The sequence below is a fragment of the Arthrobacter sp. NQ7 genome (assembly GCF_029581595.2).
In the GTDB taxonomy this organism is placed as follows: domain Bacteria; phylum Actinomycetota; class Actinomycetes; order Actinomycetales; family Micrococcaceae; genus Arthrobacter; species Arthrobacter phenanthrenivorans_B.
This window is the reverse complement of record NZ_JARFXU020000016.1, coordinates 1-57671: the sequence shown is the minus strand read 5'-3', so window position 1 is coordinate 57671 and position 57671 is coordinate 1. Positions and strand designations below refer to the sequence as shown.

The window sequence follows — 57671 nt, the reverse complement described above, 5'->3', positions numbered from 1 at the left end:
GACGCGCCCACAACCGGCGGCCAGGTCCGCGTTCTCGTTGCGCCGGTAGCCGCCGTCGATATAGCTGTTGGCACCGATCCGGTAGGCCGAACCACTGGAACAGCTGGCGGCAACCGCATCCACCAGGTCGATGCCGCCGTCGCGGTGAAACACCGCAGGCTCGCCGGTGTGTGCGTCGACGGCGGTGATGAGCAGGTCATGCTCCGGCCAGGACGCTGCAGGCAATCGGGCCGCCACGGTGGCACGCCACCGCCCCGAGGCGTCGTATCCGGCAGCAAGGTCCAGCGCCAGGGCACCCATCCGGCGGCGCATGTCGGCTGGGTCTTCAGCAGAGGCGATGATCCGGCCGGTCCGCTCAAGGTGGTCGGACACCGGCCTGGCGGCGGGGACCCCACCGGCTGCCACGGCCGGAGCCGTTCGCTGCTGAGGCGCGGCGTCAACGACGGCGGCGTACAGGTCCGCCGGTGCGGCGCCGGAAATTTGGGCCGCCGCGGTGGATCCGGCGGAGGTTCCGATGACCAGATCGGCAGTGGCCACGTCCAGCCCGGCATCGGCCAGGCCGGCCAGCACGCCGATCAGCCATGCATTGCCTGTTGATCCGCCGCCGCCGAGGACGAGGGCGCGGCGGGAGGCCGGCACGGATTGCGGGATGGAAGAAGGTGTTGGATTCATGGGAGTCGCCTTTCGCGAATTGCCTGTGCGGCGCTCCCGGCGGCGACTAGTTCAGCCGCGTGATCGTGGGCTGCGAGGGAGCACCCATTACGGATACAGCTTTCATGGGTCTCACCTCCTGAGGACGGGTCACGATCACGGGAATCATGGCACACCGGCCAGCCGCGCGCAACGGGTACATTTGGGGGCGATGATTTCCATTGACCGGGACGACCCCGCACGCAGCGATGTCCAGCAGCTCCTCCATGAACACCTTGCGGACATGTTTGCCACCTCGCCGGCCGAAAGCGTCCACGCCTTGGACCATTCAGCGCTGTCCGCACCCTCAATCACGTTCTGGACGGCCCGGGAGGACGGCGGCCTGCTGGGTTGCGGCGCCCTGAAGCTTCTGGACTCCCCCGCAGGCCAGGCAACAGTTGGCGAACTCAAGTCCATGCGCACCACAGAAGCCGCCCGGGGCCGCGGCGTGGCCACCCGCATGCTCCGGCACATCCTCGACGATGCAAGGGCAAGGAACCTGCGCCGGGTCTGCCTGGAAACGGGCACCGAGGACTACTTCGCACCCGCGCGCCGCCTCTACGCCCGCCACGGCTTCACCGAATGCCCGCCCTTCGCCGACTACGTGCCGGACCCCAACAGCGTCTTCATGGAGCTCCGCCTCTAGCAAGGCACCTGCCAGGCACCCAAGGAAAGCGGACGACGGCGGGTGCGCACCCGCCGTCGTCCGCTTCCTGGATCGATTTCCTGTACTTCTTTGCTAGACGTCGCCGCGCCAGCCACCGGTTTCCGTGCCGCGCGATTCGATGAATTCCTTGAACCTGCGCATGTCGGCCTTGACCTGCATCTCGTCGATCTTCAGGGCCGCGCCTACCTTTTCCGTGGCGTTTTCCGGAGTCCATTCGAAGTGCACTTTGACCTTGGTGTGGTTGGCATCCATCGGCGTGAACCTGATGATGCCGGCGTGCGACTTGCCGTCGGTGCTGCGCCAGGCGATCCTGTCATCCGGCTCCTGGTCGACGATTTCAGTGTCGAACTCCCGCTTCGCGCCGCCCACGTTGGTGACCCAGTGGTTGGTGGTATCCGTCAGCTGGGTGATCGACTCAACGCCGGACATGAACTGCGGGAAGGATTCGAACTGGGTCCACTGGTTGTAGGCCGTCCGCACCGGGACAGCCACTTCAACGGTCTCCTCAACCTCTTCAACGTGTGCCATTTGCTGCCTCCTCATGATGGACGGCCGCAACAGCGGACCGGCAGAGCTTGCCATCCTGCCAGTCAGGCAGCCGCCACGTTTGCACCATAGATCCGGCGGCCACCCGTGTCCAGACCCAAAAATCCGCAGCGTACGACGGCGGGTGGGCACCCGCCGTCGTCCGCTTCCCCTGCGTGCCTACTGGCTGAAGGGGACCTTTTCCCAGCTCAGCACGTCGCCGCCTGTGGCGCCATTGCCGGCGACCGTGAAACGGACATAGTCCACGGCATTGTTGGCGCCGTCCACGGTGATGCGCTGCAGATTGTCCGCAGCCGGCGAACCGTAGATCCCCAGCCAGGGTGAGCCCGCGGCGAGGGGCTGGTTCTCCGCGAAGACGTGGCTGTCGCCGTTCACCAGGTAGACCGGGGCGTCGAAGCGGTTGGTCTCTTCGACGATGGCCTGCACGATCCGGCGAAAACCGGAGACCGTGTCCGGGTTGGCGGTCGCTGCCTCGAGCAGCGAGGGGTCGAACATGTCCGCCTGCTGCAGAAGGACCACGGCCCGGTCATTGCTGCGCCGCGCATCGGCGAAGGTCTGGCGGATCTGGGCGATGACCGCATCCGTCCGGTAGTCCACCTCCGCCAACTGCTCCGGGGTGGGCGCCGTCTTGCCCAGGCCCGTCCATGGCAGGAGGGAGTTGTTGCTGCCCTGGACGTTGAGCACGGAGAAGGCCACCCGGTTCCTGGTGAAGCTGACGTCCTCCGGGAGTCCCAGGTTCTCCTGGCTCTTCACGGGCATGGTGGCACCAAGGGTTTTGCCGGGCTGGTTGAAGAAGACTTCCCGGAGCTTGTCGAGGCGCTCCAGCGGGTTGTAGGCGCCATTGTTGGTCCGGTGGCAGTCCACCCACTCGTTGTCGCCGGGTGTGTAGACCAGAGGATGGGTGAAGGTGTCGAACTGGGCGCGGATGGAGGAGAAGTACTCGTCCGAGCACACGGAGGAACCGTTCTTGATATCGCCCACGTGTGCTACAAACGCCAGGTCCTTGTCCGCATTCAGGTCCTGGATCCTGGATGGGAACTTGGCGATTTCCGCTGCCCCGTAGGGAATGTCGCCGATGGCGGCGAAGGTGAACGCCTGGTTGTCGTTGCTGGTGCTGTCCGCTTGTGCTGTTTGGGCGAAGGCAGGCTGGGACGCAAGGAGGCCAAGCGCCAGGGTGAGTGCCGCCGTCGTGGTTTTCACGATCTTAGAGGGCATGGGATTGCTCCTGTTTCTGCTGGTTGCCTAGGCTGCGCGGGCGGTGAGGAACTGCTGGAGGCCGGCGAGGTCGTCGGTATTGATGTGGTCCACGCCTGCATTGGCGAGCTCGGTCCAGACGGCATCGCGGGCGGCGCCGGGCTGGTCCGGGGTGGCCCAGAAGCGGACCCGGTAGCCGTTGGCGTGGGCCGTGGCCACGAAGGCGCGGAGTTTGGCGCGCTCGGCCTCGGGCATGGGTCCGACGCCCTGCCAGGTGAAGAGCTTGGTCCAGTTGTCGCTGACCAGCGGCATCAGGGCTGCGGGCAGTCCGGAGGTGAGGTCGGTGGAGCGGCCGTCGTAGAAGCTGGAGCGCTGGGCCTGTGCCTGCATGGTGGCCAGCGGGCGGTTGCCGCTGATCACCGCGGTGACCGGGCCGGTTTTGACGTTGCCGTTGGTGTAGCGGCTCATGATGTCCCGGTGTTCGGCCAGTTCCTGCTCGACGGCGGCGTAGGTGGCCTCGCCCTCGCTCTTGATGTCAATGAGGAGCTGCAGGCTGCCGTCCCACTGCGGATAGACGCTGTGCCCGGGCGTGCTGCGGACCAGGTCCTGGAGCGGGTCAAGGTAGAGGCTTTCCAGGGTTTCACCCTGCTTGGCATCCGCCAGGTCGTGCGCCACGCGCAGCTCGCCATCCACCAGCCATACGTCCGCCTCAACACTGGTGAAGCCGTGTTCCAGCGCGTCGTACAGGGGGCGGTCGTGCTCGTAATCGTTGTGGGCGTGCGTTCCGGCGAGGGGTTGGCCGACGACGACGGGAGCCGGCTTGGGTGCCTCAGCCGGGGCCTGGGTTTGTGCATTGGTGTGGGCCTGGGTGTGGGCTTTCACTTGCGTCTGCGCCTGGGCTGGGGCGGCGGCTGTCCCGGCCAGGAAGGCGAGGGCGGCGACAGCGGCGAAGGTTCTTTTCACGAACACGGAAGACTCCTGGTGCCTTGGGGATGACCGTCCAGGCTGGGGGTGCCGGGCGGGAGGGTGCGTGAAAAGACTGCTGGGTCTGCCGAAACGCTGTGGGGCCTGCTGGTTGACGGCTGGTGAACGGCACTGGAAGCGCGAGACCTCCCCGCATGCCCGGGCACAGCAGCGGTTTGCTGCGCCCGGGCCCAGTGGGACGGTTACGAGGCAACCAGAAAATCAACGATGAGTGTCTCCAACGGGCTGTTTCCGTTCGGGAGGCACCCTGGAGGCCAGAGCGTTGGTTCCCGGTCCGCTCGTTCGGCGTTGTACTTGCGGCCCGACGGCGAGACCCAGCCGGGCGGTTCATTCCTGGCCGCAGGTCCCGGACCCCAGCGGGTCCGGTGCTTGAGCCGGTGATGCTTGGGACACAACTGACCCAGGTTGCTGATCCCCGTGGCGCCTCCGTGCTGCCAAGCCGTGAGGTGGTCCGCCTCATTGTCCTGGCTCGGATTGCTGCAGCCGGGAAAGGTGCACTTTCCATCGCGCACCCGCAGCCACCGCTTCAAGGTTTCCGGAAGCCGGTAGCTCGTGCGGCCGATTTCCAGCGGCGCCCCGTCCCGCGGGTCCACCAATACCCGGTAGAAGGAACCGGCACCTTCCGCGACGAGTTTGCGAGCCATCGATGCCGGGATGGGTCCGTAGTTGTCAAGGTCCGCGGGTTCATCCGTGGCGCCCAAGAGGGAGAAGACCGGCACTGTGACCAGGACGTCCGCTGTGAGGGATGGCCCGGCCCCGGCATTCCCGCCTGGGGTGCCAAGCAACAATCTGGCGGCCTCGTCGACCCTGATTTGGGTGAGGGTCCGCGGTTCTTCCGGTCCCTGCAGTCCACGCGCCAGGGCTGTGGCCTTGTTCCAAATGGCGCAGGCCTTTTCCGCAGGCATATAGAGCGAGACCCATGCCATGCCGTTGCGGTCCGGAGAGTATTCCATCCGCCGGTCTTCCACGGACCTCATGTGCCTGATCTCAAGGGATTCGGGTTGATGGCGTTCCCGCCAGACCCGTACCTTCCGCCTAAACCGGGCCGGCGCCAGCTCCCCTGCCGCGGCACCCCTGGCCGCATTCGGAGCCTCCGGGTCCAGAAAATGCGCCTCCAGCGCGGAGGCGGCGGCCTTGTCCAGGCCGGTGGTTTCATCGACGATGATCCGGGCGTGCTGCCAGGAAATCTTTCCCGACTGCAACGCATCCAGTGCCGCGGGCAACGTTGTGGTCAGCGCGTGCGCCTCACCCAGCAGTGCCGCCGCGGCACGCTCCCCAACAGTCAGGACGCAGGCGACTTCCGCCACCAGGCTCATCTCGCGTGCTGAGGACTCATATGCGCTGTCCGCCGGTCCCTCCATGGCAGCGGCTGCCTCCGCATACCCGGCGAGCAGGCGCACTTTGACGGCCGCAGTGGCGGCCTCGATCCGGGCCACAACACCCAGACCGTCCAGGCACGAATCAGCAAGGTGGCCCAGTGGATCGTAAACATCACGGTGATCGCCGTCCGAATCTCCTGAAGACGGGCCAAGGACGTCAATCAGCTCGTCCGCCAGCCTCCTTATGGACGTAACGACAGCGGGCAGTCCGGCGCTGCCTCCTGCATCCACCACCGCCCAGGTTTCCATACCCAAAGCTTGGCAGGAGGGTCTGACATTTTGCTTCCGGCACCCAGCCGTCCCGGACCGAACCGCTACCGGGCTGGTCGGCTGCTGGCGAGGCTGCGGGCCCGGGCGGGGCTGCGGGTGCCGGGCTGAGAGGAAGCGGGCAGGTGGGCAGGGTGGGCTGCGGCCGGGTCGGGCAGATGGGCAGGTGGGCGGGATGGGGCTGCGGCAGGAGCGGCTGCGGGCTGGAGGACTGCCGCAACCAGGTTTTACATTCTGGAAACTCAAAACCCTTTTCGCAAACAAAATTGCAGAGTAGATTAGATGCAATTGCACTTGCAGAGTGATCTGCGTTACAGAATAGGTCCACCGTGAACCCCAGCGCTTCCGCAGACCAGGCAGCAGAGCAGACAGCAGACCAGGCAGCACGGCCGGCACAAGAGCGCGGCGCCGAAAGCGAACGCAGCGGCTCCGATATCAGCTCCCACGCCTGGCTCGGGGACGCTCTGCCCGATGTTCCGCTCACCAAGGCCCAAAGCCGGGTGGTGGAGGTCATTCGCCGGAACCCGCAGCTGTCCTCGTACGCGGACATTGCCGAGATCGCCCAGCGCGCGGACGTGAACAATTCGTCTGTGGTGCGAACGGCCCAGCACTTGGGCTACCGGGGCTGGCCCGACCTGCAGCGCGAACTCCGCTCCCGCTACCTAGTGATGATCTCCACCGAAGACACGCTCACAGAGCACGGCGAAACCCGCAGCCCGCTGTACGAGGCCATCAACCACGACATTGAAAACCTCCGCCTAACGCTCGACTCCAACACCCCGGAGGAAGCCGAGGCCGCCATCGCCGCGCTGGCGGCAGCAAAGTCCATTACCGTCGTCGGAATTGGCTCCTTTGCCGGGCCCGCGAGCGTCATGGCCCACCTGGGTTCCACCATGGGCTATCCCATCAGCCTGGAAAACCGTGCCGGCCCGCACCTGGCCTCAAGCACCAACAGCCTGGGTCCCGGCGATGTCCTGGTGGTCATCAACATGTGGCGCTCGGTGAAGCAGATCATCATTGCCGCCGAAGCCGCCAAACAGGCAGGCGCCACCGTCATCGCCATCAGCGACCTGCGCCGCGGCCGCCTGGCCACCGCCGCGGACCATCTCCTGGTGGTGGCCTCCGAAGGCATCTCCTTCTTCCAGTCCGTCACCGCCGCGAACTCCCTGGTCTACGGCCTGCTCGCCGGCATGGAGGCAGCGCATCCGGAGCGCAGCCGGGCCACCATCCGCCGCACCCAGCAGCTCTGGAAAGACCTGGACATCTACCTCGACTAAGACCGCAAACCTTCAATATCCACCCAGGAGTACCCCACATGCACGAACCACACAATCGCCGCGTTGCCGTGATCGGCCTCGGCGCCATGGGCGGCGCCATGGCCGCCACCCTGCACAAGGCAGGCTGGGACGTCACCGGCTTCGACCCCTCGGAATCCGCACGGGCCACGGCAAAAGAAGCCGGCATCAGCACCACCGACACACTGGCGAGCGTCGCCGGGACCCCCTACGTCGTTCTCTCCCTGCCAGCCGCCAGCATCGTGGAAACCACCGTTCCGCACCTGCTGGCAGAACCGGGCACTGTCGCCATCATTGACACCACCACCTCCGAACCCGCCACCAGCAAGCGCATGGCCGAACTCGCGGAAGCCCATGGGGCGGCGTTCATCGACGCCCCGGTCTCCGGCGGCCGCGACGGCGCAGCAACCGGCAGCCTCAGCGCCTTCGTTGGCGCCACCGACGCAGCGCTCAAGGCCGCTGAACCAGTCCTACTGGCACTCACCGGCGGCAACTACAGCCACATCGGCGGCCCCGGCAGCGGCAACGTGGTCAAGCTCCTCAACAACGTCCTTGCTGCCGCCAACCTCGCCTCTGTGGGCGAAGCGCTGGGCGTCGCCAAGGCCTATGGCATCGACCCCGCCACCGCAGCAGCCAGCATCAGCGGCGCCTCCGGCGGCAGCAAGGTCTCCGCCGCCATGTACCCCAACTGGGTGCTCACCGGCAGCCACGATTCCGGCTTCTCGATGGGCCTGATGGCCCGCGATGCCGCCCTCGCCGTGGATGTCGCGGAGCAGATCGGCGAGAAGCCAGCGCTCCTGGCCGCCGTCGCCAGCCAGTGGCAGGACGCCCTGGCCGTCCTCGGACCAAGGGCCGACTTCACCGAAATCGCCCGCACCGTGGCCCCCGCCATCACCCCGGCCGGCGCCCCCGAATCCACAACCGCCGCCTGAAGCTTCCCGCGCCAGAATCCCCCAAAGGAAACAACACCTTGAGTATCACCACAGCACCCACCTCCTCCTCCGCGGCCACCGCAAAGGACGCCCTGGACGCCGCCTTCCCCAGTGGCCTCGGCGCCTTCGTTGACGGCCGCGTCGCCACCGGCAGCGGCGAAGGCATCACGCTCACCGCCGCGGCCACCGGCGAAACCTTCGCCACCTACGCGGACCCCGGCGCTGAGGGTGCCAACGCCATCCTGGAAAGTTCGACGGCGGGCGCCCGGGTTTGGGGCGCACTGAGCGGTTTCGAGCGGGCCGCCATCCTGCGCAACGTCAGCCGCGCCGTGGAGCAGCACGCCGAGGAACTGGCCATCCTCGAATCTGCCACCACCGGCAAGCCCATCCGCGATGCCCGGGCAGAAGCCGCAAAGGTGGCCGAGATGTTCGGTTACTACGCCGGCTGGGCGGACAAGCTCACTGGGCAGACCATCCCCGTCCCGGGCAACTGGCACACGTACACCGAGCGCGTGCCATGGGGCGTCGTCGTCGCCATCACCCCTTGGAACGCACCGATGTTCACGGCCGGCTGGAACTCCGCCGCTCCGCTCGCCGCGGGCAACGCCGTGATCATCAAGCCCAGCGAATTCACCCCGGCGTCCTCGGTCCGGCTCGCCCAGATCGCCCATGAAGCAGGCCTGCCGGCCGGCGTCTTCAACGTGGCCGCAGGGCTGGGCCAGACGGTCGGCGCGGCACTGACCACGGACCAGCGCGTGGGCAAAGTCAGCTTCATCGGCTCCGTCCCCACAGGGCGCCGCGTCGCCGTGGCCGCGGCCCAGGCCGGCATCCCGGCCCTGCTGGAACTCGGCGGCAAGAGCGCCAACATCGTCTTCGCCGACGCCGATTTGGAGCGCGCCGCAGAGGGAGCCATCTCCGCCATCTTCTCCGGCGCCGGCCAGTCCTGCGTGGCCGGGTCCCGGCTTCTGGTGGAGCGCAGCGTGCACGCGGAATTCGTGGAAATGGTCGCCGCCAAGGCCGCAAAGCTCCGCGTGGGCGATCCCCTCAGCGCGGACACCGAAGTAGGCCCCATCATCACGCCGCAGCAGTTCGCCACCGTCACCGGCCTGATCGAGGCGGGTATGGACGACGGCGGCCGGCGCCTGACCGGGTCCACCTTGCCGGAGTCGCTGAGCGGCTCAGCCCTGAAGGGCGGTCACTGGGTGATGCCCACGCTGCTGGACGGCGTCACCCCGCAGAACCGGCTGGAAACCACCGAGGTCTTTGGCCCGGTGGTGGGCGCCGACGCGTTCGATACCGAGGCTGAGGCCATTGCCCGGGCCAACAACACCAGCTTCGGCCTGGCCGGCGCGGTATGGACCTCGGACGTGTCCCGCGCGCACCACGTGGCCCGCGAGGTCAAGGCTGGAACGTTCTGGATCAACTCGTACAAGACCATCCACGTGGCGGTACCGTTCGGCGGGTTCGGCGATTCCGGCCATGGCCGTTCCTCCGGCCCGGGCGTCCTGGACGAGTACACGCAGACCAAGGCCGTCTGGGTTCCCACACGCGCCGCCGGTTCCCCCTTCCCGTCCTTGTCCTACTAGGAGACCCATGGAAACGACTGACACAACCCCCGCGGCCGGTGCGCTGCGCACTGCCCTGGCGGACGGCGTCGAACGCTGGAAACCCAAGGTGGAGGCGCTGGCCAAGGACATCCACGGTTTCAAGGAAGTCTCCTTCGAGGAGGTGAAGTCCGCGGAGGCCATCACCGCGCTGCTGGCCGAGGGCGGCTTCGAGGTGGAGCACGGCACCAGCGGCCTGCCCACGGCGTTTACGGCGACCGCAGGCAGCGGTGACCTGGTGGTGGCGCTGTGCGTGGAGTACGACGCGCTGCCTGGTATCGGCCACGCCTGCGGGCACAACCTGATCGCCGGCGCGTCCGTGGCTGCGGCCCTGGCGCTGCAGCCGTACGTGGACGAACTTGGCATCACGCTCAAGGCCATCGGCACCCCGGCGGAGGAGCACGGCGGCGGCAAGGCGCTGATGCTGGAGCAGGGAGCGTTCGACGGCGTGGGGCTGGCGTTGATGGTCCACCCCGTCCACGACGGGGTCACCTACAACCCCGCCGGCACCAGCGCCCAGGCGGTTGGCCGGTACAAGGCCACGTTCACCGGCAAGGCGGCCCACGCGGCGGCCGCCCCGCACATGGGCGTGAACGCCGCCGATGCGGCGGTGCTGAGCCAGGTGGCGATCGGCCTGCTGCGCCAGCAGATCCCGTCCGACCACCGGATTGCCTGCTTTGTGGCCGAGGCCGGGCACGTCACCAACATCATCCCGGAGAAGGCCGTGGTGGAGTTCGAGTGCCGTGCCTTCACCCTGCGCGAATTCGAGGCGCTGCTGGTGCGGGTGCGCCGCTGCTTTGAAGGGGCCGCCCTTGCCACTGGAACCACGCTGGCCTTTGAGGACACTGAACCGCTGTATGAGCCGCTGATCCAGGATGACGACCTGGCAGCGCACTGGACCTCGGCGATGGGTGCCTTCGGCAAAGACACCTCCCCGGCCGCCGGGCTTAGCGGCGGTTCCACGGACATGGGCAACATTTCCCAGGTCATCCCGTCCCTGCACCCGTGGCTGAGCATTCCGGGTGCAGACGTTCCCATCCATTCGCACGCGTTCGCCGCACTGGCGGACAGTCCCCAAGCGTACGGGGTGATGTTCGAGGCGGGCTCCGCGCTGGCCTGGACCGTCGCCGCGGCCGCCTCAACCCCCACCCAACGTCAACGCTTCACCCAAGCGGCGTACCGCCGTCGTACTTTCACCCAGGAAGGCGCATCATGAGCACTGTCAAAGCAGCCCGGACCGACACGGCCGGCACCAGGCTGACCATACCCGTCGCCGCGCTGGCGTTCGTGATCGCCCTCGCCGTGCAGTTCATTGGGCAGGCGAAGATCGATCTGGGCATCGGTTCCATCATCATTTTCCCCATGGTGTGGGGCCTGATCCTGGGCCTGCTGGTGTCCATCCAGAAGTTCAAGCCACTGGGCATCGACCTGCAGAGGGTTGCGGCTGCCTTGGTGGGCGTGGCAGTGCTGCTGCTGGTGGCGCGACTGGCGTTCAACATCGGCCCGAGCCTGCCCACGCTGCTGAAGGCCGGCCCGGCGCTGCTGCTGCAGGAGGTGGGCCACCTGCTGGGCACCATCGTGCTGGCGCTGCCGCTGGCCGTGCTGCTGCGGATGGGCAAGGCCACCGTGGGTGCCACGTTCTCGCTGGACCGTGAGCCGTCCTTCGCGATGGTGTCCGAGAAGTACGGGCCGGACTCGGACCAGTACCGCGGCGTGCTGGCCATGTACGTGTTCGGGACCCTGTTTGGCGCCGTGTTCATCACGCTGCTGACGTCGCTGGTGGCCAACTGGAAGATCTTCGATCCGCTGGCGCTGGCGATGGGCGCGGGTGTGGGGTCCGGTTCGATGATGGCCGCGTCGGTTGCGAGCATCACCGCCGCCTATCCAGGCGACCAGGACGCCATCCTGGGCATGGCGGCCGTGTCCAACCTGATCACCACGGTGCTCGGTGTGTACGTGGGCATCTATGTGTCGCTGCCGCTGGCGGACAAGTTCTACCGGGTGCTGACGCGGAAGCAGCAGAACCGCCAGGTGGTTGCCGCCGGTGCTGGTGCTAGTGGCTCTGCCTCTCTTTCCGCCGCCGATGCCGAGCGCGAAACCGCACAGGCTGAGGAGAACCGGCGGTTCCGGGAGCGGGTGGCCGAGTCCTCCGCGGCGATCAAGCTCCCGCTGTGGCTCTCACTGTCCGTACTCACTGTTCTTGGCATTGGCACGGCCTCCATCGCGGCGAAGGGGTTCAGCCTGACCATCGTGCTGGGATATGTGGTCCTGCTGGCGCTGGTCCTGGTGGGCATCGCGCTGGCGAAGGTCACCCGGAAGATCTCGGCGATCGTGTTCATCACCACCATCGGCGCGTACATCTCCAGCCCGTGGTTCTTTGCGGCCGAGCCGCTGAACGCGGCCGTCAAGACCGTGGACTTCCTGTCCATCGCCACGGTGATGCTGACCCTGGCCGGCCTGTCCCTGGGCAAGGACATCCCGCTGCTGAAGAACATCGGCTGGAAGATCATCCCGGTGGGACTGGTGGCGATTACGGCGTCGTTCCTGCTGGCTACGGTGATCGCCGAGTTCGCGCTGGGGCTGTGGCACTGAGGTAGGTTCTGGCTGGTTCTTGCGGCTGCCCTTGGGCGGCTGGGGCGGAGCGGACGACGGCGGGTGGGAACCCGGCGTCGTCCGCTTTTGTTTGTACGCTGCAACATGACGACGGCTATTAGCCGGTTGCGTGTAAATGTCGCTCCTCGGATGTAGGTTTTGCTGCAGCAGCTTTGAAATTGCTGGCGGGCACATATTGGTGTCCGGTTACAGGAAAGTACTGGGGGTACGACATGGAATTTGCGGAGAAGCTTGCTGCTTTGGCGGCAAAAGTGCGTCAGCAACGGGGCGTTATTCAAACCGAAGAGGCAACGAAAAACGCCTTCGTGATGCCCTTCATTTCGACAATTCTCGGATACGACGTATTCAACCCTCTGGAGGTCGTGCCGGAGTTCATCGCCGACGTTGGACTCAAGAAGGGCGAAAAGATCGACTATGCCATCGTGAAGGACGGCGAAGTCCAGATTCTGATCGAGTGCAAGAAGTCGACGGAGCCTGTAAAGATCGAGCATGCCTCACAGCTCTTCCGGTACTTTGCCGTCACAAATGCTCGAATCGCCATCCTGACGAACGGCGAGGTCTACCAGTTCTTCACGGACCTCGACGCACCAAACCGTATGGATGCGAAGCCGTTCCTTGTGCTGGACCTGAATGATATCGACCAGTCACTGATCCCCGAACTCCAGAAGCTGTCCAAGGACGTCTTCGACCTTGAATCAATCATCAGCGCGGCCGGCGAATTGAAGTACATCGGCGAGCTCAAGCGAACCCTCGCTGGTCAGTTCAAGGAACCCGAGGACGAATGGGTCAAGTTCCTGACGGCCAGGGTCTATTCCGGGCCCTACACGCAAAAAGTGCGGGAGCAATTCACAGCCCTGGTCGGGAAAGCCACCAAGCAATTCCTCAATGACCAAGTTAACGAACGGCTGAAGAAGGCCCTGGGCAATCCGGGATTCCCGCAAACCGAGGACACAACTGTGCCAACCGCTGTCACCAGTGCCCCCGTCGCAGAAGCGGACCTTGCAGAAGCCGATGGTCTGGAGACGACGCTTGAGGAAATCGAAGGCTACCAGATTGTGCGGGCAATCGTGTGCAGCGAGGTAAAGCCAGTTCGAGTGGCTCAACGGGACGCGAAGTCTTACTTCGCAGTGCTCCTCGACGATAACAACCGGAAGCCCATTGCCCGGCTGCACTTCAACCGGACACAGAAGTACATAGGTCTCTTCGACGACAACAAGGACGAAACTCGAGTTCCGATCAACTCGCTTGAGGAGATCTACGAGCACACGGAAGCACTCCGGGCCACGGTGAAGAGCTACCTATGACGATGAATGAACAAGCTCGTTTTTCTTTTCCTGCCAGGAAACCAGGCTGCTCTGCGTATTCAAGGAAGTCTTCATGAAGATATCTGCGTACCTATACCGTAAGGAAGTCTCAGACTTCGCTCAATTGCTGAAACCCGTCCCCAGTGGAACGCTTGGCCCTACCAAACTGAAGCCGAAAGTGAAGCTAAGCATCCCATTCCAGGCGTGGTCGGTGCCCGGACGGCAGAAGCCCCCCTCATGGGCCGCGGTGGCAGGCGAACTGGTGGATACTTCAAATCTTGTTAATGTGTCGAACAGTCTTGTATTTCTATTCAAAGTGGACTCTCGGTTCTTTGCCGTGTCCTTCGGACACGGCCATTCAATTCTCAATGCAGAACTGTTAGAACCAGAGTTCGGACTACGCACTTCGGTCAACGCCGTTGATCCCAACAAGCTTGCAGCGATGCAGGTGCGAACGTTGAATGAAAACAGCAGGCAACAACGGAGTCAAACATCGAACCAAGCCAGCATCGCGGATCTTGATCTCGACGTCGAACGCGAAATGATTCGCTTCGTTCGCGGGAAGGTTGGTGACAACAGTTCTGCGGTCAAGAGCCTCGGCGGTTCTCAAGCTGTCGCACTTACCACCAAGAGTAAGTTGAAGGAGATCCCAACGGTTCTCTCGTGGCTATTGAAGAAATTCGAGTCCGATGCGTACAAAGCCAACTTTCCCTACCTTGACAACTTTGTCCCACTCAAGAAGGGCGACCCGGCAGTCGCTCCCTTGATCAAGCTTCTTCGCGAAGCCATTGCGAAGCCGGCAGGGCACAGAATCGGAGTAGCATCTCCCGATGACATATTCGGCGAGGAACCCGACTACTATCGGATATCTGGCGATCGCAAACGACGCGCCAATTTGGAAGATCTAACCCTTATAGACATCCTCGAACAAATATCTGATTCAACTAAAGCTGAACCTTTGGATGATCTCAAAATTACCCCCTACAATGCTGGAGGAGACCCCATCCGGACCTCGAGGAGGCTTCGCGATTACTTTGTGTACGAAGTGATTCATGAAAAACAGACGTACGTTTTTTGCCTCGGTCAGTGGTTTAGAATAGATAAAGACTATGTCAGAAAGGTAAATGATCAGGTTCATAGCCTATCTGATATTACAAATGACCTTACGCTTCCCGATTGGGGCAAGGGTGCAGATGGCAAGGAACTAGCAGAAGGTACCTACAACGAAGACACAGCCAAGAAGAACCAGTGGTTATTACTAGACAAGAAGAACTTCCCAATTGGCGGCCCTCACCAGAGAGTTGAAATTGCCGACATAATCACCCAAAAGGGAGACTTTCTCTGTGTCAAAAGGATGGAATCGTCCGCTACTCTTTCACACCTTTTCAGCCAGGCTGCCGTTTCTGCTGAGTTGTACGCCGAGGACGCCGCTGGCTATGCAGCGCACGTGAACAAAAAGTATGCCGCACATTTCGGATCTGCAACACTGCCAGCACGACCACGGATGGTTTTAGCGATTGCCACAGACAAGCCTGGCACTCTTGCCGATGTCCTTTTTTTCTTCAGCAAAGTCAATCTTATACAGCGTCGGCGGACCGTTGAGCGAGCTGGCTTTACTCTAGCTCTTGCTAAAATTGAAAAAACATGATGCGGGCAGTTCATCCATGCTGGAGCATCGTTTGCTGTGCGACGCCTATAGAAGTAGGCCCTGCCAATACCGGCAGCGCGCTAGTGTCTGTTGCCCATGCGTCTTAGCATCAGCGGTGGAACCTTGTTCCATCTGCAAGCGGAAGTTGGACTGGATGCGTTGACAGCGGGTCGTTGCTGTACGCGGCGACTAATCCTTATGGTCGTCAAGACCGCGAGGTAACTCGTCGACGAGAGGAAAGTCAGACGAATGAGCAAGGTATAGGGACGCTGTCTTAAACCTCCGCCACCGGCGCCGCGAATTGGGCCTCGTACAGCCGCGCGTAAGCTCCGCCGGCAGCAAGCAGTGAGGCGTGGTTCCCCTGTTCCACGATCTGCCCGTTCTCCATCACCAGGATGAGGTCGGCGTCGCGGATCGTGGACAGGCGGTGCGCAATCACAAAGGACGTCCGGTCGGACCGCAGTGCGCTCATAGCCTTCTGCACCAGCACCTCGGTCCGGGTATCCACCGAGGACGTCGCCTCGTCCAGGATCAACACGGACGGTTGTGCCAGGAAAGCCCGGGCAATGGTCAGCAGCTGCTTCTCGCCCGCGGAAACATTCGCGCCTTCGTCGTCCAGCACGGTGTCGTACCCCTCGGGCAGGGACTTCACGAACCGGTCCACATACGTTGCCTGCGCGGCCTCAAGCACCTCCGAAGAAGAAGCAGTCGGCCGCCCGTACGCGATGTTGTCCCGGATGGTCCCGCCGAACAGCCACGTATCTTGCAGCACCATCCCCATCCGCGAGCGCAGGTCGTGCCGGCTCATGGTGGTGATGTCCACGCCGTCCAGCGTGATCCGGCCGCCGTCGAGCTCGTAGAACCGCATCATCAGGTTCACCAGCGTGGTCTTGCCCGCCCCGGTGGGCCCCACAATGGCTACCGTCTGTCCCGGCTCCGCCACCAGGGAAAGCCCGGAAATCAGCGGCTTGTCCGGCGAGTACGAGAAGGACACGTCCTCAAACACCAGCCGCCCGCGCCCGGCACCATCCGGGCTCTGCAACCCAGCTCCCACGGGATCGGCGGTCTGTTCCTCCGTGTCCAGCAGCTCAAACACCCGCTCCGCAGAGGCCACGCCGGACTGCAGCAGGTTCGCCATGGACCCCAGCTGCGCCAGCGGCTGCGTGAACTGCCGCGAGTACTGGATGAACGCCTGCACATCGCCCAGCTGCATCGCACCGGACGCCACCTGCAGGCCGCCCACCACGGCGATCCCCACGTACACCAGGTTCCCGATGAACGTCATGGCCGGCATGATCAGCCCGGAAATGAACTGCGCACCGAAGCTCGCGTCATACAGCTCGGCATTCTTCTGCCGGAACCGCTCCCCCACCTCACGCTGCCGGCCGAACACCTTCACCAGCGCATGCCCGGTGTACGTCTCCTCGATCTGCCCGTTAAGCTCACCCGTGTTCTTCCACTGCTGCACGAACAGCTTCTGCGAGCGCTTGGCAATCAGCGCAGTGATCCCAAGCGTCAGCGGGATGGTCACCAGAGCGATCAAGGCGAGCGTGGGCGAGAGGATGAACATCATCACCAGCACGCCCAGCACCGTCAGCAGCGACGTCACCGCCTGGCTGATGGACTGCTGCAGGCTCTGCGAAATGTTGTCCACATCGTTGGTCACCCGGCTGAGCAGCTCACCGCGCTGGATCGAATCGAAGTACCGCAGCGGCAGCCGGTTGATCTTCGCCTCGATCTTTTCCCGCAGCCCGAACACCGTCCGCTGCACCACGCCGTTCAGCACATACGCCTGCCCCCACATGAACGCCGAACCCAGCACGTACAGGACCAGCGCCCACGTCAGCACACTGGCCAGCGCCCCGAAGTCGATCCCCATTCCCGGCGTCAGCGTCATGGCGCTGAGCATGTCTGCCTTCTGGTTCTCCCCCGACGCCCGCAGCATCGCAATCAGCTGCGCCTGCGTCATGCCCGGCGGCAGCTGCTTGGACACGACCCCGGCGAAGATCAGGTTGGTGCCTTCACCCAGCAGCCGCGGCCCGATGACCTGCAGCACCACACCCGCCACGGCCATGACCAGCACCAGGATCAGCCACGCGCGTTCCGGCCGCAGGGTGGCCAGCAGCCGCTTGGCGGAGCCGCTGAAGTTCATTGCCTTCTCGGCCGGGACATTCATCCCGGCAAAGGGTCCGCCCCTTCCGGGTCCGCCTGCCGGGCGCGGGATGCGTACGACGTCGGCCTGGCCGGCTTTGCCCCCGCCTGCGGTACCAGCGGGCGCGCCTTTGGCGCCGCGCACTGGAGTGGGTCCGTGGCTCATACCGTCTCCTCCGCAGCCAGCTGGGAGGAGACAATCTCACGGTATGTCCCCGAACTCTCCAGCAACTCATGGTGCGTGCCGTGCGCAACGATCCTGCCGTCGTCGAGCACCAAAATCTGGTCCGCGTCCGTAATGCTGGACACGCGCTGGGCGATGATCACCATGGTGGCACCGGCGGTGCTGCGCTTGAGCGCCTGCCGCAGCCGGGCGTCCGTCCCGGTGTCCAGGGACGAGAACGAATCGTCAAAGATGTAGAGCTCGGGCCGCTTCACCAGCGCCCGTGCAATGGCCAGCCGTTGCCGCTGACCGCCGGAGACGTTGGTGCCGCCCTGGGAGATGGCCGCATCCAGGCCATCCTCCATCTGCTCCACGAAGTCGCGGGCCTGGGCGATCTCCAGCGCGTCCCACAACTCATCCTCGGTGGCGTCCGGGTTGCCGTACAACAGGTTGCTGCGCACGGTGCCGGAGAACAGGTAAGGCTTCTGCGGCACCAGGCCAATGTGCCCCCACAGCAGGTCCGGGTCCAGGTCCCGCACGTCCACGCCGTCCATCAGCACGGCGCCGGAGGTGACATCGAAGAGCCGGGGCATGAGGTTCACCAGGGTGGTCTTGCCCGAGCCGGTGCTGCCGATGATCGCCGTCGTCTCCCCCGCGCGGGCGGTGAAGCTGATCCCGGACAGGACGGGCTGGTCGGCACCCGGGTAGGCGAATCCGACGTCGCGCATTTCCAGCTCGCCGCGCCGGACGGCGCTGGTGACCGGCGCCTTGGGCGGCACCACGCTGGAGCTGGTGCCCAGCACCTCGCCGATGCGGTCCGCGGACACCGACGCGCGCGGAATCATCACCGCCATGAAGGTGGCCATCATGACGGACATCAGGATCTGCATCAGGTAGCTCAGGAACGCGATCAGGGTGCCCACCTGCATGGACCCGTCCTCGATCCGGAACGAGCCGAACCAGATCACCGCCACGCTGGAAACGTTCAGGACCAGCATTACTACGGGGAACATGAGCGCCATCAGCCGTCCGGCGCGGAGGGCCACGTCCGTGACGTCGGTGTTGGCGCGGGCGAAGCGGGCGGTTTCCATGTCCTCCCGCACGAAGGCGCGCACCACGCGGATGCCCGTCAGCTGCTCCCGCAGCACGCGGTTCACGGTATCAATCCGGGCCTGCATCTTGCGGAACAGCGGCACCATCCGGGTGACAATGAGTCCGACGGCGATCAGCAGCACCGGGACGCACACGGCGATGAGCCAGGACAGCTGGGCGTCCTGCCTGATGGCCATGATCACCCCGCCGATGCTCAGCATCGGGGCTGCCACCATGAGCGTCGCGGACATGAGCACCAGTTGCTGGACCTGCTGGACGTCGTTGGTGGACCGGGTGATCAGGCTGGGTGCGCCGAAGCGGGTGACTTCCTGTTCGGAGAACTCGCCCACGCGTTCAAAGATGGCGCCGCGCAGGTCCCGGCCCAGTCCCATGGCCGCTTTGGCACCGAAGTACACAGCCACCACCGCACACACGATCTGCACCAGGGTGATGAGCAGCATGAAGCTGCCGGTGGAGAGGATGTAGCCGGTATCGCCCCGGGCCACCCCCTGGTCAATGATGTCCGCGTTCAGCGTGGGCAGGTACAGCGACGCAATGGACTGCGCCAGCTGGAACACCACGACGGCGGCCAGCAGCGGCCGGTGCGGCCGCAGGTATTCGACAAGCAACTTCCAGAGCAAGGCAGGCTCCAACCTGACGGTGTGTCCACAAAACGTGGTGCGAGGTCAGTGTACGTCCGGAAACTGGGACTTAACCGGGCGTTGCTGGAGGAAGTTTCGGGGTTCACTGACGGCGTACGGCGGGCCTCTATGTGCGTCGGTTCGAAGCGCCGCACCGCCCAGGCATCGCCGGATTCCTGCCTGCCCGGAATAGGCCCGGGGAGCAGGGAACACACGGAGCAACCGCGGCGTTCCATCCACGGGAACCAGCCCGAACAACTTTCAAGGACTGATGGATGAAGTGGATTTTTCTCGCCGGGGCGATTCTGAGTGAGGTGACGGCGTCCCTCTCCTTGAAGGCGGCCCTGGACAATCCGGCTCTCTTCATCGTGGTGGTTCTCGGGTATGCCGCCTCCTTCGCTTTCCTGGCCGGGGTCCTCCGGAAAGGACTGGGCCTGGGTGTCGCCTACGGCATCTGGTCTGCGCTGGGAGTAACCCTCACGGTGTTGCTGGCCGCTGTCCTCTTCGGCGAAGCACTGACACCCGTGATGATGGTCGGTGTCGCCATGGTGATCGGCGGGGTACTGTGCGTTGAACTCGGCTCACGCAAAGAGGCCGCCGAGGAACCGGTGAAGGAGTTGGCCAGCCGATGATGTGGCTGTTGCTGGCCGGAGCGATCCTGACCGAGGTCACCGCCACCCTGTTCCTGCGCGTGGCCTCCGATGGCAAGCGGCGCTGGTACGTGCCGGTCGGCGTCGGCTACGTCGTGGCCTTCACGTTCCTGACGCTGACCCTGCAACAGGGCATGGCCCTCGGGGTTGCCTACGGAATCTGGGCGGCAGCCGGCGTGGCGCTGACTGCCGTGGCCAGCCGCATCTTCTTCAAGGAGACCATCACAGCCGTCATGATGCTTGGGCTCGGCCTCATTATCGGCGGCGTCCTGCTCATCGAACTGGGCGCAACGCACTAAAAGCTGCTAGTACGTGCCCGTCGCATCAGGTTCAATGGCCCACGCCAGGCGGTGCAGGGCGCTTGCCAGCCGGCCCCGGAAGGCTTCCCGCCGGGACAGGCCGGGCTTCTTTGCCCGGACCTTCCTCGGCGCACGCGGCAGGGCGCTGGTGGCAGTATCGTCGCTCCTTGCAAGGAAGAGGGCAACAAGGCTTGAACCGTCCATGAAGTTGTTTCCTGAAATTCTGAAGGTCTCCACGCAAAGGTGGGACGGAATGGTTGGCGCGCGGACCAGCCCCCGGAATCCGCACTTTTGATTATGAAATAAGGCGGCGGAAGTCCCACAACCGGTTGACCAACTGTTACGGACCGCTAACTCAAGCGGAGGAGGCCGGCCTTGAAAGAGGGGTCTCCTCCGCCCCTCCGTCTATGTTCCAATGGGAGGGTTGCACCGGCTGCCCGAGTCCAACCGCGGCCTCGGCCCAACGGAAGGAGAAAAGCACATGACCGAACCCCAAGACCATCCCCCGGTCCCCACTCCCGGGAGCGCACAGGGCCTGGACCAGAAGGTTGAGGGCGGGTGCCCGGTGGCCCATGGCAGTGCCACTGCCCAGGGCAGCGAGAGTGAAAACCCTGCCATCGATTCGCCCCAGCCCAAGGGCACCCGGCCACGGACCCTCCAGGACTGGTGGCCCAACCAGCTGGACCTCTCCGTGCTGCACGCCCACGGCCAGGCCAGCAACCCCCTTGGCACCTCCTTCAACTACCGCGAGGAATTCCAGAAGCTCGACGTCGAGGCTCTCAAGCGGGACATCACCGAGGTCCTGACCACCTCCCAGGACTGGTGGCCGGCGGACTTCGGCCACTACGGCGGCCTGATGATCCGCATGAGCTGGCACGCGGCCGGCACCTACCGGGTCCACGACGGCCGCGGCGGAGCGGGCGACGGCGGCCAGCGGTTCGCGCCGCTGAACAGCTGGCCGGACAACGCCAACCTGGACAAGGCCCGGCGGCTCCTCTGGCCGGTCAAGCAGAAGTACGGCCAGAAAGTCTCCTGGGCCGACCTCCTGGTCCTGGCCGGCAATGTGGCCTTGGAGTCCATGGGTTTCACGACGTTCGGCTTCGCCTTCGGCCGTGAGGACGTGTGGGAGCCGGAAGAGATCTTCTGGGGCCCCGAAGACGCCTGGCTGGGCGACGAACGCTACATCGGCGAAGGCCAGATGGCGGAGGACGTCGGCTCCACCGAAATGGGCCTGATCTACGTCAACCCCGAGGGCCCCATGGGCAACCCGGACCCGGTGGCCGCGGCGGCGTTCATCCGCGAAACGTTCAAGCGGATGGCGATGAACGATGAAGAGACCTTCGCCCTGATCGCCGGCGGTCACACGTTCGGCAAGACCCACGGCGCCGGCCCCGCCGACGCACACGTGGGCCCCGAGCCGGAAGGCGCCAACCTGGAGGCGCAGGGCCTGGGCTGGCTCAGCACCTATGGCTCCGGCAAGGGCGCGGACACCATCACCTCGGGCCTCGAGGTCACCTGGACGGACAAGCCGACCCAGTGGAGCAACCGGTTCCTCGAAATCCTCTTCGAGTACGAGTGGGAACTGGTCAAGAGCCCCGGCGGCGCACACCAGTGGGTGGCCAAGGACGCCCCGGAAATCATTCCGGACGCCCACGACCCCAACAAGAAGCACCGCCCCACGATGCTCACCACCGACCTGTCGCTGCGCTTCGACCCCGTCTACGAGGAAATCGGCCGCCGCTTCCTGAAGAACCCGGACGAGTTCGCCCTGGCATTCGCCAAGGCCTGGTACAAGCTGCTGCACCGCGACATGGGTCCCGTGGGCCCGCACATGCTGGGCCCCTGGGTTCCGGAAGCCCAGCTGTGGCAGGATCCCGTTCCCGCCGTCGACCATGAACTGGTCGATGACCAGGACATCGCCTCGCTGAAGGCCAAGCTGCTGGATTCCGGCCTGACCATCCCGCAGCTGGCCGGCACGGCCTGGGCGTCGGCCGCCACCTACCGCAAGACGGACCGGCGGGGCGGCGCCAACGGCGCCCGGATCCGGCTGGAACCGCAGCGCAGTTGGGAAGCCTCCGAACCGGAACAGCTGGCAACCGTTCTTCCGGTGCTCGAAAAGGTGCAGGAGGAGTTCAACTCGGCCCAGGCCGGCGGCAAGAAGGTCTCACTGGCGGACCTGATCGTCCTGGGCGGCGCGGCCGCCGTCGAAAAGGCAGCAGCCGACGCCGGGTTCCCCGTCACGGTGCCGTTCCGCCCCGGACGTACGGACGCCTCGCAGGACCAGACCGACGTCGAATCCTTCCAGTACCTGCAGCCTCGGGCCGACGGGTTCCGCAACTACCTGCGCCCCGGCCAGAAACTGCAGCCGGAAACGCTGCTGCTGGACAAGGCCTACATGCTGGACCTTACTGCCCCGGAAATGACGGCGCTGGTGGGCGGCATGCGTGCCCTGGGCACCAATGTTGGCGGTTCCAGCCACGGCGTGCTGACGGACAAGCCGCAGGCCCTGACCAACGACTTCTTCGTCAACCTGCTCTCGCCCGGCACCAAGTGGAAGGCGTCCGAGTCCGGCGAAAACGTATACGAGATCACCGACGTTGCCAGCGGTGAACTGAAGTGGACGGCCACGCCGGTGGACCTGGTCTTCGGCTCCAACTCGCAGCTTCGGGCCCTCGCCGAGGTCTACGCCAGCGACGACGCCAAGGAGAAGTTCGTCAACGACTTCGTGGCCGCCTGGACCAAGGTCATGGAGCTGGACCGGTTCGACCTGAACTGACCCCAGCTACGAACTGAACAGGGACGGGGCCGGCTGCCACTGCAGCCGGCCCCGTCTGCGTTTCTCGCTAAACGTCGTCGGGGAAGCTGATCACGGCCGTGGTTCCTCCGCCGGGAGTCTCCTTGAGGCTCAGCTCCCCTCCGTGCGCTTCCGCGATCCGGCGGCAGATGGCCAGGCCCAGCCCCGAGCCCTGCCCGTCACCCTCCCGGTGCAGCCGGACCAGCGGCTCCAGCACGCGCTGCCGGTCCTCCGGCGCTATCCCTTTGCCGTTGTCCGCCACTACCACCGTTGATCCGTGATAGTTCGAAGTGCCGCTGATCCGCACCGCCAGGTCCCGCTCCGGGCTCTGGTAGTTCACCGCATTTGCCACCAGGTTTTGCAGCAGGGTCCGCAGCTGGCCGCGGTCCACCTGGAGCGTCATGTCCCCGCTGTCCAGGACAGCGTCGGGGCCAAACGGCAACCCCAGGTCCCTGGCCACCTCGGACGCCACAGCCTGGAGTGACGTGCGCTGGCGCTGGATGCCTCCGCCCATCCGGGAATAGGTCAGAACATCCTCAAGCATGCGGAGCATCCGGTGCCCGCTGGAGCCAATCAGCTGGAAATACTCGGCCGCCGGGTGGTCGCCGCCCACCTCGGGGTCGTCCTCGCCCATCTCCACATAGCCCAGCATGGTGGTCAGCGGTCCGCGGAGGTCATGGCTGACGCGGCCGGCGAACTCTGCCAGCTTGGCGTTGCTTTCCCGCACCTCCTCCAACGCGGTGTTCAGCTGCAGGGTGCGCCGCTGAAGTTCCAGGAGCTGTACCGCCTGGCGGGCCAGGATCTCCAGCATGTCCAGCTGGTCCTGCTCCGGCGTGCCGGCGGTATTGGAGAAGACGCACAGCGATCCGAGCACGAACCCCGACGCCGTCTCCAGCGGCACCGAGGCATAAAACCGCACGGCAGCGATCTCCCCGGTCACGAAGGGGTTCGATACAAGCCGGGGGTCCTGGGAAGCGTCGGGAACAACGGTTGTCCTCCCCGAGAGGAAGACCTGCGCACACATCGAGTCCTCCCGCGCGCATACGGCGGCTTCAAAGCCGACGGCGGCCACCTGGCGTTGCTCATCCGATGTGACCACGTTGATGACGCCGAAAGGGACACCACAGAGCTTGGCGGCCAACTCGACCAGGTTCTGGAGGGGTTCCAGGGAAAGTTCCACAGCGGGGTACCGGGATGCCTCTGAGGCGGAGGACGCCAGGCCATATTCCTGCAGCAGTTCGTCACGGTTCGCCGCGTCCCTGAGAGCAGTCCCCGTGGAATGAGTGCCCGCCAAATTCCCGTCCCCCTTTCCGACCACAAAAGGGTCCTCGGAGATCGTACAGCCCTGCCACAGCATCCCGGGAATGCGCTGGGCGGCACGGTGCGTTGGCACCCCACCTGCGAAAATAAGGCGGTGATCACCGAACATGCGCTGCTCCCCGTCCTTCCGGGCCGGGATGTGGAATTCGAGGCTACTTTTGAACTGGCCCGGCCGATTATCGCTTCCATGCCGGGCTTCGTCTCGCTCTCGCTGTCCCGCTCCATCGAATCCCCCGGTACCTATTTGCTGCTGGTCACGTGGGAGACCCTGGAGGACCATACGGTGGGTTTTCGTGGATCCCCGGAGTATCAGCAATGGCGGGCGCTGCTGCACCACTTCTATGAGCCGTTTCCGGTCGTTGAGCACTTCGAGGACGTGGCCCCTGCCGCCCGCTGACGCAGCCCTGGTGTTGGGGGGAAGCCCCCGCGCGAGTCAGGCTCCAGCGCAGGGGCTTCCAATGCTTCCTGCCGGGGAACTGACCGGAAGCGCTTTAAAATTACCGGCCAGTAGGCAGGCAGCTGCACCAAAAACAGCACCTTCGGTCAATCTTGAGCCAACCTTGAGCGGCTGCCTGGTCCATCGGTGCCGGCAAGAGTCAGTCGTCCGCCGCGCCTGCGGCGGCATCCGGGTCCTCCTCGGGCTCGAAGGTGTTGGGCTCGGCACCATCGGAAATACCGACGCCGTCCTTACCGCCAGGGATCCCGCCGTCGGCCTTGCCCTTGCCGGACCCGTTCCCGGCAGCATCCGCCGCCGAACCCTCCTGCGGATCTTCTTCGGGCAGTGAATCAGGTGAATTGATGGACATCGCTCCTCCTTCAGTGGCTGGGCCTCCACGCTAACAGTCGCCACGGCAAAAGGCGCCGGGCACGGGCGGTATTTTCCGCCCAAAGTTCCGGCCCTGCTACCGGCCGAGTTCCGCCGCCCGCTGCTGCCTCAGGATGTAGCGCTGCAGCTTCCCGGACGGCGTTTTGGGCAGCTCCTCCACGAAGTGGATGCGGCGCGGATAGGCGTGGGCCGCGAACTGCGTCTTGACCATGGCCTGCAGTTCAGCCACCAGCGCATCGCTGCCGGTTGTCCCCTCTGCCAGGACAACGTACGCCTCGAGGACTTCGCCGCGCAGTTCGTCGGGGGCGCCCACCACGGCGCTTTCCAGGACGGCCGGATGGGTGGACAGGACGCTCTCCACATCAAAGGGCCCAATCCGGTAGCCGGCCATGATGATCACGTCGTCATCGCGGGAGGAGAAAAAGTAATAGCCGTCCTCATCCGCCATGCCCGCGTCGCCGGTCAGGTACCACTGGGCATCCGCGCTGAACCGTTCGGCCGTCTTCTCCGGTGCATCCTGGTACCCCTTGAACCACATCATCGGGCTGCCGGCCACGTTGACGGCAACGCGGCCCAGCTCACCCGGGGCGGCCGGCTCGTCGGCGTTGTCCTTGAGGACCGCACAGCTCCATCCCGGCAGGGGCCGGCCCATGGAACCTGGCCGAAGCTCCGTCCTCACGTCGTCATGCCAGGCGTTGATAATCATCATTCCGTGTTCGGTCTGCCCGTAGTGGTCCCGAACTGGAACACCCAGCACCTCCCGCGCCCAGCTGATCACCTCCGGCGTCAGCGGCTCACCGGCGGATGAGGCGCGCCGAAGGTGGAAGGGCCCGGTTCCGGCGCCGGTCTTCGCGCGCATGGTGCGGTAAACCGTGGGAGCGGCGGCAAAGTTGGTGACGGAGAAGGCATCCAGCACTTTGAAGCTGAGTTCCGGGGAGAAGCCGGGGCGAAGCAGGAGGTTCCGCCGTCCCGCCGCCATGGGGCCAAGGATCCCGTAGTACAGGCCATAGGCCCAGCCCGGGTCTGCGGCGTTCCAGAACACGTCCTCTTCACTGACGTCCAGGCCCAGTTCCACGTACTGGCGGAAGGCGGCCAGTGCCCGGACCGGGACCGGCACCCCCTTAGGGGCGCCGGTGGTCCCGGACGTGAAGATCAGCACCAGGGCGGCGTCGCCGCCCACGGCTTCGGACGGGATCCCCGGCTGCTGCCGGGCCAGGAGCGGCGCGAGCGCCAGGTCGGGGTGGGCGGCTTCTGCACCGGCAACCACGACGGCGGCTCCGGTGTCCTGGATCTTCACCCGCTGGTCGGCGTCGGTGATCACAGCCTTTGCGCGGGAAGCGGTGAGCCGAAGTTCGATGGCCGGCCACGCGAACGCGGTGAACAGCGGCACGTGGACGGCGCCGCGCCGCCAGATGGCCAGGAGCATGACCACAAGGTCGGCCGATTTCCCCATCAGGGTGGCCACCGCGTCTCCTGGCCCAATCCCCAGCCCGGCCAGGGCGGCGGCTCCCCGTTCCGATCGCTCCCGCAGCTCGCCGTAGGTGATGTCCTCCGCGGAGAGGTCGGCTGCGACCACCGTGAAGGCAACGGCATCGGGATCGTGGTTGTCACACAGCAGGTCGGCGGCGCATGCGTCGGCCGCGCCGTAGGTGGCAAGCAGGGCATCAACGGCTGGAACCGGACGGGACATTCATTCTCCTTTGAACAGCATGGCCTGGGGTCAGTGGAATAAACCTACTGCACGGTAGGGCCGCCATGCTCCCGCTGACGTCAGGCCTTGCCGCCCGGCGGCCGGATGATCCGCCGCTGCGTGGCCACGGCGATGGCGGCAGTCCGGTTGTCCACGCCGAGCTTGCCGTAGATGTGGACCAGATGCGTCTTCACCGTAGCCTCCGAGATGAAGACCTGCTTGGCGATGGCCCGGTTGGAGAGGCCGGTGGCCAGCAGTTCCAGCAGCTGCACTTCCCGCGGGGTAAGCGCGGTGCCGGGGTTGCTGATCCGGTCCATCAGCAGCGCCGCCGCCCGGGGCGCCAGGACCGTCCCGCCCGCGGCAGCCTGCAGGACCGCCTGGCGCAGATGTTCCGGCGGCGCGTCTTTCAGCATGTAGCCGCCGGCCCCGGCCTCCACCGCGGCGAGGATGTCCGCGTCGGTGTCGTACGTGGTGAGGATGAGGACCGGCGGCGCGCCGTGGAGCTTCCGGATTTCAGCGGTGGCCGTAACGCCATCCATCCCCTCCCCCATCTGCAGGTCCATGAGGACAACGTCCGGTGCCTCACCCAGCGCCGTCAGCCGCGCCAGCTCATGCAGCGCGGCCCTGCCGTCGGCGGCTTCCGCGGCGATCGAAATCCCGTCGAAACCGGTGAGCATCGCCCTGAGCCCGGCCCGGACCACAGGGGGGTCATCCACCAGCAGAACGCGCACCTCACCCATCGATTCCACCCGCCAGCGGCAGCCGGATGCCCACCACGGTGCCCTCGCCCGGTGCTGACTCCACTGCCACCGAGCCGTTCAGCGCCCTGACGCGCTCCGCCAGCGAGCGCAGCCCGAACCCGCTGCCGTCGGCGGCGCCCGTGGCAGCTGCCGCAGCTGACGGGTCAAAGCCCGTGCCGTCGTCGTAAATGTCCATGGTCACCTCGCTGCCCAGGAAGGCCAGGCTGACGACGGCGGTCGCGGCCCGGGCGTGTTCCCGGACGTTCGCGAGGCTCGCCTGCGCCGCCCGCAGCAGGGTCACGCGCACCGGCTGGGGCAGGTCCCGCGGCTCACCGTCCACCTCCAGGCGGCAGCGCAGTGCCATTCCGGACGCTGCAGCGTCAGTCTCCGTCCGATCGCACAGCCGCTGCAGGGCTTCCACCAGCGTGGCCCCCTCCAGCTGCGGTGACGCCAGGCCGCGGACAAAGCTGCGCGCCTCGGCAAGGTTGTCCGCCGCAGTCTGCTGCACCAGGGCCAGCCGGGCCGAAGCCGTGGCCGCATCACCCTCATCCAGTGACTGCCCGGCTGCCCGTCCAAGGAGCACGATGCTGGACAGGCCCTGCGCCAGGGTGTCATGGATTTCCCGGGCCAGTCGCTCGCGCTCCGCCAGCATGCCCGCCTCATGCTGCGACCTGGCCAGTTCCTCCCGGGTCCGGCGCAACTCGTCCGCCGCGCGCCGCTGGTTCTCGGCTTCCCGGTACAGGGCGGCGTAGGCAAGGCCGGTGATCACGGAGAAGGCAGCCCCCAACACGGGCCCGACGACGGCGGCAGCATGTGGGACCGGGGCACCGCTCGCAGCCCACTGAGAGGCGATCACCGCCATGGTCATGGCTGCGATGGCCGGCAGGGCGGCGCGGCGGGGCAGCAGGTGCAGGTGCAGGAAGAAGATCGGGAAGGCAAGCCACGCGAAGTCGGCGCTGCCGGCCAGCAGGAACGCCCACAGGGCTGTCACCAGTCCCAGCCACAGCAAGCCGAAGCGGCGCGGGTTGAACCCGGTCCGGGCCTCGGCATGGCGCTTTTCGAGGACGGTCCCGGCCAGGTACACGGCAGCCAGGACGACGGCGGCGGCCGCCCAGAGCCAGCGCAGCGGACCGCCGGCCACCAGCATCCGGACCAGGGCCACGGCCAGCAGGACGGCGAAACCCGTGTGGAGGGTGACGCGCAGGACCCTGAGGATGGCCGCAGACGACGCGTTTTCCAGGGCATTCAGCGGCCCCTTCGCCGGGATGCCGGCAGGCTCCGCGGGTGATGGGAGCAGGGGCGTGGCAGGCATTTCATCAGCTTATGCCGCGGATGCCGGCGCCGGATCAACCGAAAGGTTGACTCCGGGTTCAACCATTCCATGCCCGCGGATCAACCGTCCCCGCGATGCGGCCGGGGGCTGCCGCCGGAAGAGTGGAAGGACAGAAGAATCCACCCTGATGAGAGAAGAAACAACGTGTTCCTGGCAATCCGCGACATCCGCTTCGCCAAAGGCCGGTTCGCCATGATGGGCGGCGTCGTAGCCCTGATCACCCTGCTGCTGGTCATGCTGTCCGGCCTGACGGCAGGGCTCGCCGAGCAGTCCACCTCGGCCATCGACAAGCTGGGAGCCGCCACCGCCCGGCCGGTGGACACCATCGCCTTCGGGGCGCCGCGGCAGGCCGAACCCAAAGCGTCCTACACGGACAGCTCCGTGACCGCAGCCCAGGTTGACCGCTGGCGGAACCAGCCCGGCGTCCAGTCCGCCGAGCCGCTCGGCATCACCCAGACCCGGGCGCAAACGGCCAGCGGTGCGGGCACCGCGAACGTGGCAGTCTTCGGCGTCACGCCAGGGAGTCCCTTGGCGCCGGCAGGGGTCACCGCCGGCACCGCCGTGGTGGGCAACTCGACCGCGGAGGCATTGTCCGTTGGCCAAGGGGACACGATTTCCCTGGGCGGCGTGGACCTCTCCGTCGCCGCCGTGGTCCCGGACCAGTGGTACGCGCACACCAGCGTGGTGTGGACGGTGCTCCCGGCGTGGGCAAAGTCGGCGCACGTGTCCGACGGCGGCCAGGTGGCCACCGTCGTCGCCGTCACCTACGCGGACGGGGCGGCGGTGGACGAGGCCGCGGCGGATGCTGCGGCGGGCACCGTCAGCCAGTCCCGCACCGGTTCCTTCCAGGCGCTGGGCTCCTTTAAGAGCGAGAACGGCTCCCTGACCCTGATGCAGGCATTCCTGTACGGAATCTCGGCCCTGGTGATCGTGGCGTTCCTGACCGTCTGGACCATCCAGCGCACCCGCGATATCGCCGTCCTGAAGGCCATGGGCGCGCCCGGTTCCTACATCCTCCGGGACGCCATGGCCCAGGCCGCGATCGTCCTGGTGGCGGGTGCGGGCGCAGGTGGAGCCGTGGGCGTCGCCGCCGGATCATTCGCAACCAAGGCTGCCCCCTTCCTGCTGGACCCGGGCACCACGGTGGTGCCCGTCGTCGGGATCGTCGCCCTGGGCCTGGCCGGCGCCGCCCTGGCGGTCCGGCGCGCCACCGCCGTCGACCCGCTGCTGGCCCTCGGCGGCAACTGAACCTCCCGTTTCCCGAAAGGAATCCTTCATGACTAGTCCTGCTCCCCTGAACCTGGTTGACGTCACCCTTGAATACCCGGACGGAGGCGGCACCACCACCGCCCTGGACCGGGTGAGCCTCACCGCGCACGCGGGCCAGTTGGTTTCCCTCGTGGGGCCTTCAGGGTCCGGCAAGTCCAGCCTCCTGGCCGCCGCCGCCACCCTGGTCCGCCCCACCCGCGGGCAGGTCGTCATCGACGGGACCGATACCTCCGGCCTAAGGGACAAAGAGCTCACCGCCCTGCGGCGGAGCAAGGTGGGCATCATCTTCCAGCAGCCCAACCTGCTGCCCTCGCTCACCGCCGTCGAACAGCTCATCATCGGCGATCACCTGCGCGGCGGTCCGGTGCGGGCGGCCCGCGCCAAGGCAGCAGCGCTGCTGGACGTGGTGGGCCTGTCCGCAAGCGCGGACAGGCTGCCGCACCAACTGTCGGGCGGCCAGCGGCAGCGGGTGAACATTGCCCGCGCGCTCATGGGCAGCCCCAAGGTGCTGCTCGTGGATGAGCCGACGGCGGCGCTGGACCACGAGCGCAGCGCCTCGATCATCGGCCTGCTCCGGCAGGTGACCAGCGAATTTTCGGTGGCGACCGTGATGGTCACCCATGACACCGAGTTCGTGCCCCTGACGGATGCCGTGGCCACCATGCGGGACGGCAGGCTGGCGGCACCGGTACTTGTGTAGCGCAGGTGCCCCTGGAACGTGGGCCTTACCCGCCCAGCAGGCTCGACATCTGCCGGAACCGGTCCACGCGTTCGGCCGGCGTGATCTCCTGCGGCCCAAGCCCCACCTTGAAGCCCAGGATGGGAACGGGCCCCGCGGCCTCCAGGCAGCGCTCGATCTCCCGGCCGTTCAGGAGGGAACTCGGAGGCGCTCCGTCAACCTCCACGGCCGGAAGGTGCGCGTCGATCCAGGGGTAGCCGAATCCGGTTTCCTCCGGCGAGCAGCCGGAGAACATCAGGCCCTCAAGGACCCCCGCCTCCCGCCCCAGCGCCAGATGCTGCACCGCCGTATCGGGGTTGCCCGACTCAATGACGGAGCGTCCCCAGTTCACGCTGATGCCTACCTGCTCCCAGCCCTGGCCGCGGAGCGCGACGGCGGTATCCACTTCCTCCGCGAAGGCCAGGAAGCCTTTTTCCGGGGTGCTGCCGGGGCGAGGGGCGTCGCAGTGTTCGATGAGTATGCGGGCCTTTCCCCAGTCCCACTCGAGGACTTCCTTGAGTGATTCCTGGAACCAGTGGGCCGAGGCGCTGCCGGTCGGGGCGGAATGCAGTTCCACGGCCTCCACCTCATGCCCCTCATCCCGGAGCTGATGCGCATAAGCCCGCACGCCGGCCACGAATTCCAGGGCTTCCCGGCGGCCTTGGGGATCGGCAGACGCCAGCCCGAACGTGCCGTTGGTGTCCAGCCGCTGCATGGTGCCCGGGATGGCCGTGACCATGGCCGACCATCCATCGGCTGCCCCGGCCGGCCACCCGGTACCGCCGTACGGACCATACGGGAGTTCCAGTCCCCGGATGGACGGAATGCCGGCAAGGCCGTGATGGAACTGCTCCTGACGTTCGGCAGGCTGGGCAGGGTAGGCACCGACAATCAAGGACAAGGAAGCTCCATTCGCAAGAGGCGGGGTGGCCCGCAAGCCCGGAAATCCGCAGTGGCAGAAGGTGTCCGGGCGCGGGGCGCAGTGGCGTCCACCTTAGCAAGGGCCGGGAGCGGTCCCCTTGAGGCGGCTGCAGTGGTCCGCCTGGAGCGTGCCGGGCCTACTCCGCCGTTGCCCGGTGCCGGTGCCTTCAGCTGAAGGGCGTTGCTGGTCAGCCTTTCTCCAGATTGCGGGGGCTCGGCAGGTTGCGGGGCTTCAGACAGGGGCTGGATCAGCAGGTTGCGGTGCAGGGTGACCCAGCCGTCCCGTTCCAGCGGGCCGTGGTCGAACTGGTCGGGAACAAAAAGGATGTCCCTGGTGTCGGGATCCTGCACTTCCACCAGGACGTCCCGGCCATCGCGGATCTCGCTGCACGCTTCCCAGTAGGACCAGTAGTCGTCCCATGGCGCCTTTCCCACCAGACAGGCCACCCCCGGCTCCATGCCGGGGGTGGCGTAGTAGGAAATGTCCTCGTACGAGGCCAGGAAGCGGGCCTCGCCGATTTTCGCGTCGCCTTCCTCATCCTGGATGGCGGGGATGGCATCCTGCTTGGTCAACTGCCGCTCCAGCACTCCCACAGTCCCGGGGGTCCCGACGAAGAAGTGCACGTAAAGAAGCCCGAGGATGGTGCAGGTGGAAACGCCGACGATTGCGGCCAGCATGATGACGAGCTTCCAGAACAACGTCAACGGTTCCGGCGGTCTCTGCCCGTAATAAGTGAAATTCAAAGCGCTGCCCCCTCAGGCTATTGATCTCCCTGCACGCTACATGCTGCGGATACGGTCCGTCGTCTTTGACGCCGTGTCCGTGCTGCCGGTGTTCACCGGCTCCGTCACCCCAGATGGTGCACGGTGAATGCCGTCAGGAACCCCACAGAAGCGGTGAGCCCCGTCAGGTTGTGGTGCTCCTCGAAAGCCTCGGGGATCATGGTGTCCGCCAGCATCGCCAGGATGCCGCCGGCGGCGACGGCGGTGATGAAGGCCACCAGCTCCTCGGGCGCATTTTCCAGCGCCACGTACCCCAGCAGTGCCGCCAGCCCGCTGAGGACCGCAATGCCGCCCCACAGCCCAAACACGTAGCCCCTGCTCCGGCCTGCCTTCTTCATGCCGGCCGTTCCGGACAGCCCCTCCGGCACGTTGGAGATAAAGACCGCCGCCAGCATGGCGGGACTTACTGCTCCCCCGGCCAGCAGGCCGACGCCCAGCACGACGGACTCCGGCACACCGTCCAGCAAGGCGCCGACGGCGATGGCCGTGCCGCTGCCCGGATCGTCCTTTTCGGAGGGCTGCTGGTCCCCCGACCGCTTGCGATGCTTGGCTCCGGCCCGGGCCAGGAGCATGTTGGCACCCACATACACCACGGCGCCGGCCAGGAACCCCGCGGCGGTGGGCCACAGGCCGCCGCCCTTGACGGCCTCGTCCACCAGCTCAAAGGCAAGGGCCGAGATCAGCACGCCCGCGCCGAAGGCCATGATCGTGGAGACGACTTTGGACGGAATGGACCAGCGCCAGGACACGGCGGCGCCCAGGACCAGGGCGGCACCGGCGCCGGTGCCCCAGACAAGTGACATTAACCAGGTAGGCATATGTCTTCCGTCCCCCGTCCGCTGGAGATGAAACAAAGCCGGTCCCTGCCGGCCCGGATCCGGGTCAGCCAGCCGTACGGCCCGCGTCAGGCAGCGCGCTGGGAATTGATGGGATCTTGAGTCAAACCTTGCGATCCCTAGAACTTCCAGGTCCACGCTGAAGCCATAAGACAAAACCAGCTTGTGGGGAGCAGGAAGTCATGGGAAGCAAAGCAGCGTTGGACAACGAAGTCACATCCGTGGGGGGAGTGCTGACGGACAAACAGCCGCTGGACTTCCACACGTTGGGGCTCGCCGGATGCATCGACCGGTTGACGGCTCCCCTGCGCCAGCGCGGGACCGCGGTCCACTGGGATACTCCGCACTGGGGCATCGAGATCCCGGCGGACTGCGCGTCCCTCCTCTACCAGTCCGCCCGCGAGGCCTTGAGCAACGCGTTCAAGTTCTCTTCCGCGTCCTCGTTGAATATCCAGCTGGCAGCCGTTGACCACGGCATCCGCCTTGTGGTGGCCGACGACGGCACAGGCTTTGACAGCAGCCTCGCCACCTGCGGGCGCCACCACGGGTACGGGCTGCGCCTGATGGCGGTGGCAGTTCAGGAAGCCGGCGGTGCCGTGGACATCAGCTCCACCCCCGGCAGCGGCACCAGCGTGACAGTAACCCTGCCGCTGGACTGACCCTCCCGCTGGACTGGGCTGCCGCGGGAGTGGGCGCCGCTGGGTTGGGCTGCGGACCAAAGACCCGGATGCCCGCCGTTGCTGGGACGGCGGGCATCCGCATGCCGGCCGGGGACCGGAAAATCAGCGGGAGAGCTTGGCGCTGTCCGGCTCCAGGTCGCCGATGTGCCCGGGCGCGTTGGCGGCCAGGACCCTGGCGACGAACGCCGCATACTCGTCCATGTAGTGGCGCAGGAATTTGGCGGTGGACTCATCTTTGACCTCGCCGTCGTCGCCGAAAACGGCGGGGTCGTACTTGACGTAGGCCTCGGGGGCGTTGAGCTGCGGCGCGTCCAGGAAGCTCAGGACAGCCCGCATGGAGGACTGCATCACCGCCGTCCCAATGCTGCCCGGGGAGGCGCCGATGATTCCCGTGGGCTTGCGGGCAAACGAGTTGGTGCCCCAAGGGCGGGAGCCCCAGTCGATGGCGTTCTTGAGCGCGCCGGGGATGGAGCGGTTGTACTCGGGGGATACGAACAGGATCCCGTCCGCGGCTTCGATGGCTTCCTTGAGGGCACGGCCCTCCGGCGGGAAGTCGGCGTCGTAATCGTAGCTGTAGAGCGGGAGGTCTTTGATCGGGATCTCGGCGAATTCCAGTTCCTCCGGGGCGAGTTTGATCAGGGCGTTGGCCAGGACCCGGTTGATGGACCCGCTGGCCAGGCTGCCTACGAAATATCCGATCTTGTACTGTGCCATGAGTAATCCTTCCCAACGGCCGGCCGCGGCCGGCTGGCTGACTGTGGCTGGAATGGCGCCGCGCCCTGCGGCGGGCGCTGGGAACGGCGGGTAGTGCCCACTGCCCCACCAGTCCAGCACAGAAGCACGGCGGCCAGAGCGCCCGGAAGTCCTGACATCCAGGCAACGGACGACGACGGCCCGGTCCACAAGCAGGCAGTGGCACTGGCGGTACCGCCGGCAAGTAGCCTGCCCTCGAATTACCCCTTGCATGCCCGTCCGCGGTCTACTACGTTGTAATTCAAATCAAGAAAGCGCTTTCCCGCACCTCTGCGCACCTTAGAAGCGCCCCATCACCAGTGGAATTGGATGACATGACGGACAACACCCCCATCAGGTGGATCGATGGCCAGGCCCCAGCTGAAATCAGCAGCGGAACCACTTGGGGCATGCCCTTCCCGCGCGGCACCGTGTCCGGCGCGGACGCCCTGGGCGTGCAGGACGCTGCCGGTACCCGCGTCGCCAGCCAGGCCTGGCCCCTGGCCACCTGGCCGGACGGCTCCCTGAAGTGGGCGGGCATCGCCCTGCCCGCAACAGACCAGCTGTCGGACGCCTACCATGTGACAACCGACGGCGCCGCAGCCACCGCTGCCGGCCAGCCGCCGTCGGGCGCTGCCTCGGTCACGGTCGACGACGGTGACGACACCCTCACCATCGATACCGGCGCCCTGACGATGGTGCTTAACCGCGCCGGGGCCACCCTGTTCAGCAGCCTCTCCCGGAACGGACGGGAGGTGGCGCGCGACGCCCGGCTGGTCAGCCTGCTGCAGGACGGCCTTCCCGAAGGTGCAGGAAGCGTGAGCCGGGACGCCTATACCGGCGAGGTGACCGCCGTCGTGGTGGAACAGTCCGGTCCCGTCCGCGCGGTGGTGCGGCTGGAAGGCACCCACCGGCCGGACGCTCCCGGAAGCGGCCAGCGGGGCTGGCTGCCGTTTGTGGTGCGGTTCTACTTCTACGCCAGTGCCCGCAGCGTGCGCATGGTGCACACATTCATCTGGGACGGGGACGCTGAACGGGACTTCCTGGCCGGACTGGGCGTCCGCTTCACGGTGCCGTTGGAGGATGAACTGCACAACCGCCATATCCGGATCGCCGGAGCCGACGGCGGCTTCCTCACCGAAGCAGTCCGCGGGCTCACCGGACTCCGCCGCGACCCGGGTACTGAGGTGCGGGAAGCCCAGGTGGCCGGGCGCGCCACGCCAGCCCCCGAAACGTGGAACCCGGAGGTCTCGGAGCGCCTGCACCTCATCCCCTCATGGGGTGACTACACCCTCACCCAGCTCAGCGCCGACGGCTTTGACCTGCGGAAGCGGACAGCCCCCGGCCACGGCTGGGTGGGCATTTCCGGCGGCACGCGGTCGGCCGGCTTCTGCTCACTGAGCGGTCCGCGGGGTGGCCTGGGTGTGGGAATCAAGGACTTCTGGCAGTCCCATCCGGGGCAGCTGGACATCCGCGGCGCCGCCGGCGCCGAAGCATCCCTGACGGCATGGCTGTACTCCCCCGAGGCCCAGCCGATGGATCTGCGGTTCTACCATGACGGCCTGGGCCAGGACACCTTCGAGGAGCAGCTTGAGGGACTGGAGATCACGTACGAGGACTATGAACCCGGATTCGGCAATCCCACCGGAATTGCCCGCACCCATGAGCTGACCTTGTTCGCCTATGACGCCACGCCGTCCACGGAAAGCCTCGCCGCCGATGCAGCTTCGGCCTCCACCCCGGCCTTGCTGCAGGCTACCCCGGAATACCTGCATTCCGTGGGTGTTTTCGGTGACTGGACCCCCATGGACCGCAGCACTCCGGAACGGGCACGGCTGGAGGACCGGCTGGACTTCCTGTTCGACTTGTACGCCGGCCAGGTGGAGCAGCGCCGGTGGTATGGATTCTGGAACTACGGCGACGTCATGCATACGTACGATTTCGACCGGCACGTGTGGCGCTACGACGTGGGCGGCTACGCGTGGGACAACTCCGAGCTCTCCCCGGACCTGTGGCTCTGGTACTCCTACCTGCGTTCCGGCCGCGCGGACATTTTCCGCTTCGCCGAGGCCATGACCCGGCACACGGGCGAGGTGGACGTGTACCACCTGGGTCCTTGGAAGGGCCTGGGCTCCCGGCACAACGTGCAGCACTGGGGCTGCAGCGCCAAGCAGTTGCGGATCAGCACCCCGGCCTACCGCCGCTTCTACTACTACCTGACGGCGGACGAGCGCACCGGTGACCTGCTCACAGAGCTGGTGGACAGCGACCAGAACTTCCTGGGCCTGGACCCGGTCCGCAAGGTCCGCCCGGACGCCGCCACGTACCGGCCGGACCGCGGGGCCCTGGGCGTGGGCCTCGGCACGGACTGGGGCTCGCTCGCCGCCACCTGGCTCACTGACTGGGAACGCACCGGCAATCCGCGGTCCCGGGACCGGCTGCTGGGCACCATGGCGGACATCGGCGCCCTCAAGTACGGCTTCCTCACCGGCGAGGCGCTGTATGACCTGGACAGGGGCCGGTTCGACACCGGCCGGGAGCAGATCTCGGTGTCGCACCTCAGCGCCGTGTTCGGGCTGGTGGAGATCTGCAGCGAACTGGTGGATTTGGTTGACGACCCCGGATTCGAGCGGGCCTGGCTGCAGTACTGCCGCCTGTTCCTTGCCACCAAGGAGGAGCAGGTGGAGGCCGTGGGCCAGCCGCTGGAGGGCATATACCTCACCCAGGCCCACAGCAGGCTCACCGCGTACGCGGCTGCGCGGCTGGGCGACCAGGACCTCGCCGCCCGGGCGTGGGAGAGCTTCGCCGAAGGCGGCGAACACCTGAACCACGAGTCAGCATTCACGCTTCGAAGGATCGAACCGCCGTTTGTGCTGCTCGCCGTGGATGAAGCGCCCACGGTCTCCACCAACGACACCGCGCAGTTCGGGCTTGCGGTGATCCAAAACCTGGCCCTGGTAGGCCGGCACCTCCCCTAGGACACCCGCCCCACCCAACTCTGGAAACCTGCCGGACCAAAAGGTACATTGGTAAGCATGCTGATGATTATTACCGAGTCATCAGCTTCCGGTAGCAAAGCGAAGGAGACGTTATGAGCACGAAGGTGGAAAAACGCATTCTGGTGAACGTACCGGTGAGCACCGCTTATAACCAGTGGACCCAGTTCGAGGAGTTTCCGCACTTCATGGGCGGCGTCAAGAGCGTAACGCAGCTCAGCGACGACCGGCTGGAGTGGGTGGCTGAAATCGGCGGGGTCCGCCGCCAGTGGGAGGCCCGGATCCTTGAGCAGGTCCCTGACCGCAAGGTTGCCTGGGCGGCCACCGAGGGGGCCACGAATGCCGGCGCGGTTGAGTTCGAGGACGTTGGAGGCGGCCAGACCTCCATCCGGCTGACCCTGGAATACGAGCCCGAGGGCATCGTCGAGAAGGTGGGGGACAAACTGAACGTGGTGGACCGGCAGGCCGAGGCCGACCTGCAGCGGTTCAAGGAATTCATCGAGGACGAAGGCTATGCCAGCGGCGCATGGCGGGGTTCCGTCAACACGGGCGCTGCCGTGGGTACCCCCGGCGTTGAGCATGCGGGCGCTTCCCGCGGCGACTCCGGCAAGGCGGGCGTCTCCGGCAAGGTTGCGGCCGGCGTCGGCATTGCGGCCGCCGCCGGCGCAGCGGCGGCGATGGCTGCCGGCGCCAATAAGGACAAGGACGCGACGGTCACCGACACGGCCCACGCGGTCCCGGCGGAGCCGGTTGTTCCTGCGGAGCCCCTCACCACGGGTTCCACAGCCGGCTCGGCGGAGGCTGGGACTGGAATCCATGCAGCGGGAACGACGTCGGGCACGACGTCGGGCGCCGGGTCCTCCGGTTCCGTTGCGGATCTGGATGACGGCAGGATCGGGCACCCGTTCGACCAGACCAACGGTCTGGTGGACACCACGGGCGAGTCGGACGACACCCTTGAGGGTGAAAACCTGAGCGCCGGTGAACGGCGTGCGGACGACCGCCGCGACGACGGCGGGCTGCCGCCCGTCGGCGGCAACCTCGGCGGCCACTGACCCGCCCTGCACCCAAGCAAAGTGCCGCCCGCCTTCCCCCAAGGCGGGCGGCACTTTGCTGTCCTGGTCTCCTACTTGGTCTTGCCTGCGTAGAAGACAGCCGGCATGGCAGGCGTCTGCATCCCCTCGCCGATGAAGAAGCTGGGGTGCGGAGGCTGGTTGTAGCCCACGGTTTCACGGGCCACTGCCGTCCGGTACATGGGATCGTGCATCAGCGTGCGCAGCCGGACCCCGGTGGGTGAGGTGGTGGTGTAGATCCGGAGTTCGGTGCTGTCCGTGGACGGGAACACCAGTTCCTCGCGCCAGTCACCCAGCAGGTCCGCCTGCAGGGACGGATTGCCCTTGGTGTGGTTGTTGGTGCGGGCGCCGGTGGCGGTCAGCAAGCGGTCGCTGGATTCGGTTTCCCAGTTCCACTTGGAGATGGTGGGCACCCCCATGCCGGCCTCGGCATTGAAGTCGTGGTCGACAATTTCGCGCAGCAGGTCACCGTCCCACCACGCCATGAAGTTCGCCGCCGGGATCTTGTCCGAAATCCGCTCCCCCTTAGCGGACATGAGGAAGCCGACCGGTGAGTTCCAGGCTGCGTCGCCGCCTACGGCCCAGCTTTCCGAACCCGGGAAGCGGGGGTCGATGTCCCCCGTGGCGCCGCGGCCGGTGTCCTTGGTGGCAGGGATGCTCCACAACACCTCACCGGTGGCGGAATCCCGGAACGTGGCACCGCGGTTGCCGCTGGCGGACATGCTCTCATGGACGGCAAACGTCTCCAGCCCCGGCCGGGAGGGGTCAAGGTCGCCGGTGTGGATGGCATCGCCGTGGCCCAGCTTGGTGTTGTACAGCGGGGTGCCGTCGTCGTCGATGGTCATGGAACCGAAGACAAACTCGTCCTTGCCATCCTGGTCCACATCCGCCACGGACAGGTTGTGGTTGCCCTGCCCCTTGTATTCGGCGCCCGCAACGTCGGAATCGAACTTCCACCTCTTGGCCAGCTTGCCGTTTACCAGGTCATAGGTGACCAGGACCGTGCGGGTGTAGTAGCCGCGGCTGAACATCATGGAGGGGTGCTCACCGTCCAGGTAGGCCACACCCGCCAGGAAGCGGTCCACCCGGTTGCCATAGCTGTCTCCCCAGGCGGACACCGTGCCGCGGGGCGGATCGTAGGGGACGGTGTCCATGATGGTCCCGCTGGCGCCGTTGAAGACGGTGAGGAACTCCGGTCCGGCCAGCACGTAGCCGGCGCTGTTGCGGTAATCCGCGGCGGGGTCGCCAATGACGGTACCGGCGGCATCCGTGGTGCCGTCAGCGGTCTTGAAGGCAACTTCCGCCTTGCCGTCACCATCAAAATCGTAGGCAAGCATCTGCGTGTAGTGGGCGCCTGCCCGGATGTTGCGCCCCAGGTCGATGCGCCACAGTTTGGTCCCGTCCATTCTGTAGGCGTCGACGTAGACGTTGCCGGTGTAGCCCGACTTGGAGTTGTCCTGCGCGTTGGAGGGGTTCCAGAGCTGGATGATCTCGTACGTGCCGTCACCGTCCAGGTCTGCCACGCTGGAGTCGTTGGCGCTGTAGGTGTAGGGCTTGCCGTCCTTGCTGACGCCGTCGGCCGGCTTGTCCAGCTTGATGGGCAGGTAGTTCTGGGCCAGCGGAGTGAACTCCGCGGTGAGCTTGTCCTGTCCATTGCCGTTGCCGACGGTCTTGATGACGTACTTCGAATCCGCCGTTCCGGCCGCGTCCACGTAGGTGGTGGTGTTGCGGATGGGCTCGTCGGTGATCTGGACTCCATCGCGGATGACGTGGAAGCCTACGCTGTCCTTGTCCAGGCCGAGCATCCGCCAGCCCAGCGTGACACCCTGGTCGGTCAGGACAGCTACCGGGGCACGGTCCAGGTTCTCCACCTGGCGGGCGGGGCCTTGAACTGTTGGTGCCGCCGGACCTGCGGGTGCAGCTGGGCCGGGATCAGCCAGCGCCAGCGGCACTCCCGTAAAGGCGAGCGCGGCCGCGGTAAGGGTGGCGGCGGGTGCGGTCTTCCACGCCCTGCCCGTCCGGCGTTTGGGGGAACACATTGAGGGGTTTGCCAAGAGAACATCTCCTTTGATGCGGCGGCAGCCTGATCTGCCGCACGACAGTTTGGAACGTTTCATTCCATGCACAGCATCGTTCCGCGAGTGATTTCGGAGGGGATGCGAGCGGAAGGAAAGCGCTTTCTGCCCTTTAGGTTTATCAGCGCCTGACAAATCCGGTCAAGGGTTTGACGGAAAGTGATTGGGAGAAATTGTTCTGTTGCGTTTGCGAATGGTGCTTCTCGGGCTGTTCTCGTAGGCCCGCATCCTACTTCTGAGCCGCCGCCCGGAGCAGCGGCAGGGTGCGCGTGGGCATCACTTCCACGAGCGACATGGCTGTGCTGGTACGTACGACGCCGTCAATCGCCAGCATTGCGTTGGTGACCCGGTGCAGGTCGGCCGGGTCCCTCGCGGCCACCTTCGCGAGCAGGTCGGCATCACCAGTGGTGGCATGCATCTCGATGATTTCCGGGATGTCCTGCAGCGCGGCAACGGCTTGGTCGCTGGCGGACTGGCTGATGGAGATGGAGATGAAGGCGATGAGCGGCAGCCCCAGAGCTTCGGTCCGGACCCGCTGGCTGAACGGGGCCAGGCTCCCGTCCCCCGCCAACCGGCGGAGCCGGGCATGCACGGTATTGCGCGCCACTCCCAGCGCGCGGGAGAGGGACAGGACGGTGGCCTGCGGGTCCCGGTCGAGTGTGAGGAGGATCTCTGCGTCGAGGGCATCAATGAGGTGCATACTGAGCATTTTGCCACCATGGAAGGTCCTGGCGCCGGGATCTGTCCTATCAGAATCTGCTCTGTTGCGCAGGTGTCCTGTCCTGCCGCACGATGCTGTCCATGACCAGCACCTTTTCCGAAGCTGCGGCGCCCGAGGTCCGCGCCGCCGTCGCCCAACTCCCCGCCTACGTGGCCGGCAAGAGCGCAGAGTCTGGGCTGACAGCCGCGCTGGCTTCGAACGAAAGCCACTTCGCCCCACTGCCCTCCGTGGTCAAGGCGATATCAGCCGAAGCGGACCGGATCCACCGGTACCCCAGCATGGGCGCGGTGGAGGCACGGGACGCCATCGCCCGCCACTTCGGCGTCAGCCCCGACGAAGTTGCCGCCGGCCCCGGCAGCTCCGGCGTGCTGCAGCAGATCATTTCCGCCGTCTGCGGCCACGGCGACGAAGTGGTGTACGCATGGCGGTCCTTCGAGGCCTACCCCATCCTGGTGGCGGTGGCCGGCGCCGTCCCGGTCCCCGTGCCGCTGCTCCCCAACGAGCACCACGACCTGGACGCCATGGCCGCTGCCATCACCGAACGCACCCGCGTGGTGATCCTCTGCTCGCCGAACAACCCCACCGGGGTGTCGATCACCCGGGAGGCCCTGGAACGATTCCTCGGGTCGGTTCCACGGCGGGTGCTGGTGGTCCTGGACGAGGCCTACATCGAATTCCAGCGCGGCGCCGGCATTGATTCGCTCGATGCCTACCGCCGCCACCCCAACCTCTGCATCCTGCGGACCTTCTCCAAAGCGTACGGATTGGCCGGCCTGCGCATCGGTTACGCCATCGCCCACCCCAATATCGCCGAGGGCCTGCGACGCACTGCCGTTCCCTTTGGCGTCAACAGGATGGCCCAGGCGGCCGCGGTAGCCTCGCTCGCCGCGGGGGACGAAATCCTCGAGCGCACCGGGGAGGTGGCCCGCGAGCGGACCCGCGTGATCGAGGCCCTCCGCCGCTGCGGCTGGACCGTTCCTGACAGCCAAGCCAACTTCTACTGGATCCGGGCCTCCGACGCGCTTCGCACCCAGCTGCTTGAGGCCCTGGCCGGCGCCGATATCCTGGCCCGCGGTTATGCTCTGGACGGAGTCCGCATCACCCTGGCCGATGCGCGGACCAACGACCGCGTCCTTGCCGTCCTGGCCGACCGCGGGCGTTTCCTCCCGGACGCGGATGTTGCGGAAGCTGAAGCCCCGCAGGCGGCCAAGTGAGAACCGCCGTGGACGCTTCCGTTGCGACGGCGCCCGCTTCCCCGGGAGGGCGCGTGGGGGAGCCGACGGCGGGAGGTTCCGTGCCGCCGTCGGCCGTCCGTCATTCCGTGCTTGAGGACGTCCTGGGCATTCTGACCGGTACCTTCGCGGCCTCGCTGGGGCTGTTCCTGCTCAAGTCGAGCGGGGCCGTCACGGGCGGCACGGCCGGGCTGGCGCTGCTGGTCAGCTATTCGGTGGCACTGCCGTTCGGCGTCATCTTCTTTGCCGTGAATCTGCCGTTTTTCGCCTTGGCCGTGTGGAAGAAGGGCTGGAATTTCGCGCTTCGCACCGGAGCCGCGATTGCCTTGGTCTCGCTGATGGCGAGCCTTCATCCTGCAGCGCTGGGAACGCTGGACATTGACCCCGTCTACGGCGTGGTCGGCGGAAACCTGCTCGCCGGCGTCGGGCTCCTGATCCTGTTCCGGCACCAATCGAGCCTGGGCGGCTTCAACATCATGGCCCTGCTGCTGCAGGAAAAACTGGGATGGCGCGCCGGGTACGTGCAGATGGTGCTGGACGTGGCCATCGTGCTCTCCTCACTGGCCCTCGTTCCGCCACTGCTGGTCTTGCTGTCCGCGGCCGGCGCCACCCTCCTGAACCTCGTGCTGGCGCTGAACCACCGGCCCGGCCGGTACCTGGGGGCGTAACCGTATTCCGCTTGGGGAACCGGCACGGGGAGCCGGACGTTGTTATATTCTGTTCCTTTGAAACCGGGCCAGGGGGCGGTCCGGACACAGCACGTCGAACGGCCCGCCCATGACCTCCAACAGCACTGCGACCCCAAACAGCATCGCGGTTTCCCACAGCACCTCCTCCGCCCCACCTTCGGCGGAGACTGTCAACGATTTCTACCTCAACTGCCCCACCGGCCTGGTTGAGTACTTCTTCGCGGACGGCGTCTTCCGCTGGTCGGACGACCTGTACCGCATCTACGGGTACGAGCGCGGCGATGTGGTCCCGTCCATGGGCATGGCCCTTGCCCACATCGAACCAGCCGACCGGGCAGCGGTACTGGCCTTCTGGGACCGCGTCTCCGAATCCGGCGGCCCGTCATCGGTGTACGTGTCCATCCGCGACCGGAAGGACCGGCAGCACAAGCTGATGTATTCCGCCGACTTCATCTACGAAGGAGGCGAGCCCGTCGGAGTATGGGGGGTGGTGGTGGACCTGACCCAGTCCATCCATACGGACCGCCACCAGCTGGCAACGGAAGCCGTAGCCGCATCTGCCCGCAACCGCGCCATCATCGAACAGGCCAAAGGCATCCTGATGGGCCGCACGGGAGCAACGGCTGATGAGGCCTATGAACTGATCAGTCAACAGAGCCAGGCACTCAACAAGAAGGTCTACGCGATTGCCCAGGAAATCGTGGACCGCGCAGCACGGCGTTCCCCCGGCCAACAAAACCCCCGCAGCGAACAGAACTGAAGCCGCCTTTTGGCGGATCCGAAATATCCTGGCACCGGCTGCTGTTGCCGCCCATATGACAACAATCGGAATCATCGGTGCAGGACATATTGGAAGCCAGGTTGCACGGAAGGCCGTGGAGCTGGGCTACGACGTGGTCATCAGCAACTCGCGGGGACCGGAAACCCTCCAGGACCTGGTGGCGGAGCTGGGCCCCAAGGCGCGGGCAGCGACGGCAGCCGAAGCGGCAGCGGCCGGCGACTTCGCCGTGGTTACCGTTCCTCTGAAGAACTACAAGGACATCCCGGTGGAGCCGCTGGCCGGCAAGATTGTGATCGACACCAACAACTACTACTGGGAACGGGACGGCCGGGTTCCCGCCCTGGACCAGGGGCAGGCCACCACCTCGGGCCTGCTGCAGGAACACCTCCCCCAGTCCAAGGTGGCCAAGGGCTTCAACCACATCATGGCCAAGGACATCACCACGGACGGGACTCCCGCCGGCACCCAGGACCGCCGCGCGCTGGCCACCGCCAGCGACTACCCGGAAGCCGCCGAACTGGTCACCCGCCTGTACGACGAATTCGGTTTTGACACCGTCAACGTGGGGCCGCTCTCGGAGAGCTGGCGCGTGGAGCGGGACCGCCCGGCCTACGTGGCCCGGCAAACGGCCGCCGAACTGAAGGACAACCTGGCCAAGGCGCCGCGGACCATCTAGCCGGACCATCACGGCGGGACCATCCAGCCGGCCTGCCACTCCCAACCTGGCCAGCCACAGGAAGCCGGCCGGCAGGAAACCCTGCCGGCCGGCTTGGGTTCTCCCTATTTCCAGGCCGGTACCAGCACCACTTCGTACGGGCTGGGCGGCTGGTTGAACTGTGCATTGACCGCTGCGAGGGTGTCCTCCCCGAACAGCGCCACGGTAGTGGGGATATTGAAGTCGTCACTCCTGATGGTGTTCCTGACCACGGCGGAGGACAGGTCGGCGGAAAGATCAAGGCGCGTTATTTGGTTCAGCTGGTTCTGGACCGCCCAGACGTTGTCGCCCCGCACCAGGATGCCGTCCACGAACGGAACCTTGGCGCCCCTGATTTCTGCGCTCTTGCCGTTCTTTGGATTCACTGTGTACAGGGCACCGTTGACGGAGTGGGCCACAATGAGGACCTTGCCGTCAGCGGACGCGGCAATCCCGTTGAGGTTGAACCCTTCCTTAAGGTCGGCGGCCGGACCGTGGAGCTTGAGGGTCTTCACCTTGCCCAGTTCGCCGTGTTCGCCTACCGGCAGGAAGTAGAGTTCCGCGGCGGCCGAGTTGGTGAACCAGGCCCCGTCACTGGTGAGGGTGACGTCATTGATGAATCCTCCGGCAAGGTCGACGTCGGCCACCGGTTCGCCGGTGTCGGTGTTGTAGACGAACGCCTTGCCGGTGGCGGCTCCCGCCACAAACAGCAGGTGATGGCAGGTATCGGCCTTCATTCCGGCGGCGGCACGGCCCGCCGGTGCGTCGATGAAGCGGGTCGCAGTGTCCTTCCGGATGTCGCCGCGGAAAATATCGCCCGTGGTGAGTTCACCTGCATAGAACGTCTTGCCCTCCCCTGCCGCGATGCCCTCGGCGGAGGTGGCGCCGTCGAGCACTATCTCCCCTGAAGGCGGCGCGGCTCCGGCCGGAAGGGCCGTGGGGAGAAGCAGGGAAAAAGAGGCCGCAAGCCCTGCCGCGGCACGGCGGCACACTGTTTGGCGCATGCTGGTTCCTTAGTCTGGTTGCTGCGCGCGGGGCCATCTGCGGAAGCTCCGCACGATTGGTGCTGCCAGTTTAAGCGCAGGTGGGACGCTTGCGAAGGCAAGGGGGTACCCAATCTGCTTACAATCGAAACCTCTGACCACTACCGAGGGACCCATGAAGAAATTCGCCACAGCCCTGTTTGCCGCCGGCCTCGTAGCTTCCGCCACGGCCTGCTCCGCCACGCACCAACTGTCCACCGCCGAAACCTGCGAGCGGATCCAGGCCGTTGTGTCGAACCCCGCCAACAACGCCGGCAAGACGGGCATGAACAACCTCGCCAACCAGATCCGGCCCATCCACGCGGTGGCCTCGGACGACCTAAAGCCCGCTCTCGCTTCGATCCTCGCCTACACGGACGAGCAGGCCAAGGAAAACCCGGACAAGGACAAGCTCGCTGACCTGCAGTCCGGTTACCAGGAAGCCGGCAGCACCTACAGCAAGTTCTGCGGCCAGGCCGGCGGCTAGACAACCCTGCGAATCGGCCGGCCGCCTGCGGGACAGGCGGCCGGCCCTCCTTTTGGCCTAGAGCGTGGCCGGGTCGGTGTTGGCGCCGCACAGAATGACGGCGACGCGTTCATCCTCCCGGGGCACGTACGCACCCGAGGCCAGGGCAGCGTAGGCGGCCGCAGCGCCGTGCTCCACCACGATCCGGTAGTCGTTCCACAGCGCGGAGCGCGCGGCTACGATCTGTTCGTCCGTCACCAGGACGCTTTCGACGCCGCAGCGGAGCGCCACCGAGAATCCGATGTCGCCTATGCGGCGGGCACCCAGGGAGTCGTCCGCAACGCCGGAAACGGCGACGTCCACCGGTTCCCCCGCCACCAAAGCGGCATGCAGGGTGGGCGCCGTTGCCGGTTCCACTGCCACCACTTTGGCGGAGCCTTCGACGGCGGCGGCCACTCCGGCCATCAGCCCGCCACCGCCCACGGCCACCAGGATGGTGTCCACGTCCGGCACCTGTTCGAGCAGCTCCGTTCCAACTGTTCCTGCCCCGGCGGCAATTTCCGGCTGGTCATAGGCGTGGCAGTAGACCGCGCCGGTTTCTTCCGCACGGGCCACGGCGGCCTGGTAGGCGGCCGCATATTCGGCTCCGCCCTGGACCACCGTGGCCCCGATGGCCTTCAGCTTGGCGACCTTGACGGCGGGCGCGGCCTCAGGAACGAAAACCGTGGCCGGCACCCCGAGCTGGGCGGCAGCATAGGCGTTGGCCAGCCCGGCGTTTCCACCTGATGCCACCACCACCCCCACATCGGCGCGGAGTTCCCCGCGCTCCTTGCTGGCCAGGATGCGGTTAAGGGCACCCCGGGCCTTGAACGTGCCGGTGTGCTGCATGAATTCGCATTTGAACCACACTTCGCCTTGGACGCCACTGGCATCTGCCGCCATAACCGGGGTCCGGCGGATAAGCCCCGCGGTCCTGCGTGCCGCCTGGTCGACGTCGTCCCGTGTGATCATGCTCAGACTTCGTCGTCCCAGGTACCGGGCTCCCCCAGCGCCTCTTCCGGTTTGTGCTCCGGGGCACCGTCTTCGCCTCCCACGTACGAGGCCGGCACCATCCCGGCGGCATGGGCCTGCTGTTCCTCACGGATATTTGCTGCGCCGTGCTGTTCCGGGTGCTGGCCGGACTGGGGCGCCTTGGCGGCCTGGTCCGCGGCCTCATCGGGGTCGCCGGGCCCCCGGAGGTCTGCGGTGTTCTGGGGGTCGTCACTGGAAACGGTCATGGTCCTGCCTTTCACCTGGGAACTGCTGTGCGCGGCCGGAATAGGACCCCGCCGGCTTCCAGCCTAAGGTCTAGAGATAGTCGCCGGCCCGTTCCCGCGCTATTTCCAGCAGGGTTGAGTGGAAGGCCACCTCAGCCGGAGCGTAGACCTTATCCTGGCGCTGTGCCAGTAACACCCGGCGAAGCGGCGCTGCCTCACCGAGGCTGAGTACCCGCACGTCAGGATGCTGGAGTGCCACTGCTGTCTTCGGAACCATCGCCACTCCCATGCCCACGCTGACCATGGCCTGCGCTTCCTGGTAGTCGTTGGCCTGGAACGCAATGGCCGGTTCAAACCCGGCGTCGTGGGCGGACCTCTGCAACACCTCCACCACAGGATGGGCCTCCGCCCGCACGATCCATGATTCGTTCCGGAGGTCCTCCATGCTGACCTGCTTCCGGCCTTCCAGCCGGTGCCCGCGGGCCACCAGGACCACAGTGCTCTCACGGAATACCTCCGTGACGCGGATGGCATCATCGTGGAACGGATTCCAGGGGTAGTCCCACAGCAGGCACAAGCCGGTAACCCCTGATTCGAGGTCCGCCACGAGTTCGTCGAAGCGGGCGCTGCGCAGGGACAGGCCTATGGACGGGTACCGCTTCTTGAAGGCACGGATGACGATGGGCAGGAATGACCCTGCCAGGGTGGGAAAGGTCCCCACCGTCAGCGAGCCACGGTTGAGTCCCGCCAACTGGTTCAGGTCCGACTGCGCGGCGTGCATTTGCCGCACAATTTTGCGCGCGTGGCCCGCAAGCATTTGTCCGGCCTCCGTGGGCACCACGCCCCGGGAACGGCGGTTCAGCAGCGGCTGGCCCACTTCCTGTTCCAGTTTCCTGAGTTGCTGCGAGACGGCCGAGGGGCTGTACATCTTCAACTCGGCCGCCGCGGTAATGGATCCCTGCTCCACCACCTCCAGCAGCAGCGCAAGCCGCCGGATATCGAACAAATACTCCTCATCATCGTGAAGCAACTCTTCATCCTTCCCTCGATGTGGTTCATTGCCTGAAGATTTGCGGCGGTTCGCGGTACCAGGCGGGCTTACAGGCGGCTCAACGCCGGATTCGGGCGTCCATCCCACCGCTGTAGCGCAGTGATTGAAGCAATGCTACATGCCTCTTCAATTATTGAACATTGTCTTAACTTGTGACCTGGCTCATTCTCGAAACAGGCGCCGAACCGGAAGCCAGGCACAAGGAGATGTGGGACAACAATGAGGTTTGAAGCGGAATGGATGCGCGGGGGCACCAGCAAGTGCTGGGTATTCGAGGCCGAACACCTTCAGGAAGGCGGCGCCGGCCTGGACGAGCTGCTGCCGCGGCTGTTCGGCAGTCCCGATTCCCGGCAGATCGACGGCGTGGGCGGGGCCACTTCCACCACCAGTAAGGCCGTGATCCTGCACCGGCCGGCCGGGGACGGGGTGGACATCGAGTTCACCTTCGCACAGGTGGGCATCGAAGAAGCGGCCGTCGACTGGGGCAGCAACTGCGGCAACTACTCGGCAGTAGTTGGTCTTTATGCCATCGAGAAAGGCTGGGTGGTCCCCGACGGCGACATGACGCGCGTCGTCACCCGGAACACCAACACAGGCCAGATCATCGTGCAGCGGGTTGCCACTCCGGACGGTTCGCTGCCGGAGGTCCCGGCTGCAAACATGCCCGGCGTTCCCTTCCCCGGACACCTGGTGGGCCTGGGTTTCCACGACCCTGCGGGCAAGACCACCGGAGCGCTCCTGCCCACCGGTGCAGCAGTGGACACCATCAGCGCCGGAGGAAAGAACTGGACTGTTTCGATGGTGGACGCCGGAGCCCCGGTAGTCATGGTCCGGGCCGGGGAACTGGGCCTCGATCCGGCGCGGTTCGACAGCTGGACGTCCGGCGTGGAACAGCAGCTCGACGTCCTGGAACAGGTCCGCCGCCAGGCGGCGGTGCGGATGGGCCTGGCGTCCACCGCAGCCGGTGCGGCGCGGGCGATACCCAAGCTCGCCGTCGTCGGGGCTCCTGCCGGAACGGACCCCGCGTGCGATGTCAACGTCATGATGCTCTCCATGGGCAAGCCGCACCCCGCCCTGGCCATCACGGGAAGCATCGCCCTGACCCTGGCGGCACGGACGCCGGGAACCGTCCTGCATGCCATCACCGGCGCACCCCGTGGCGCCACGCTGCACCTGCGCACCCCGGCCGGGGTGATCGAGACATGGACCGAGGAACTGGACGGAAGCCTGCTCGTCGGCGTCGACCGCACTGCCCGCACCATCGCCACCACCATCATCCATCTCCCCGGGGTTTCCGGCAGCGCCGCCGCTGCCTCCCTCGCGGGCGCTACCCTCTAAGGAGGCCACCATGGCCAAGACTGTCCTGACCAAAGACTCGCCTGGCACTGACGGGGAGCGCACTGCAGCGCCCGCAGTGGAAACGCCGGAGGGGCGACCAGCACGCTCTTCCTCCCGGCGTCGTATCCTGCTGTGGACGGTGGCCGGCGTGGCCATCCTGGGGGCGCTTGCCCTCGTTCTCGGCGGCATGCTCAACCCGGCGGCCGCCCCGAACCCGGAGCCCTCCATGACTGCTGTCCAGATCATCCCGCTGGTAATACTGGTGGTGATGTTCGTCGTCGCCACCAAGTGGCCGCTGAACATCGGCGTGATGGGGCTGGTGGCGTCCTTCGGCGTCGGCTACTTCATGCTGGGGATGTCGGACAAGCAGATCCTCGACGAGTTCCCGGCCAGCATCGTCCTGACCATCATCGGTGTCACCTACTTCTTCAGCATGGCGCAGCGGAACGGCACCATCGACATTATCGTCAAGGGCTATGTCCGGATGGTCCGCGGCAAGACACTGCTGCTGCCGTGGGTATTCTTCCTGATCGCCGCCGCACTGACCTCGCTCGGAACCTTCTCGCCCGCCGCCATCGCACTGCTCGCTCCCGCAGCCATCGGATTCGCCTACGAATCGCGCATCCATCCGGTCGTGATGGGCGCGTTCATCATCAATGGCGCCCACGCCGGCGGGTTCTCCCCCCTGTCCGTTGCCGGCGTGCTGGTGCATGACATCGCACTGAAGAACGATTTCCCTATCTCCCAAGGCGGCCTGTTCATCGCCAGCTTCGCCCTGAACCTCATCCTCTCGGTGCTGACCATCGTCCTGTTCGCCCTGATCGGCAAGCTGCGTGACGGCGCTTCCGGCCAGCACGTTGATGTTGACACCTCCACCGGACGCCCCCACGGCCAGCAGGTCCTGACCCTGGCCCTGATCGCGGTGATGCTGGTGTGCACCCTCGGCTTCCACATGCCCATCGGGTTCGTGGCACTGTCTGCCGGCCTCCTGCTCGCGTTCGTCAACATCAAGGAACACAAGACCTTCATCGGCGGTATTTCCTGGTCCACTGTCCTGCTGGTTGCCGGCATGATCACTTACGTCTCCCTGCTGCAGCACGTAGGCGTCATCGACACCCTGGCCGAGCAGGCCCTGGCCCTGGGTGCGCCGCTGCTGATCGCCCTCGTCCTCTGCTACGTGATCGGCATCGGGTCCGCGTTCGCCTCCTCCACCGCGTTGCTGACCGCCTTCATCCCGATGGCCGGACCCCTGCTGGCCACCAGCTCCCTCAGCGCCTCCGGAACGGTAGCGGCGCTGGCCATCGCGGCCACCGTCGTCGACGTTTCCCCGTTCTCCACGGACGGCGCACTGGTAGTGGCCAATGCCCGCGAAGACGACCGGCAGCGCGTCTACAAGCAACTGATGTTCTATGCCGGCGGCGTCGTGCTGGTGGCTCCGGCCCTGGCCTGGGCACTGCTGGTACCCACCGGCATCATGTAACCCAACGTTTCCCCCGGGGCGGCCCGTCAGCATCTGCTGGCGGGCCGCCCTGCTGTGGGAGCCCGGCCGCCGCCTGGACGGGGGACGCTAGGCCCCTGCCCGGCGTTAAAACGGACACGGATCAGCGGGAGGAGGCCAGATGATCATTGTCCTGACTGGTATCGACGGATCAGGGAAGTCGACGGCGGCCCGCGCTTTGGTTGCCGACGTGAGGGCCCGGGGCGGCAGGGCCCTGCTGCTCAACAACCATGCAGGCCGTCGGGTCATGTCAGTGCTGGCGGCCCGGCTGGGAGTGCAGCTTCCTCCCAAGGTGGCTGACGCCGTCGAAACCGTTCTTCGGGTTGGCAACGTGCTCGTCTCGCACCTGCGCGCATGCCGGTTCGACGGGGTGGTGGTCATGGACCGGCACCTGCATTGCCAGCTGGCCCTGCGGTTCGCGAAAGGCCTTCCCCGCGGGCGGTTCCTCCCCTGGCTGTTGTCCCGCCTGCCGGCACCTGCTGCCATCTGCCACCTGGACATCGAGCCGGACCTGGCACACCGGAGGATTGTTGCCCGCGGGACTGATTCGGAAAGCCTCGAAGACCTTGAAGCCTTTGCCTCCGGATACCGGAACCTGACGGAATACGTGGAATTCGTCAAGGTGGACGCCTCCGCAGCGCCGGACCAGGTGCTGGAGCAGCTGGCGTCCCTGGCGTCCACGCCAGTCACAAAGCGCAGCTAGGCTTCCACATTGCGGAATTTGGTTTTCCTCTTGCGGAATAACTGTGACGAGGATTACTTTGGAAACAGCCCCGCAAACGGGCTGTTCCCAATTGATAGGCAAAGGTCAATGAAGATCCCAAACCCTGAGGCACTGAAGGCGAGTTCGGTGCCCGCGAAGAGGAAGCCGCTGTACAAGTCGCTCTTCTTCCAGATTCTGATCGCCGTCGTGGCAGGTGTCCTCATCGGGCATTTCTGGCCGGACCTCGGAGCACAACTGAGGCCGCTCGGAGATGGCTTCATCAAACTCATCAAGATGATCATCGCGCCGCTGATCTTCCTGGTGATCGTTACCGGAATTTCGGCCGTTGGCGACGTCAAAGCGGTTGGAAGGGTTGGGGTCAAGGCCCTGCTCTACTTCACGGCAGCAACACTGTTCGCCCTGGTCTTCGGATTGATCGTCGGAAACATCGTCCAGCCGGGCGCCGGCCTGAACATCGACCCGGCAACACTCTCCCAGGCAGACCTGGACGCGAAGACCGGTTCGGCGGCCCCCAAGGACGCCGCATCCTTCATCCTCGACATCATTCCCGCCAGCGTCATCGGGGCGTTCGCCAGCAACAGCCTCCTGCAGGTCCTCTTCTTCTCGGTCTTCTTCGGTGCCGCGATTGTGGTTATCGGGCGCGAAAAGTGCATGCCGGTCATCAACGTCATGGAAACCGTCCTCGAACTGATCTTCAAGATCATGGCCTGGATCATGAAGATCGCACCCATCGGCGCGTTCGGAGCCATGGCGTTCATCATCGGCCAGTACGGGCTGGACTCGCTGGGCACCTATGCGGTCCTGATTGCCGCCTGCTACGGCGCGGCGCTGGTCTTCATCGGCCTGCTCTTTGTCGTGGCCTGGGGATTTGCCCGCGTGCCGCTCTGGCAGTTCCTGAAGTACACCCGGGAAGAATTCCTCCTGGCGCTGGGTACGGCGTCAACCGAGGCAGTGATGCCCCGGATCATGACCAAGCTGACCAACGCGGGCTGCTCGCGCGCCACCACTGGGCTGGTGGTCCCCACCGGCTACTCCTTCAACCTGGACGGCGCGGCAATCTACCTGTCCATCTCCCTGCTCTTCCTGGCCCAGGCCTTTGGCCACAACCTTGACCTTGGCCAGCAACTGGCCGCCCTCGGGGTGCTCCTGCTGACATCCAAGGGCATGGCCGGCGTGCCCGGTTCATCCTTCCTTGCCCTCTCGGCAACCGCCGCAGCGCTCGGCATCTTCCCGGTGGCCGGCGTCGCGCTCCTCCTGGGCGCAGACCGGCTCATGGACTCGATGCGCGTGGTGGTCAACCTGCTGGGCAACTGCGTGGCCACGTTCATCGTCTCCAAATGGGAGGGACAGTTCGACCGCAGTGTCATGCTGCGCGCCTTCAACGGTGAGATCACCAACCACGACTCCGCGATCCTGCTCGGCAAAGAAGAGGATTTCGAAGGCCAGGAATTGAAGCGGCTTTCCGAGGGCCAGGACCCCTCTCCCAAGTTCAGCGGCGCCCCCACCCGGGAGGTAGTTGCAGAACTTCCCGCCGACAACGCCGCCCGGGCCGGGCTGGGCAGCAAGGCCAAGTAGGCAGCCTGCTGCGCGCACACGCCAAGGGGCGGGCCGGGACTGAACAGTCCCGGCCCACCCCTTTCGCTTCCATGCCAGGGTGCCGGCAGGGCAGGCGCCCTTAGCGCGAGGCGCTCGGCGAGGCCGACGACGAGGCGCCGCTGCCCGAGGACATCGTCGCCGAAGAGGTGGACGATGCGGTTGGCGACGCGGTTGACGACGCCGAACTGCTCGGAGAGGACATGCCCGACGAGCCGGATGAACTGGTTGCTGAAGCGCTGGACGTCGAGCCGCTTTCAGCCTTCTTCAGCACGTCGTTGATCAGGTCCTCAAGCTCCTTCTTGTCCTTGTCCCCCAGATCGGTTCCGCTCTTGGTTGCGACCACCAGGAGACGTCCCTGCGCGGCCGAAACCTGCATCAGCTTCTGCTGGTTGTCACCGCTACGGGTGCTGACGGTGGCGAAGGTCTTGTCCGCGTCCGTGTCCGCCTGGACTTCCTGGCTGGATACTTCGTATTTCTGCCCCAGCGCGGAGACCGAGAACTTGGCACACTGGTCCATCTTGCCGCTGATGTCATTGAGCGTCTTGACGGCGTCAGGGCCTTCGCTGCCGGACTGGGCGGACAAGGTGCGGGGCTGGTTGCCCTCGGACAGCGCCACGGCCACGTCACCGTTTTCCACCTTGTCCAGCAAACCGGCAGTGGCGATGTCCTTGCAGTCCTTGGGATCAATGGTTGCGGTGCTCATCAGCAGGTTGGCGATGTTCCCGCCCTGGTCAACCTGCTCCTTCGAATAGAGCTTCAGTTCATTGCCGTCGGCGTCCTTCATGCCTGAGATGAGGTTGCGGAGCTCATCCTCCGAATACACCTTCGCACTCGCCGACGGGCTGGCGGAGGCCGAGGCCGACGTCGTTCCTGACGGACTGGCAGTACCGCTGCCGCCTCCCGAGCAGCCGGCCAGGGCCAGCATTGCCGCAGTCACCACTCCAAGCGCAGATACTTTCCGCATCAGGTTCACCCTCCGAAAATAGACAGCATGCTTAGTGTTTCCACTGTAAAGGGTGAGGGCAGGTGACGAAAATACCCGATCGGAATCTTTGCGGCAGAGACGCTGTTCACCCGCCCCGGCGTCGAACATCCTGCACTTGTGGATGCCGCCAGGCCCCGCTGGCTTTCATCTGGTGGCCAAGGCTCCGGGAGATAGCCCGGGCGGCTGCCCGGACGAGCGGGACCAGTTCGTGCGCAGGCGTCTCAGCATCGGGCACCACGATGGACAACGCGGCCGCCACACCGCCGTCCGCCCCGTGGATGGGCGCCGCCACCGAGACCGTGCGGGAGGGATGCTTTCTTCGAACGACGGCGACGCCGGACTGCTTTACCTCCGCAAGGACAGCGCGGAGCCGCCCGGCGGCAAGGGTGCCCAGCCCTAATTCGGGCACCGCGGGATCCTCCAGCAGTTCCTGCAGCAGCTCCGGTCCGGCGTTGGCAAGAAGGACCTGGCCGACGGCGGTGGTCCGCAGGGGCATTCGGCCTCCCACACGATAGGCCACCTCAGTCGCCGTCCGGGAGGAGAGCCTGTCGATCAGGACCGCGTCCCGTCCTTCGAGAACGGAGAGCAGGACATGGTGCCGCGTCACTTCGTACAGGTCCTCCAGGTAAGGCAGAGCGATCTGACGCACCCCATGGCCCCGGGGCGAGAGCGAGGCAATCTCCCACAGGCGCACCCCCACCACATAACGGCCGTCCTCAAGGCGTTCCAGCGCGCCCCACTCCGTCAAGTGCCGGACCAGCCTTAAGGCGGTGGCGGGAGCGAGGCCGGCCAGGCGGGACAGCTCAGACAGGTTCAGGGCGCGGCGCTGTTCGGTGAACTGTGCCAGCAGGCTGAGGGCCCGCACCACCACCGGCTGGCCCACAAGATCCCGGCCTTCCCTGGCAGCACGTCCTGCTCCCGCCACCGCATCTCCCTTCGGTTCCCTTCCTTCCAGCCTGACTTCTGTGCCCTGCACCACAAACTGCAGTTTCACTCAGTGAAAAGCACGATTTCTGCGCGGTTTGGCGGCGGGCAGGCTGTTGGACAACAGCCGGAGCCAACCGGCGCCACTATCCGATTGGAATCAACGATGAACTCCAATGCCCCAAGGAAGTCCCTGGCCGCTATCTTCGTGCTGTGCTGGCTGGGTCTCCTCGCCGATGGCTATGACCTTTACGTCTACGGCGCCACGCTGCCCGGACTGATAGGACGCCCACCGTATAACGCCACACCTGCCGCAGCCGGCGCCGTGGGTTCAATCGCCCTGGTGGGGATGCTGCTCGGCTCCCTGATCGTCGGTACGCTGACGGACCGGCTTGGCCGGCGCAGGATTTTCGTCAGCGCGCTGGCACTGTTTTCGCTTGCCATGCTGGCCTGCTCCATGGCCCCGACGTGGGAGCTGTTCGCAGCGTTCCGTTTTACCGCCTGCTTCGGCGTGGGCGGACTGCTCCCGACGGCGGTGGCACTCACCAACGAGTTCGCCCCACCCGGCCGGAAGTCCCTGGTGCTGGGCGCAGTCCTCACGGGACCCGCCGTCGGAACGGTGATCGCATCCCTGAGTTCACTGGCATTGCTGGAATCCAGCGGCTTCCGTCCGGTCTACGCCATTGGTGCCGCTGGGCTCCTCATCACTCCCTTCGCCTGGGTCCTGCTGCCGGAGTCGCCGTCGTTCCTTCGGACGCAGCGCCGCACTGCCGAGGCGGACAGGATCGAGGACGCCTACGGCCTGCCCCGCACCACCGATGCCACGGCGTCGACCCTCCGCACCTCCCCCACCCGCGCACTGTTCGCCAACGGGACAACCCGCACCACCGTGTTGCTCTGGGCGGTCACCGTCCTGAGCCTGCTGACCATCTTTGGTGTGAGCACCTGGTTGCCGCAGATCATGCGCACGGCAGGCTTCGGCGTCGGATCCTCTGTGTCTTTCCTGCTCGCATACTCCGTGGGGGCCGTCGTCGGCACCGTGTTGGCATCCGTCGCCAGCCAGAAGGTGGGCCCGAGGCCGCTGGTAGTTACCGGATTCGTCAGCGCCGCGGCGGCCCTGCTGCTGATGGCCTTCAATCCGCCGGCCGCGCTTATGACTGTCCTGGCCGCCGTCGCCGGCTTTGGCGGGCTGGGAACGCAGAACATGATCAACGACTACATCGCCCAGTTCTACCCGGCGGCCACCCGGGCCACCGGCCTTGGCTGGGCCCTTGCCGTCGGCAGGCTGGGTGCCATCGCCGGGCCTTCCTACGGGGCGCTGCTGGTTGGCTTTGGTGGCGGGGTGCCGGTTGCCGCGATGGCGTTTGCGGCGCCGGCGCTGCTCGGCGCCGTTTTGATGTTTGCCCTGCGCGCCAAGGCTTCAGGGGTGCCTGCGCCGGCGCCGGACACGGAAATGGTGGCCTGACAGTGCCGGGCTTCCGGGCGCGTGGCGGCCCTGCACCCGGGTCTCAGTGCTCGTTGTCAGACCCTCGTTGGATGATGTGGGTATGGGAATCAGCAGCGGTGTTCGGGTTGTGACGGAGGGTATTTCTGCCTCTGTTGCCGCTCTTCGCGCGCTGGACCGGGACGATGCTGCTTTGGCTTCCGGCGCTCATGCAGGCAGTGATGTGGATGTGTTGCAGCGGCGGTATGAGCTCCGGCTGGAACGGCTGGAGGTGGTGAAGCGGCTGGAGGGCCGGCTCGCCGCGGTGAAGGCGCGCGATGTTGCCGACGCTGTTGAGTTCCAGCA

The 57671-nt window shown here is 65.9% G+C and carries 52 protein-coding genes and 1 pseudogene (1 of these 53 running past the window's edge); 28 read left to right on the top strand and 25 right to left on the bottom strand.

All coding sequences use genetic code 11. The features are described 5' to 3' along the window. Positions 1-672, bottom strand: partial view of a patatin-like phospholipase family protein gene (locus PUN71_RS16005; protein WP_277799217.1) — the 5' portion only. It extends 243 nt beyond the left edge of the window; only the first 672 of its 915 coding nucleotides appear in the window; it begins with the start codon at positions 670-672; the stop codon falls past the left edge of the window. A gap of 190 nt (positions 673-862) precedes the next feature. Between PUN71_RS16005 and PUN71_RS16000 the strand changes: the two genes are divergently transcribed. After that, a complete protein-coding gene (locus tag PUN71_RS16000) occupies positions 863-1336 on the top strand; it encodes a GNAT family N-acetyltransferase (protein WP_277799216.1) in 474 nt (157 codons plus the stop codon). A 93-nt stretch (positions 1337-1429) separates the two neighbouring features. Here PUN71_RS16000 and PUN71_RS15995 read toward each other — a convergent pair whose 3' ends face one another. The 4 genes from PUN71_RS15995 to PUN71_RS15980 form a co-directional block, all read right to left on the bottom strand. Beyond that, a complete protein-coding gene (locus tag PUN71_RS15995; protein ID WP_277799215.1) occupies positions 1430-1885 on the bottom strand; it encodes an SRPBCC family protein in 456 nt (151 codons plus the stop codon). A gap of 177 nt (positions 1886-2062) precedes the next feature. After that, positions 2063-3118 (bottom strand): hypothetical protein, encoded by a 1056-nt coding sequence (locus PUN71_RS15990; protein WP_277799214.1) that lies wholly within the window; start codon positions 3116-3118, stop codon positions 2063-2065. A gap of 27 nt (positions 3119-3145) precedes the next feature. Continuing rightward, complete coding sequence (locus tag PUN71_RS15985) at positions 3146-4066, bottom strand: phosphatidylinositol-specific phospholipase C/glycerophosphodiester phosphodiesterase family protein (RefSeq protein WP_277799213.1); 921 nt, start codon at positions 4064-4066, stop codon at positions 3146-3148. A 197-nt stretch (positions 4067-4263) separates the two neighbouring features. Further along, entirely contained in the window at positions 4264-5709 is a 1446-nt protein-coding gene (locus PUN71_RS15980; protein WP_277799212.1) for an HNH endonuclease signature motif containing protein, read from the bottom strand. A gap of 452 nt (positions 5710-6161) precedes the next feature. On the opposite strand from PUN71_RS15980, the gene PUN71_RS15975 reads away from it, so the two are divergent. The 7 genes from PUN71_RS15975 (at position 6162) to PUN71_RS15945 (ending at position 15123) form a co-directional block, all read left to right on the top strand. Further along, a complete protein-coding gene (locus tag PUN71_RS15975) occupies positions 6162-7004 on the top strand; it encodes a MurR/RpiR family transcriptional regulator (protein WP_277799260.1) in 843 nt (280 codons plus the stop codon). A 38-nt stretch (positions 7005-7042) separates the two neighbouring features. After that, the gene (locus PUN71_RS15970) at positions 7043-7954 is read left to right on the top strand and encodes an NAD(P)-dependent oxidoreductase (RefSeq protein WP_277799211.1); all 912 of its coding nucleotides are present in this window, start codon (positions 7043-7045) and stop codon (positions 7952-7954) included. 38 nt (positions 7955-7992) lie between these two features. Continuing rightward, positions 7993-9540 carry an aldehyde dehydrogenase family protein gene (locus tag PUN71_RS15965; RefSeq protein WP_277799210.1) on the top strand — a complete coding sequence of 516 codons (1548 nt, stop codon included), beginning with the start codon at positions 7993-7995 and terminating at the stop codon, positions 9538-9540. Between the two features lie 7 nt (positions 9541-9547). Beyond that, a complete protein-coding gene (locus tag PUN71_RS15960; RefSeq protein ID WP_277799209.1) occupies positions 9548-10774 on the top strand; it encodes an amidohydrolase in 1227 nt (408 codons plus the stop codon). Further along, a complete protein-coding gene (locus tag PUN71_RS15955; protein ID WP_277799208.1) occupies positions 10771-12150 on the top strand; it encodes a DUF3100 domain-containing protein in 1380 nt (459 codons plus the stop codon). The genes PUN71_RS15960 and PUN71_RS15955 overlap by 4 nt, the downstream gene beginning before the upstream one ends. 233 nt (positions 12151-12383) lie before the next feature. Next, entirely contained in the window at positions 12384-13475 is a 1092-nt protein-coding gene (locus tag PUN71_RS15950; protein ID WP_277799207.1) for a type I restriction endonuclease, read from the top strand. Between the two features lie 73 nt (positions 13476-13548). Next, positions 13549-15123, top strand: coding sequence for a TIGR04141 family sporadically distributed protein (locus PUN71_RS15945; RefSeq protein WP_277799206.1), 1575 nt, complete (start codon positions 13549-13551; stop codon positions 15121-15123). Between the two features lie 274 nt (positions 15124-15397). On the opposite strand, the gene PUN71_RS15940 is transcribed toward PUN71_RS15945, so the two are convergent. Continuing rightward, positions 15398-17440, bottom strand: a complete 2043-nt coding sequence (locus tag PUN71_RS15940) for an ABC transporter ATP-binding protein (protein WP_277799205.1) — start codon at positions 17438-17440, stop codon at positions 15398-15400. Further along, entirely contained in the window at positions 17437-19170 is a 1734-nt protein-coding gene (locus PUN71_RS15935) for an ABC transporter ATP-binding protein (protein ID WP_277799204.1), read from the bottom strand. The genes PUN71_RS15940 and PUN71_RS15935 overlap by 4 nt, the downstream gene beginning before the upstream one ends. A gap of 275 nt (positions 19171-19445) precedes the next feature. Between PUN71_RS15935 and PUN71_RS15930 the strand changes: the two genes are divergently transcribed. Next, a complete protein-coding gene (locus PUN71_RS15930; RefSeq protein ID WP_277799203.1) occupies positions 19446-19802 on the top strand; it encodes a DMT family transporter in 357 nt (118 codons plus the stop codon). Continuing rightward, positions 19799-20119 (top strand): DMT family transporter, encoded by a 321-nt coding sequence (locus tag PUN71_RS15925; protein ID WP_277799202.1) that lies wholly within the window; start codon positions 19799-19801, stop codon positions 20117-20119. Before PUN71_RS15930 ends, PUN71_RS15925 begins: the two co-directional genes overlap by 4 nt. A 6-nt stretch (positions 20120-20125) precedes the next feature. Here PUN71_RS15925 and PUN71_RS15920 read toward each other — a convergent pair whose 3' ends face one another. Further along, the gene (locus PUN71_RS15920) at positions 20126-20323 is read right to left on the bottom strand and encodes a hypothetical protein (protein WP_043452644.1); all 198 of its coding nucleotides are present in this window, start codon (positions 20321-20323) and stop codon (positions 20126-20128) included. A gap of 277 nt (positions 20324-20600) precedes the next feature. Between PUN71_RS15920 and katG the strand changes: the two genes are divergently transcribed. Next, positions 20601-22895, top strand: coding sequence for a catalase/peroxidase HPI (gene katG / locus PUN71_RS15915; RefSeq protein ID WP_277799201.1), 2295 nt, complete (start codon positions 20601-20603; stop codon positions 22893-22895). A 67-nt stretch (positions 22896-22962) separates the two neighbouring features. Here the strand turns inward: katG and PUN71_RS15910 are convergent, their stop codons facing one another. Further along, positions 22963-24207: a GAF domain-containing sensor histidine kinase gene (locus tag PUN71_RS15910; protein ID WP_277799200.1), complete on the bottom strand. Its 1245-nt coding sequence runs from the start codon at positions 24205-24207 to the stop codon at positions 22963-22965. 120 nt (positions 24208-24327) lie between these two features. Between PUN71_RS15910 and PUN71_RS15905 the strand changes: the two genes are divergently transcribed. Further along, positions 24328-24630 carry an antibiotic biosynthesis monooxygenase family protein gene (locus PUN71_RS15905; RefSeq protein WP_277799199.1) on the top strand — a complete coding sequence of 101 codons (303 nt, stop codon included), beginning with the start codon at positions 24328-24330 and terminating at the stop codon, positions 24628-24630. Positions 24631-24829: 199 nt separating this feature from the next. Here the strand turns inward: PUN71_RS15905 and PUN71_RS15900 are convergent, their stop codons facing one another. The 4 genes from PUN71_RS15900 to PUN71_RS15885 all read right to left on the bottom strand — a co-directional run bounded on the left by PUN71_RS15900 (position 24830) and on the right by PUN71_RS15885 (position 28801). Beyond that, positions 24830-25039, bottom strand: coding sequence for a hypothetical protein (locus tag PUN71_RS15900; protein ID WP_043452562.1), 210 nt, complete (start codon positions 25037-25039; stop codon positions 24830-24832). A 96-nt stretch (positions 25040-25135) separates the two neighbouring features. Then, a complete protein-coding gene (locus PUN71_RS15895; protein WP_277799198.1) occupies positions 25136-26749 on the bottom strand; it encodes an AMP-binding protein in 1614 nt (537 codons plus the stop codon). 80 nt (positions 26750-26829) lie between these two features. Continuing rightward, complete coding sequence (locus PUN71_RS15890; protein ID WP_277799197.1) at positions 26830-27489, bottom strand: response regulator; 660 nt, start codon at positions 27487-27489, stop codon at positions 26830-26832. Next, a complete protein-coding gene (locus PUN71_RS15885) occupies positions 27482-28801 on the bottom strand; it encodes a sensor histidine kinase (protein ID WP_277799196.1) in 1320 nt (439 codons plus the stop codon). Before PUN71_RS15885 ends, PUN71_RS15890 begins: the two co-directional genes overlap by 8 nt. A gap of 165 nt (positions 28802-28966) precedes the next feature. Between PUN71_RS15885 and PUN71_RS15880 the strand changes: the two genes are divergently transcribed. Both PUN71_RS15880 and PUN71_RS15875 read left to right on the top strand, forming a co-directional pair. Continuing rightward, a complete protein-coding gene (locus tag PUN71_RS15880; protein WP_277799195.1) occupies positions 28967-30070 on the top strand; it encodes an FtsX-like permease family protein in 1104 nt (367 codons plus the stop codon). Positions 30071-30098: 28 nt separating this feature from the next. Continuing rightward, entirely contained in the window at positions 30099-30791 is a 693-nt protein-coding gene (locus tag PUN71_RS15875; protein WP_277799194.1) for an ABC transporter ATP-binding protein, read from the top strand. Between the two features lie 25 nt (positions 30792-30816). Here the strand turns inward: PUN71_RS15875 and PUN71_RS15870 are convergent, their stop codons facing one another. The 3 genes from PUN71_RS15870 to PUN71_RS15860 all read right to left on the bottom strand — a co-directional run bounded on the left by PUN71_RS15870 (position 30817) and on the right by PUN71_RS15860 (position 33331). After that, complete coding sequence (locus PUN71_RS15870) at positions 30817-31710, bottom strand: DUF4862 family protein (protein WP_277799193.1); 894 nt, start codon at positions 31708-31710, stop codon at positions 30817-30819. Beyond that, complete coding sequence (locus tag PUN71_RS15865) at positions 31701-32435, bottom strand: hypothetical protein (protein WP_277799192.1); 735 nt, start codon at positions 32433-32435, stop codon at positions 31701-31703. The genes PUN71_RS15870 and PUN71_RS15865 overlap by 10 nt, the downstream gene beginning before the upstream one ends. 143 nt (positions 32436-32578) lie before the next feature. Further along, positions 32579-33331 (bottom strand): ZIP family metal transporter, encoded by a 753-nt coding sequence (locus PUN71_RS15860; protein ID WP_043452552.1) that lies wholly within the window; start codon positions 33329-33331, stop codon positions 32579-32581. 200 nt (positions 33332-33531) lie between these two features. Between PUN71_RS15860 and PUN71_RS15855 the strand changes: the two genes are divergently transcribed. Next, a complete protein-coding gene (locus PUN71_RS15855) occupies positions 33532-34008 on the top strand; it encodes a sensor histidine kinase (protein WP_277799191.1) in 477 nt (158 codons plus the stop codon). Positions 34009-34131: 123 nt separating this feature from the next. Here the strand turns inward: PUN71_RS15855 and PUN71_RS15850 are convergent, their stop codons facing one another. Next, on the bottom strand, positions 34132-34743 hold the full coding sequence (locus tag PUN71_RS15850) for an NADPH-dependent FMN reductase (RefSeq protein WP_277799190.1): 612 nt from the start codon (positions 34741-34743) through the stop codon (positions 34132-34134). A 353-nt stretch (positions 34744-35096) separates the two neighbouring features. Between PUN71_RS15850 and PUN71_RS15845 the strand changes: the two genes are divergently transcribed. Together PUN71_RS15845 and PUN71_RS15840 are read left to right on the top strand one after the other, a co-directional pair. After that, positions 35097-37739, top strand: a complete 2643-nt coding sequence (locus PUN71_RS15845) for an exo-rhamnogalacturonan lyase family protein (RefSeq protein ID WP_277799189.1) — start codon at positions 35097-35099, stop codon at positions 37737-37739. 113 nt (positions 37740-37852) lie between these two features. Next, complete coding sequence (locus PUN71_RS15840; RefSeq protein WP_277799188.1) at positions 37853-38812, top strand: SRPBCC family protein; 960 nt, start codon at positions 37853-37855, stop codon at positions 38810-38812. Positions 38813-38883: 71 nt separating this feature from the next. On the opposite strand, the gene PUN71_RS15835 is transcribed toward PUN71_RS15840, so the two are convergent. After that, on the bottom strand, positions 38884-40869 hold the full coding sequence (locus PUN71_RS15835) for a rhamnogalacturonan lyase (protein ID WP_277799259.1): 1986 nt from the start codon (positions 40867-40869) through the stop codon (positions 38884-38886). Between the two features lie 265 nt (positions 40870-41134). Then, entirely contained in the window at positions 41135-41614 is a 480-nt protein-coding gene (locus PUN71_RS15830) for an Lrp/AsnC family transcriptional regulator (RefSeq protein WP_277799187.1), read from the bottom strand. Positions 41615-41697: 83 nt separating this feature from the next. On the opposite strand from PUN71_RS15830, the gene hisC reads away from it, so the two are divergent. From hisC to PUN71_RS15810, 4 genes are all read left to right on the top strand, one after another. Beyond that, on the top strand, positions 41698-42840 hold the full coding sequence (gene hisC, locus PUN71_RS15825; protein WP_277799186.1) for a histidinol-phosphate transaminase: 1143 nt from the start codon (positions 41698-41700) through the stop codon (positions 42838-42840). A gap of 53 nt (positions 42841-42893) precedes the next feature. Then, positions 42894-43526, top strand: coding sequence for a YitT family protein (locus PUN71_RS15820; RefSeq protein ID WP_277799258.1), 633 nt, complete (start codon positions 42894-42896; stop codon positions 43524-43526). Positions 43527-43635: 109 nt separating this feature from the next. Next, complete coding sequence (locus PUN71_RS15815; RefSeq protein ID WP_277799185.1) at positions 43636-44307, top strand: ANTAR domain-containing protein; 672 nt, start codon at positions 43636-43638, stop codon at positions 44305-44307. A gap of 28 nt (positions 44308-44335) precedes the next feature. Beyond that, positions 44336-45004 (top strand): NADPH-dependent F420 reductase, encoded by a 669-nt coding sequence (locus PUN71_RS15810; RefSeq protein ID WP_276202735.1) that lies wholly within the window; start codon positions 44336-44338, stop codon positions 45002-45004. A 104-nt stretch (positions 45005-45108) separates the two neighbouring features. Here the strand turns inward: PUN71_RS15810 and PUN71_RS15805 are convergent, their stop codons facing one another. Further along, on the bottom strand, positions 45109-46026 hold the full coding sequence (locus PUN71_RS15805; protein WP_043452542.1) for an SMP-30/gluconolactonase/LRE family protein: 918 nt from the start codon (positions 46024-46026) through the stop codon (positions 45109-45111). 154 nt (positions 46027-46180) lie between these two features. Here PUN71_RS15805 and PUN71_RS15800 point away from each other — a divergent pair, with 154 nt between their 5' ends. Continuing rightward, entirely contained in the window at positions 46181-46531 is a 351-nt protein-coding gene (locus tag PUN71_RS15800; protein WP_018770711.1) for a hypothetical protein, read from the top strand. A 57-nt stretch (positions 46532-46588) separates the two neighbouring features. Here PUN71_RS15800 and PUN71_RS15795 read toward each other — a convergent pair whose 3' ends face one another. The 3 genes from PUN71_RS15795 to PUN71_RS15785 all read right to left on the bottom strand — a co-directional run bounded on the left by PUN71_RS15795 (position 46589) and on the right by PUN71_RS15785 (position 48796). Next, positions 46589-47521 carry a threonine/serine dehydratase gene (locus PUN71_RS15795; protein WP_277799184.1) on the bottom strand — a complete coding sequence of 311 codons (933 nt, stop codon included), beginning with the start codon at positions 47519-47521 and terminating at the stop codon, positions 46589-46591. 2 nt (positions 47522-47523) lie between these two features. Then, positions 47524-47787 (bottom strand): hypothetical protein, encoded by a 264-nt coding sequence (locus PUN71_RS15790; protein ID WP_277799183.1) that lies wholly within the window; start codon positions 47785-47787, stop codon positions 47524-47526. Positions 47788-47857: 70 nt separating this feature from the next. Beyond that, entirely contained in the window at positions 47858-48796 is a 939-nt protein-coding gene (locus PUN71_RS15785) for a LysR family transcriptional regulator (RefSeq protein ID WP_043452538.1), read from the bottom strand. Between the two features lie 240 nt (positions 48797-49036). Here PUN71_RS15785 and PUN71_RS15780 point away from each other — a divergent pair, with 240 nt between their 5' ends. From PUN71_RS15780 to PUN71_RS15765, 4 genes are all read left to right on the top strand, one after another. Next, complete coding sequence (locus PUN71_RS15780) at positions 49037-50155, top strand: PrpF domain-containing protein (RefSeq protein ID WP_277799182.1); 1119 nt, start codon at positions 49037-49039, stop codon at positions 50153-50155. Positions 50156-50165: 10 nt separating this feature from the next. Next, entirely contained in the window at positions 50166-51635 is a 1470-nt protein-coding gene (locus PUN71_RS15775; RefSeq protein WP_277799181.1) for an SLC13 family permease, read from the top strand. Between the two features lie 139 nt (positions 51636-51774). Beyond that, positions 51775-52356, top strand: a complete 582-nt coding sequence (locus PUN71_RS15770; RefSeq protein ID WP_277799180.1) for a nucleoside/nucleotide kinase family protein — start codon at positions 51775-51777, stop codon at positions 52354-52356. A 108-nt stretch (positions 52357-52464) separates the two neighbouring features. Beyond that, on the top strand, positions 52465-53952 hold the full coding sequence (locus tag PUN71_RS15765) for a cation:dicarboxylate symporter family transporter (RefSeq protein WP_277799179.1): 1488 nt from the start codon (positions 52465-52467) through the stop codon (positions 53950-53952). Positions 53953-54052: 100 nt separating this feature from the next. Here the strand turns inward: PUN71_RS15765 and PUN71_RS15760 are convergent, their stop codons facing one another. Continuing rightward, positions 54053-54937 (bottom strand): hypothetical protein, encoded by an 885-nt coding sequence (locus PUN71_RS15760; RefSeq protein WP_277799178.1) that lies wholly within the window; start codon positions 54935-54937, stop codon positions 54053-54055. Positions 54938-55043: 106 nt separating this feature from the next. Next, positions 55044-55883, bottom strand: a complete 840-nt coding sequence (locus PUN71_RS15755; RefSeq protein ID WP_082007054.1) for an IclR family transcriptional regulator — start codon at positions 55881-55883, stop codon at positions 55044-55046. Positions 55884-56048: 165 nt separating this feature from the next. Here PUN71_RS15755 and PUN71_RS15750 point away from each other — a divergent pair, with 165 nt between their 5' ends. Both PUN71_RS15750 and PUN71_RS15745 read left to right on the top strand, forming a co-directional pair. Then, on the top strand, positions 56049-57347 hold the full coding sequence (locus PUN71_RS15750; RefSeq protein ID WP_277799177.1) for an MFS transporter: 1299 nt from the start codon (positions 56049-56051) through the stop codon (positions 57345-57347). An 82-nt stretch (positions 57348-57429) separates the two neighbouring features. Beyond that, positions 57430-57671, top strand: a pseudogene (locus PUN71_RS15745) (HNH endonuclease signature motif containing protein); the annotation flags it as partial.

Coding starts and splice junctions, on each gene's coding strand:
- PUN71_RS15840 (WP_277799188.1), top strand. CDS start 37,853: ATGAGCACGAAGGTGGAAAAACGCATTCTGGTGAACGTACCGGTGAGC.
- PUN71_RS15830 (WP_277799187.1), bottom strand. CDS start 41,614: ATGCTCAGTATGCACCTCATTGATGCCCTCGACGCAGAGATCCTCCTC.
- PUN71_RS15845 (WP_277799189.1), top strand. CDS start 35,097: ATGACGGACAACACCCCCATCAGGTGGATCGATGGCCAGGCCCCAGCT.
- PUN71_RS15960 (WP_277799209.1), top strand. CDS start 9,548: ATGGAAACGACTGACACAACCCCCGCGGCCGGTGCGCTGCGCACTGCC.
- PUN71_RS15970 (WP_277799211.1), top strand. CDS start 7,043: ATGCACGAACCACACAATCGCCGCGTTGCCGTGATCGGCCTCGGCGCC.
- PUN71_RS15795 (WP_277799184.1), bottom strand. CDS start 47,521: ATGATCACACGGGACGACGTCGACCAGGCGGCACGCAGGACCGCGGGG.
- PUN71_RS15890 (WP_277799197.1), bottom strand. CDS start 27,489: ATGGGTGAGGTGCGCGTTCTGCTGGTGGATGACCCCCCTGTGGTCCGG.
- PUN71_RS15750 (WP_277799177.1), top strand. CDS start 56,049: ATGAACTCCAATGCCCCAAGGAAGTCCCTGGCCGCTATCTTCGTGCTG.
- PUN71_RS15765 (WP_277799179.1), top strand. CDS start 52,465: ATGAAGATCCCAAACCCTGAGGCACTGAAGGCGAGTTCGGTGCCCGCG.
- PUN71_RS15920 (WP_043452644.1), bottom strand. CDS start 20,323: ATGGACGGTTCAAGCCTTGTTGCCCTCTTCCTTGCAAGGAGCGACGAT.
- PUN71_RS15800 (WP_018770711.1), top strand. CDS start 46,181: ATGAAGAAATTCGCCACAGCCCTGTTTGCCGCCGGCCTCGTAGCTTCC.
- PUN71_RS15950 (WP_277799207.1), top strand. CDS start 12,384: ATGGAATTTGCGGAGAAGCTTGCTGCTTTGGCGGCAAAAGTGCGTCAG.
- PUN71_RS15900 (WP_043452562.1), bottom strand. CDS start 25,039: ATGTCCATCAATTCACCTGATTCACTGCCCGAAGAAGATCCGCAGGAG.
- PUN71_RS15955 (WP_277799208.1), top strand. CDS start 10,771: ATGAGCACTGTCAAAGCAGCCCGGACCGACACGGCCGGCACCAGGCTG.
- PUN71_RS15930 (WP_277799203.1), top strand. CDS start 19,446: ATGAAGTGGATTTTTCTCGCCGGGGCGATTCTGAGTGAGGTGACGGCG.
- PUN71_RS15945 (WP_277799206.1), top strand. CDS start 13,549: ATGAAGATATCTGCGTACCTATACCGTAAGGAAGTCTCAGACTTCGCT.
- PUN71_RS15805 (WP_043452542.1), bottom strand. CDS start 46,026: ATGCGCCAAACAGTGTGCCGCCGTGCCGCGGCAGGGCTTGCGGCCTCT.
- PUN71_RS15895 (WP_277799198.1), bottom strand. CDS start 26,749: ATGTCCCGTCCGGTTCCAGCCGTTGATGCCCTGCTTGCCACCTACGGC.
- PUN71_RS15875 (WP_277799194.1), top strand. CDS start 30,099: ATGACTAGTCCTGCTCCCCTGAACCTGGTTGACGTCACCCTTGAATAC.
- katG (WP_277799201.1), top strand. CDS start 20,601: ATGACCGAACCCCAAGACCATCCCCCGGTCCCCACTCCCGGGAGCGCA.
- PUN71_RS15790 (WP_277799183.1), bottom strand. CDS start 47,787: ATGACCGTTTCCAGTGACGACCCCCAGAACACCGCAGACCTCCGGGGG.
- PUN71_RS15940 (WP_277799205.1), bottom strand. CDS start 17,440: ATGAGCCACGGACCCACTCCAGTGCGCGGCGCCAAAGGCGCGCCCGCT.
- PUN71_RS15815 (WP_277799185.1), top strand. CDS start 43,636: ATGACCTCCAACAGCACTGCGACCCCAAACAGCATCGCGGTTTCCCAC.
- PUN71_RS15860 (WP_043452552.1), bottom strand. CDS start 33,331: ATGCCTACCTGGTTAATGTCACTTGTCTGGGGCACCGGCGCCGGTGCC.
- PUN71_RS15995 (WP_277799215.1), bottom strand. CDS start 1,885: ATGGCACACGTTGAAGAGGTTGAGGAGACCGTTGAAGTGGCTGTCCCG.
- PUN71_RS15770 (WP_277799180.1), top strand. CDS start 51,775: ATGATCATTGTCCTGACTGGTATCGACGGATCAGGGAAGTCGACGGCG.
- PUN71_RS15925 (WP_277799202.1), top strand. CDS start 19,799: ATGATGTGGCTGTTGCTGGCCGGAGCGATCCTGACCGAGGTCACCGCC.
- PUN71_RS15835 (WP_277799259.1), bottom strand. CDS start 40,869: ATGTGTTCCCCCAAACGCCGGACGGGCAGGGCGTGGAAGACCGCACCC.
- PUN71_RS15850 (WP_277799190.1), bottom strand. CDS start 34,743: ATGGCACAGTACAAGATCGGATATTTCGTAGGCAGCCTGGCCAGCGGG.
- hisC (WP_277799186.1), top strand. CDS start 41,698: ATGCTGTCCATGACCAGCACCTTTTCCGAAGCTGCGGCGCCCGAGGTC.
- PUN71_RS16000 (WP_277799216.1), top strand. CDS start 863: ATGATTTCCATTGACCGGGACGACCCCGCACGCAGCGATGTCCAGCAG.
- PUN71_RS15775 (WP_277799181.1), top strand. CDS start 50,166: ATGGCCAAGACTGTCCTGACCAAAGACTCGCCTGGCACTGACGGGGAG.
- PUN71_RS15760 (WP_277799178.1), bottom strand. CDS start 54,937: ATGCGGAAAGTATCTGCGCTTGGAGTGGTGACTGCGGCAATGCTGGCC.
- PUN71_RS15855 (WP_277799191.1), top strand. CDS start 33,532: ATGGGAAGCAAAGCAGCGTTGGACAACGAAGTCACATCCGTGGGGGGA.
- PUN71_RS15885 (WP_277799196.1), bottom strand. CDS start 28,801: ATGCCTGCCACGCCCCTGCTCCCATCACCCGCGGAGCCTGCCGGCATC.
- PUN71_RS15990 (WP_277799214.1), bottom strand. CDS start 3,118: ATGCCCTCTAAGATCGTGAAAACCACGACGGCGGCACTCACCCTGGCG.
- PUN71_RS15980 (WP_277799212.1), bottom strand. CDS start 5,709: ATGGAAACCTGGGCGGTGGTGGATGCAGGAGGCAGCGCCGGACTGCCC.
- PUN71_RS15780 (WP_277799182.1), top strand. CDS start 49,037: ATGAGGTTTGAAGCGGAATGGATGCGCGGGGGCACCAGCAAGTGCTGG.